This window comes from Mesorhizobium sp. WSM4823, assembly GCF_055811195.1.
In genome coordinates this window covers 1-57,671 of record NZ_JBVVQL010000004.1, presented here as the reverse complement: position 1 = coordinate 57,671, position 57,671 = coordinate 1, and the positions used below count along the sequence as shown (strand labels likewise).

The 57,671-nt window shown below is 61.5% G+C and carries 49 protein-coding genes and 1 tRNA gene (1 of these 50 running past the window's edge); 32 read left to right on the top strand and 18 right to left on the bottom strand.

The features are described from left to right. The 4 genes from rpsA to aroA all read right to left on the bottom strand — a co-directional run. A protein-coding gene (rpsA, locus tag AC0L26_RS12260; RefSeq protein ID WP_352926453.1) for a 30S ribosomal protein S1 crosses the window boundary here: on the bottom strand, positions 1 to 1,202 show its 5' portion. It extends 496 nt beyond the left edge of the window; 1,202 of the gene's 1,698 nt are visible here — the first part of the coding sequence; it begins with the start codon at positions 1,200 to 1,202; its stop codon lies beyond the left edge, outside the window. Positions 1,203 to 1,410: 208 nt separating this feature from the next. Beyond that, a complete protein-coding gene (gene cmk, locus AC0L26_RS12255) occupies positions 1,411 to 2,061 on the bottom strand; it encodes a (d)CMP kinase (protein WP_473632763.1) in 651 nt (216 codons plus the stop codon). After that, the gene (locus AC0L26_RS12250) at positions 2,058 to 2,384 is read right to left on the bottom strand and encodes a hypothetical protein (RefSeq protein WP_473632762.1); all 327 of its coding nucleotides are present in this window, start codon (positions 2,382 to 2,384) and stop codon (positions 2,058 to 2,060) included. The genes cmk and AC0L26_RS12250 overlap by 4 nt, the downstream gene beginning before the upstream one ends. Continuing rightward, positions 2,384 to 3,742 (bottom strand): 3-phosphoshikimate 1-carboxyvinyltransferase, encoded by a 1,359-nt coding sequence (gene aroA, locus AC0L26_RS12245; RefSeq protein ID WP_473632761.1) that lies wholly within the window; start codon positions 3,740 to 3,742, stop codon positions 2,384 to 2,386. The genes AC0L26_RS12250 and aroA overlap by 1 nt, the downstream gene beginning before the upstream one ends. 195 nt (positions 3,743 to 3,937) lie before the next feature. On the opposite strand from aroA, the gene AC0L26_RS12240 reads away from it, so the two are divergent. From AC0L26_RS12240 to AC0L26_RS12225, 4 genes are all read left to right on the top strand, one after another. Beyond that, positions 3,938 to 4,327 (top strand): TIGR02300 family protein, encoded by a 390-nt coding sequence (locus tag AC0L26_RS12240; protein ID WP_473632760.1) that lies wholly within the window; start codon positions 3,938 to 3,940, stop codon positions 4,325 to 4,327. A gap of 173 nt (positions 4,328 to 4,500) precedes the next feature. Beyond that, positions 4,501 to 4,576, top strand: a tRNA-Ala gene (locus AC0L26_RS12235). Positions 4,577 to 5,296: 720 nt separating this feature from the next. Further along, positions 5,297 to 5,896 carry an ANTAR domain-containing response regulator gene (locus AC0L26_RS12230; RefSeq protein WP_352926440.1) on the top strand — a complete coding sequence of 200 codons (600 nt, stop codon included), beginning with the start codon at positions 5,297 to 5,299 and terminating at the stop codon, positions 5,894 to 5,896. Between the two features lie 2 nt (positions 5,897 to 5,898). Beyond that, entirely contained in the window at positions 5,899 to 7,137 is a 1,239-nt protein-coding gene (locus tag AC0L26_RS12225) for a CmpA/NrtA family ABC transporter substrate-binding protein (protein WP_473632759.1), read from the top strand. Positions 7,138 to 7,376: 239 nt separating this feature from the next. On the opposite strand, the gene AC0L26_RS12220 is transcribed toward AC0L26_RS12225, so the two are convergent. Then, entirely contained in the window at positions 7,377 to 7,508 is a 132-nt protein-coding gene (locus AC0L26_RS12220; protein ID WP_263781070.1) for a hypothetical protein, read from the bottom strand. Here AC0L26_RS12220 and AC0L26_RS12215 point away from each other — a divergent pair. From AC0L26_RS12215 to AC0L26_RS12175, 9 genes are all read left to right on the top strand, one after another. Continuing rightward, a complete protein-coding gene (locus AC0L26_RS12215; protein WP_473632758.1) occupies positions 7,495 to 8,811 on the top strand; it encodes a CmpA/NrtA family ABC transporter substrate-binding protein in 1,317 nt (438 codons plus the stop codon). The genes AC0L26_RS12220 and AC0L26_RS12215 overlap by 14 nt on opposite strands. 66 nt (positions 8,812 to 8,877) lie before the next feature. Beyond that, positions 8,878 to 9,774, top strand: a complete 897-nt coding sequence (gene ntrB, locus AC0L26_RS12210) for a nitrate ABC transporter permease (protein WP_473632757.1) — start codon at positions 8,878 to 8,880, stop codon at positions 9,772 to 9,774. Between the two features lie 10 nt (positions 9,775 to 9,784). Next, positions 9,785 to 10,582, top strand: a complete 798-nt coding sequence (locus tag AC0L26_RS12205) for an ABC transporter ATP-binding protein (protein ID WP_473632756.1) — start codon at positions 9,785 to 9,787, stop codon at positions 10,580 to 10,582. A gap of 397 nt (positions 10,583 to 10,979) precedes the next feature. Further along, complete coding sequence (locus tag AC0L26_RS12200; RefSeq protein ID WP_473632755.1) at positions 10,980 to 11,171, top strand: hypothetical protein; 192 nt, start codon at positions 10,980 to 10,982, stop codon at positions 11,169 to 11,171. 116 nt (positions 11,172 to 11,287) lie between these two features. Then, a complete protein-coding gene (locus tag AC0L26_RS12195) occupies positions 11,288 to 12,529 on the top strand; it encodes an MFS transporter (protein WP_473633195.1) in 1,242 nt (413 codons plus the stop codon). A gap of 19 nt (positions 12,530 to 12,548) precedes the next feature. After that, positions 12,549 to 14,999, top strand: coding sequence for a nitrite reductase large subunit NirB (nirB, locus tag AC0L26_RS12190; RefSeq protein WP_473632754.1), 2,451 nt, complete (start codon positions 12,549 to 12,551; stop codon positions 14,997 to 14,999). A gap of 211 nt (positions 15,000 to 15,210) precedes the next feature. Further along, positions 15,211 to 15,540 (top strand): nitrite reductase small subunit NirD, encoded by a 330-nt coding sequence (gene nirD, locus AC0L26_RS12185; RefSeq protein ID WP_473632753.1) that lies wholly within the window; start codon positions 15,211 to 15,213, stop codon positions 15,538 to 15,540. Positions 15,541 to 15,542: 2 nt separating this feature from the next. After that, the gene (locus AC0L26_RS12180) at positions 15,543 to 18,380 is read left to right on the top strand and encodes a nitrate reductase (protein ID WP_473632752.1); all 2,838 of its coding nucleotides are present in this window, start codon (positions 15,543 to 15,545) and stop codon (positions 18,378 to 18,380) included. A gap of 103 nt (positions 18,381 to 18,483) precedes the next feature. Continuing rightward, the gene (locus AC0L26_RS12175; protein WP_473632751.1) at positions 18,484 to 18,969 is read left to right on the top strand and encodes a hypothetical protein; all 486 of its coding nucleotides are present in this window, start codon (positions 18,484 to 18,486) and stop codon (positions 18,967 to 18,969) included. 29 nt (positions 18,970 to 18,998) lie between these two features. On the opposite strand, the gene AC0L26_RS12170 is transcribed toward AC0L26_RS12175, so the two are convergent. Further along, entirely contained in the window at positions 18,999 to 20,030 is a 1,032-nt protein-coding gene (locus AC0L26_RS12170) for a hydroxyacid dehydrogenase (protein WP_473632750.1), read from the bottom strand. Positions 20,031 to 20,203: 173 nt separating this feature from the next. On the opposite strand from AC0L26_RS12170, the gene AC0L26_RS12165 reads away from it, so the two are divergent. Then, positions 20,204 to 21,643 carry an aldehyde dehydrogenase family protein gene (locus AC0L26_RS12165; RefSeq protein ID WP_473632749.1) on the top strand — a complete coding sequence of 480 codons (1,440 nt, stop codon included), beginning with the start codon at positions 20,204 to 20,206 and terminating at the stop codon, positions 21,641 to 21,643. Between the two features lie 83 nt (positions 21,644 to 21,726). Continuing rightward, the gene (locus AC0L26_RS12160; RefSeq protein WP_473632748.1) at positions 21,727 to 22,764 is read left to right on the top strand and encodes a hypothetical protein; all 1,038 of its coding nucleotides are present in this window, start codon (positions 21,727 to 21,729) and stop codon (positions 22,762 to 22,764) included. On the opposite strand, the gene AC0L26_RS12155 is transcribed toward AC0L26_RS12160, so the two are convergent. The 5 genes from AC0L26_RS12155 to AC0L26_RS12135 all read right to left on the bottom strand — a co-directional run bounded on the left by AC0L26_RS12155 (position 22,715) and on the right by AC0L26_RS12135 (position 29,422). Continuing rightward, positions 22,715 to 24,289 carry a glycosyltransferase gene (locus AC0L26_RS12155; RefSeq protein ID WP_473632747.1) on the bottom strand — a complete coding sequence of 525 codons (1,575 nt, stop codon included), beginning with the start codon at positions 24,287 to 24,289 and terminating at the stop codon, positions 22,715 to 22,717. The two genes, AC0L26_RS12160 and AC0L26_RS12155, sit on opposite strands and share 50 nt — an antisense overlap. Before the next feature lie 37 nt (positions 24,290 to 24,326). After that, a complete protein-coding gene (locus AC0L26_RS12150; protein ID WP_473632746.1) occupies positions 24,327 to 26,453 on the bottom strand; it encodes a glycosyltransferase in 2,127 nt (708 codons plus the stop codon). Between the two features lie 20 nt (positions 26,454 to 26,473). After that, the gene (locus tag AC0L26_RS12145) at positions 26,474 to 27,088 is read right to left on the bottom strand and encodes a bifunctional DNA primase/polymerase (protein ID WP_352926396.1); all 615 of its coding nucleotides are present in this window, start codon (positions 27,086 to 27,088) and stop codon (positions 26,474 to 26,476) included. A gap of 138 nt (positions 27,089 to 27,226) precedes the next feature. Next, the gene (locus tag AC0L26_RS12140) at positions 27,227 to 28,615 is read right to left on the bottom strand and encodes a glucoamylase family protein (RefSeq protein WP_473632745.1); all 1,389 of its coding nucleotides are present in this window, start codon (positions 28,613 to 28,615) and stop codon (positions 27,227 to 27,229) included. Between the two features lie 54 nt (positions 28,616 to 28,669). Next, the gene (locus AC0L26_RS12135; protein ID WP_473632744.1) at positions 28,670 to 29,422 is read right to left on the bottom strand and encodes an SDR family NAD(P)-dependent oxidoreductase; all 753 of its coding nucleotides are present in this window, start codon (positions 29,420 to 29,422) and stop codon (positions 28,670 to 28,672) included. Between the two features lie 374 nt (positions 29,423 to 29,796). Between AC0L26_RS12135 and AC0L26_RS12130 the strand changes: the two genes are divergently transcribed. Next, positions 29,797 to 31,059, top strand: a complete 1,263-nt coding sequence (locus AC0L26_RS12130) for an O-antigen ligase family protein (protein WP_473632743.1) — start codon at positions 29,797 to 29,799, stop codon at positions 31,057 to 31,059. 101 nt (positions 31,060 to 31,160) lie between these two features. On the opposite strand, the gene AC0L26_RS12125 is transcribed toward AC0L26_RS12130, so the two are convergent. The 3 genes from AC0L26_RS12125 to AC0L26_RS12115 form a co-directional block, all read right to left on the bottom strand. After that, positions 31,161 to 32,087 carry a class I SAM-dependent methyltransferase gene (locus AC0L26_RS12125; RefSeq protein WP_473632742.1) on the bottom strand — a complete coding sequence of 309 codons (927 nt, stop codon included), beginning with the start codon at positions 32,085 to 32,087 and terminating at the stop codon, positions 31,161 to 31,163. Positions 32,088 to 32,349: 262 nt separating this feature from the next. Then, on the bottom strand, positions 32,350 to 33,576 hold the full coding sequence (locus AC0L26_RS12120; RefSeq protein WP_473633194.1) for a polysaccharide biosynthesis/export family protein: 1,227 nt from the start codon (positions 33,574 to 33,576) through the stop codon (positions 32,350 to 32,352). A gap of 252 nt (positions 33,577 to 33,828) precedes the next feature. Continuing rightward, complete coding sequence (locus tag AC0L26_RS12115; RefSeq protein WP_473632741.1) at positions 33,829 to 34,503, bottom strand: sugar transferase; 675 nt, start codon at positions 34,501 to 34,503, stop codon at positions 33,829 to 33,831. A gap of 605 nt (positions 34,504 to 35,108) precedes the next feature. On the opposite strand from AC0L26_RS12115, the gene AC0L26_RS12110 reads away from it, so the two are divergent. The 9 genes from AC0L26_RS12110 (at position 35,109) to AC0L26_RS12070 (ending at position 43,215) form a co-directional block, all read left to right on the top strand. Then, positions 35,109 to 35,381, top strand: coding sequence for an exopolysaccharide production repressor exox (locus AC0L26_RS12110; protein ID WP_473632740.1), 273 nt, complete (start codon positions 35,109 to 35,111; stop codon positions 35,379 to 35,381). A gap of 59 nt (positions 35,382 to 35,440) precedes the next feature. Next, positions 35,441 to 35,722, top strand: coding sequence for a hypothetical protein (locus AC0L26_RS12105; protein ID WP_473632739.1), 282 nt, complete (start codon positions 35,441 to 35,443; stop codon positions 35,720 to 35,722). A 114-nt stretch (positions 35,723 to 35,836) separates the two neighbouring features. Then, positions 35,837 to 36,850 carry a glycosyltransferase family 2 protein gene (locus AC0L26_RS12100; RefSeq protein WP_473632738.1) on the top strand — a complete coding sequence of 338 codons (1,014 nt, stop codon included), beginning with the start codon at positions 35,837 to 35,839 and terminating at the stop codon, positions 36,848 to 36,850. Between the two features lie 371 nt (positions 36,851 to 37,221). Further along, the gene (locus AC0L26_RS12095) at positions 37,222 to 37,620 is read left to right on the top strand and encodes a single stranded DNA-binding domain-containing protein (protein WP_473632737.1); all 399 of its coding nucleotides are present in this window, start codon (positions 37,222 to 37,224) and stop codon (positions 37,618 to 37,620) included. A gap of 164 nt (positions 37,621 to 37,784) precedes the next feature. Next, on the top strand, positions 37,785 to 38,654 hold the full coding sequence (gene exoK, locus AC0L26_RS12090) for an endo-1,3-1,4-beta-glycanase ExoK (protein ID WP_473633193.1): 870 nt from the start codon (positions 37,785 to 37,787) through the stop codon (positions 38,652 to 38,654). A gap of 61 nt (positions 38,655 to 38,715) precedes the next feature. Next, positions 38,716 to 40,047 (top strand): UDP-glucose dehydrogenase family protein, encoded by a 1,332-nt coding sequence (locus AC0L26_RS12085; protein ID WP_473632736.1) that lies wholly within the window; start codon positions 38,716 to 38,718, stop codon positions 40,045 to 40,047. A gap of 100 nt (positions 40,048 to 40,147) precedes the next feature. Continuing rightward, entirely contained in the window at positions 40,148 to 41,608 is a 1,461-nt protein-coding gene (locus tag AC0L26_RS12080; protein WP_473632735.1) for a GMC oxidoreductase, read from the top strand. Then, positions 41,605 to 42,054 (top strand): hypothetical protein, encoded by a 450-nt coding sequence (locus AC0L26_RS12075; RefSeq protein WP_473632734.1) that lies wholly within the window; start codon positions 41,605 to 41,607, stop codon positions 42,052 to 42,054. The genes AC0L26_RS12080 and AC0L26_RS12075 overlap by 4 nt, the downstream gene beginning before the upstream one ends. Positions 42,055 to 42,135: 81 nt before the next feature. Beyond that, positions 42,136 to 43,215 carry a glycosyltransferase gene (locus AC0L26_RS12070; RefSeq protein WP_473632733.1) on the top strand — a complete coding sequence of 360 codons (1,080 nt, stop codon included), beginning with the start codon at positions 42,136 to 42,138 and terminating at the stop codon, positions 43,213 to 43,215. 114 nt (positions 43,216 to 43,329) lie between these two features. Here AC0L26_RS12070 and AC0L26_RS12065 read toward each other — a convergent pair whose 3' ends face one another. Together AC0L26_RS12065 and AC0L26_RS12060 are read right to left on the bottom strand one after the other, a co-directional pair. After that, positions 43,330 to 44,352 carry a phosphoribosyltransferase gene (locus AC0L26_RS12065; RefSeq protein ID WP_473632732.1) on the bottom strand — a complete coding sequence of 341 codons (1,023 nt, stop codon included), beginning with the start codon at positions 44,350 to 44,352 and terminating at the stop codon, positions 43,330 to 43,332. A 38-nt stretch (positions 44,353 to 44,390) separates the two neighbouring features. Beyond that, the gene (locus AC0L26_RS12060) at positions 44,391 to 45,887 is read right to left on the bottom strand and encodes a lipopolysaccharide biosynthesis protein (RefSeq protein WP_473632731.1); all 1,497 of its coding nucleotides are present in this window, start codon (positions 45,885 to 45,887) and stop codon (positions 44,391 to 44,393) included. Positions 45,888 to 46,078: 191 nt separating this feature from the next. Here AC0L26_RS12060 and AC0L26_RS12055 point away from each other — a divergent pair, with 191 nt between their 5' ends. The 6 genes from AC0L26_RS12055 to AC0L26_RS12030 all read left to right on the top strand — a co-directional run bounded on the left by AC0L26_RS12055 (position 46,079) and on the right by AC0L26_RS12030 (position 53,784). Next, positions 46,079 to 47,251, top strand: coding sequence for a glycosyltransferase family protein (locus AC0L26_RS12055; RefSeq protein WP_473632730.1), 1,173 nt, complete (start codon positions 46,079 to 46,081; stop codon positions 47,249 to 47,251). A 25-nt stretch (positions 47,252 to 47,276) separates the two neighbouring features. Further along, positions 47,277 to 48,275 carry a glycosyltransferase family 2 protein gene (locus AC0L26_RS12050; RefSeq protein ID WP_473632729.1) on the top strand — a complete coding sequence of 333 codons (999 nt, stop codon included), beginning with the start codon at positions 47,277 to 47,279 and terminating at the stop codon, positions 48,273 to 48,275. Further along, positions 48,272 to 49,225, top strand: a complete 954-nt coding sequence (locus tag AC0L26_RS12045) for a glycosyltransferase family 2 protein (RefSeq protein WP_354489366.1) — start codon at positions 48,272 to 48,274, stop codon at positions 49,223 to 49,225. Before AC0L26_RS12050 ends, AC0L26_RS12045 begins: the two co-directional genes overlap by 4 nt. Next, positions 49,215 to 50,183: a glycosyltransferase family 2 protein gene (locus AC0L26_RS12040; protein WP_473632728.1), complete on the top strand. Its 969-nt coding sequence runs from the start codon at positions 49,215 to 49,217 to the stop codon at positions 50,181 to 50,183. Before AC0L26_RS12045 ends, AC0L26_RS12040 begins: the two co-directional genes overlap by 11 nt. 56 nt (positions 50,184 to 50,239) lie before the next feature. Then, on the top strand, positions 50,240 to 51,136 hold the full coding sequence (locus AC0L26_RS12035; protein ID WP_352926351.1) for a UTP--glucose-1-phosphate uridylyltransferase: 897 nt from the start codon (positions 50,240 to 50,242) through the stop codon (positions 51,134 to 51,136). A gap of 266 nt (positions 51,137 to 51,402) precedes the next feature. Then, a complete protein-coding gene (locus tag AC0L26_RS12030) occupies positions 51,403 to 53,784 on the top strand; it encodes a polysaccharide biosynthesis tyrosine autokinase (RefSeq protein WP_473632727.1) in 2,382 nt (793 codons plus the stop codon). 191 nt (positions 53,785 to 53,975) lie between these two features. Here the strand turns inward: AC0L26_RS12030 and AC0L26_RS12025 are convergent, their stop codons facing one another. Both AC0L26_RS12025 and AC0L26_RS12020 read right to left on the bottom strand, forming a co-directional pair. After that, positions 53,976 to 55,055 carry an acyltransferase family protein gene (locus tag AC0L26_RS12025; RefSeq protein WP_473632726.1) on the bottom strand — a complete coding sequence of 360 codons (1,080 nt, stop codon included), beginning with the start codon at positions 55,053 to 55,055 and terminating at the stop codon, positions 53,976 to 53,978. A gap of 101 nt (positions 55,056 to 55,156) precedes the next feature. Further along, positions 55,157 to 57,061: a propionyl-CoA synthetase gene (locus AC0L26_RS12020; RefSeq protein WP_473632725.1), complete on the bottom strand. Its 1,905-nt coding sequence runs from the start codon at positions 57,059 to 57,061 to the stop codon at positions 55,157 to 55,159. Positions 57,062 to 57,429: 368 nt separating this feature from the next. Between AC0L26_RS12020 and AC0L26_RS12015 the strand changes: the two genes are divergently transcribed. Further along, positions 57,430 to 57,615: a hypothetical protein gene (locus AC0L26_RS12015; protein WP_473632724.1), complete on the top strand. Its 186-nt coding sequence runs from the start codon at positions 57,430 to 57,432 to the stop codon at positions 57,613 to 57,615. Positions 57,616 to 57,671: the final 56 nt, after the last annotated feature.

Sequence of the window (57,671 nt, the reverse complement as noted above, 5' to 3'; positions counted from 1 at the left end):
TCGGACAGATGGACCATGCCGTCGACGTCGCCTTCGAGGCCGATGAACAGGCCGAACTCGGTCTTGTTCTTGACCTCGCCCTCGACCTGGCTCCCGACCGGATGGCTGCTGGCGAAAGCCTGCCACGGATTCTCGAGCGTCTGCTTGAGGCCGAGCGAGATGCGGCGCTTGGCCGGATCGACCTCGAGCACCACCACGTCGACTTCCTGCGTCGTCGACAGGATCTTGCCGGGATGCACGTTCTTCTTCGTCCACGACATTTCCGAAACGTGGATGAGGCCTTCGATGCCCGGCTCCAGCTCGACGAACGCGCCGTAGTCGGTGATGTTGGTGACGGTACCCTTGATCTTCTTGCCGATCGGGAATTTCGTTCCGATCTCGGACCACGGATCGCTCTCGAGCTGCTTCATGCCGAGCGAGATGCGGTGGGTTTCCTGGTTGATGCGGATAATCTGCACCTTGACCGTCTGGCCGATGTTGAGGATTTCGGTCGGATGGTTGACGCGGCGCCATGCCATGTCGGTGACATGGAGCAGGCCGTCGATGCCGCCGAGGTCGACGAACGCACCATAGTCGGTGATGTTCTTGACGACGCCTTCGACCACCTGGCCCTCTTCGAGGTTCTGCACGATTTCCGAACGCTGTTCGGCGCGGCTTTCCTCGAGAACGGTGCGGCGCGACACCACGATGTTGCCGCGGCGGCGATCCATCTTGAGGATCTCGAAAGGCTGCGGATTGTGCATCAGCGGCGACACGTCGCGGATCGGACGGATATCGACCTGGCTGCGCGGCAGGAAGGCCACGGCGCCGTCGAGGTCGACGGTGAAGCCGCCCTTGACCTGGTTGAAGATGACGCCTTCAACGCGCTCGCCCTTGGTGAACTTCTCTTCGAGACGGACCCAGCTCTCTTCGCGGCGGGCCTTTTCACGGGAAAGCATCGCTTCGCCAAGCGCGTTCTCGATGCGCTCGACATAGACTTCGACCGTGTCGCCGACCTTAAGCGTCGTGTCCTTGCCCTTGACGCCGAATTCCTTCAGCGGCACGCGGCCTTCGACCTTGAGGCCGACGTCGATGATGGCCATGTCCTTTTCGATCGCGGTGATCGTGCCCTTGACGACCTGGCCTTCGCCGGAGTGGCCGGCGGTAAAAGATTCTTCGAGCAGGCTCGCGAAATCATCGCGAGTGGGATTTGCAGCTGACATATTTTCTCCTGGAATGCCCCGCATCTCAAGCGGGGCGGGCGCCGTGGGTTAGCGTTGCGTTGGCCTGCCGGCGTTCCGGGCTTTCCAAAAAAGCCCTTGGCCGCTTAAGCGGCAATTCCGGCGCATGAAGAATGCTGGCAGGCTGGTTCGTGCCCGATATGGGTATCTTTTCGCCGCCGGCAATCGGCAACGGATGGAAAAACCCGGCTCAGACTTTGTTTCTCTTGGCCAGAACGTCGTCGATGATCGCCTTGGCCGCAAGAAACGCGGCTTCTATAGCCATTTCCGACGTGTCGAGCAAGTGCGCATCGGCGGCCGGCTTCAGCGGCGAGTCGGCGCGACCCATGTCGCGCTCGTCGCGGCGCAGGATATCGGCCAGGATCTCAGCGAAATTGGCGGTGCCGCCGATGCTCTCGATCTCGGCCAGCCGCCGCTCTGCCCGCACTTCGGCGCTGGCCGTCACATAGAGTTTTATGTCGGCGTCGGGACAGACGACGGTGCCGATGTCGCGGCCATCGAGCACGGCGCCCGGCGGCGCCTTGGCGAAATCGCGCTGCTTTTCGACCAGTATGCGCCGCACCGACGGAAACACCGCGACTTTCGAAGCCGCCTCGCCGACCGCATGGGCCGACAGTACCGACCGGTCGAGCTTGGCCAGGTCGACCTGCCGCGCCGCAGTTTCGGCCGCCGAGACATTGTCGAGCGGCAGGCCAACCCGAAGCAGCGCATGCGCCACCGCGCGATAGGTGAGGCCGGTGTCGAGCAGGTTCAGCCGGTAATGGTCGGCCAATCGGCGCGCTAGGGTGCCTTTGCCCGCACCTGCGGGGCCGTCGATGGCGATGGTGAAGGTTGGACTCATCTAGTTTGCCTAAACAGACGGAACGCCAGTACCGCCAAGGCGATCAAAACCGATAATGGCAACGCAATTAAAGGTATTACGCCGATTGTCATAAAGGCCATTGCCCCAAACGCGTTGAAAAGCTCCGCAAGAAAGACCCAGTCATTATTTCCAAGAAACCTGGCTGCATAAAATGACAGGTAGATGGTCGTGAATTGAAGGGCCAGAAGCCAGAAAAGAAGAGCGAAAATGCCAAATCGCTCGTTGAAAACGAGGCGTTCGATCAGATACGGGACCAGCGCAGCTCCTAGACATCCCGCTACAGCCGGCCAGTCTCGCAGCATCACTCGATCTCCGCGCCCAGCCCCTTCATAAGCCCCATGAACTCCGGAAAGCTGGTCGCGATCATCGCCTGGTCGTCGATGGTGACAGGCTTTTCCGTTGCCAGTCCCATCACCAGAAAGCTCATGGCAATGCGGTGGTCGAGATGGGTCTTCACCGTCGTGCCCTGTCCACTTGGATGGCCGCCAAGCCCCTTGCCGCCCGGCTTGCCACGTACGGCAAGCGTCGCCTCGCCCTCGGTGCAGTCGACGCCATTCAGCTTCAGCCCGTTGGCGACAGCTGACAGCCGGTCGGATTCCTTGACGCGCAGCTCTTCCAGTCCCTGCATCAGCGTCTCGCCCTCGGCGAAGCTGGCCGCGACGGCAAGCACCGGATATTCGTCGATCATCGTTGGCGCCCGTTCGGGCGGCACGGTGACGCCCTTCAGCTCGGAGTAACGCACGCGCAGATCGGCGACGTCCTCGCCGCCTTCATTGCGCGTGTCGAGAATGTCGATCCGGGCGCCCATCTCCTGCAGCGTCAGCAGAAGCCCGGTGCGGGTCGGGTTCATCAGCACGTTTTCGATTGTAATGTCCGAGCCCGGCACGATCAGCGCCGCCACCAGCGGGAAGCCGGCCGAGGACGGATCGCCGGGCACAGCGATCGTCTGTCCCGTGAGCTTGCCCTGGCCCTCGATGAAGATGTGGCGCACGCCGCGCTCGTCGGTCTCGACCGACAGATTGGCGCCGAATCCCTTCAGCATCTTTTCGGTATGGTCGCGCGTCATCACCGGCTCAATGACGGTGGTGACGCCGGGCGTGTTCAGCCCGGCGAGCAGCACCGCCGATTTCACCTGCGCCGAGGCCATCGGCACGCGGTAGGTGATGGGCGCGGCATGTTTGGGCCCGTGCAGCGTGATCGGCATGCGGTCGCCGGGCGTCGCCTTCAGCACCTGCACGCCCATCTGGCGCAGCGGCTCGAGCACGCGGCCCATCGGGCGGCCGGACAGCGACGCGTCGCCGATGAAAGTCGTCTCCATGTCGTAAGTGCCGACCAGACCCATGGTGAGGCGTGAGCCGGTGCCGGCATTGCCGAAATCGAGCGGACCTTCCGGTTGCAGCAGCGCGCCGTTGCCGGTGCCGCGGATCACCCACTCAGTGCCGTGCTTCTCGATATGCGCGCCCATCGCCTTCATCGCGGCGCCCGTGCGCATCACATCCTCGCCTTCCAGCAGGCCGGTGATGCGGGTCTCGCCGGAGGCAAGGCCGCCGAACATGAACGAGCGATGCGAGATCGACTTGTCGCCGGGTACCCGCGCGACGCCGGAAAGCGCCGACGATTTGCGAGCGGTGGCCGGTTTCGGGGCGGCAGTATGCGACATGGCTTTTCCCTGGATGAAAACGCCGGCAGCCGGCCTTTTTCTTTTGATTTGGGCGGTCTCGTATCACGGCGGGCGGAAATGGTCATCCCCTTGCAAGAGGTCTCTCAAGGCGGGGATTTGTTGCGCTGGCTTTAGGCTTTGACAGCGCCGTAAACTGTGGTTATGGGGACCAAACTTTCATCGACGAGGCTTGCTGTGGCAAAACCCGAACTTGGCACCAAACGCATCGACCCCGAAACGGGTCAAAAATTCTACGACCTGAACAAGGATCCGATCGTCTCGCCCTATACCGGCAAGAGCTATCCACGTTCCTATTTCGAGGAAGGCAAGATCGCTGCCCCCGAGGAGGAAGAGGAAGTTGCCGAGAAGGAAGTGGACGCCGAGGAGGAGGAGGGCGTCGAAGTCGTCTCGCTCGAAGAGGCGGACGAGGATGCGAAGGCCGACGATCTTCCCGATCTCGGCGATGACGAGGACGATGTGGATCTCGGCGACGACGACGACGATACTTTCCTCGCCGACGAAGAGGAAGAGGACGACGATGTCGCCGACATGATCGGCGTCGGCGACGACGACGACGAAGTCTGATCCGGCCCCTGACGCGTGCGTCTGCCGACTTTCGCGACATCTGGAGAAAAAGCCGCTCTTGAAGGCTTGATATTGACAGAAGGCGGGGTTAGAAGCCGCCTGCACTAACGGCGCGGTCTAGAACCCGCGCCGGATCTCTTCGCCGGCAACGGCGCCGGTAGACTGCCGGAAGTGGGGCCATAGCTCAGTTGGGAGAGCGCTTGAATGGCATTCAAGAGGTCGTCGGTTCGATTCCGATTGGCTCCACCAGTTTTCCCCTAGGAAAATCAGTCTCTTTAGGCCTGCCTATCACTGGCAGGCCTCACAAAACCGGTCGGTCCCCCTGTATTTCTGTTAGCCGAAACCTTGCGGTGACATCCACCGGAGGACTGCTAGCGGTCGCCTGAAGCGAAAATCCCGGCAACCACCGGGGTTTTCAGCACACTACCGCTAATAATACCAATCCCAGACCCAAACACGCCTGCGACGGCACCGGACGCGCCGATAGCCATTTCGCCAGTAACGACGGCAGGCCCTTCTCCAAGCGCGCCGCCTGCGCCGCCGCCTGCGGTGCCACGACCTATGCCGAACCGGCTCTGCTTGAATATCTTCGTCCTCGAAGGTCTCTATCTCGGGCGCGTCGAGTTCATCGAGAATGCCGCTTCTGGCGTCCGGTACACCGGCTATTGCGTCGATAGGCCGAACTGCGCTCACAAGGGCTGCTGCCCCAGCAAGGCCAAACATTCCTGTCAAAAATGATCGCCGATCCATGGAAACCTCCAATCTTCTAGCCAGCGAGACAAGGTTCGCAATCGGAAGATAGCGCAGTGGATACAAAAACAAAGTCAGACCGTGTGAACGGTATTTAAAGAAGCTTAACGGGTCGGCTCCGCGAACATGATGGCGGTCCCTCTGAATTCGAAGAGATGACTGCGTCGATTATTGCGGTGCCGCATTGCACAATCACGCGGCGTGCGCAAAAAATGCGGCATGATCCGGAAATCCCTCACCGTCCTGGTGATCGACGAAAACCACATTCGCGCCGCTATCATCGAGGCGGGATTGCGGGAGGCCGGGCATGAACAGGTCACGGTCGTTCACGACGTTGCGGGAATAGCGCGGCGCATCGCCGAGATCGAGCCGGACGTAATTGTCATCGATCTCGAGAATCCCAACCGCGACATGCTTGAGAACATGTTCCAGCTTTCGCGCGTGGTGAAGCGGCCGATCGCCATGTTCGTCGACCGGTCGGATCAGGCTTCGATCGAAGCTGCGGTGGAGGCGGGGGTCTCCGCCTATGTCGTCGACGGGCTGCGCCAGGAGCGCGTCAAGCCGATCCTCGACATGGCGATCAGCCGCTTCAACGCGTTCTCGCGAATGGCGCGCGAACTGGAAGAAGCGCGCAGTGAGTTGGAGAACCGCAAGGTCATCGACCGTGCCAAGGGCATCCTGATGAGGTCGCGCGGCCTGTCGGAGGATGCCGCCTATACGCTTCTGCGCAAGACCGCCATGAGCCAGAACCGCAAGATCAGCGAAATCGCGCAGAGCCTGGTGACGACGGCAGGTCTACTGGATCCGGGGGAGAGTTGAGCATGGCGGCCGAACACCAGATCAATGCGGGTTTCATGCCGCTCTTCGACAGCGCGGTTCTGGTCGCAGCTAGAGAGATCGGCTTTGCCGCGCGCGAAGGCATCGAGTTGACGCTCAATCGCGAAACATCCTGGGCCAACATCCGCGACCGCATCGCGATCGGACATTTCGATCTGGCGCACATGCTGGGGCCGATGCCGATCGCCTGCAATCTGGGTCTCACCCCACTCGCCTCCGACACGATCGTGCCTTTCTCGCTGGGACTGGGCGGCAACTGCGTAACGGTTTCGAACGCGGTCTGGGCGGGCATGGCCGCGCATGGTGCCTTGCCCGACCTCGATCCGGCGCGAGCCGGCAAGGCCTTGGGGATGCTGATCCGTGAACGAGCAAGTGCCGGTCGCGACCCGCTGCGCTTTGCGGTCGTGCATCCGCACTCGGGACACAATTACGAACTGCGCTACTGGCTCGCGGCCTGCGGCGTTGATCCGTCGCGCGAAATAGAAATCGTCATCGTGCCGCCGCCCTTCATGGCCGACGCACTCGCCGCCGGCAGAATCGACGGCTACTGCGTCGGTGAACCCTGGAACACCGCCTCGGTCGTCGCCGGCACCGGCCATATAGCGACAGTCAAGGCCGCCATCTGGAAGACCAGCCCCGAGAAAGTCGTCGGCGTGCGCAAGGCCTGGGCCGAAAAGCACCCGGAAGCCCTTTCGGCCCTGCTGCGCGCGCTTCATCACGCCGCGCGCTGGTGCCAGGATCCGGCAAACCGCGGCGAACTGGCCGCGCTGATGGCGCAGCCTGCCTTCCTCGGCCTGCATGCGGCAGTGCAGATGCCGATCCTGAGCGGACATCTCCAACTCGGCGGTGGCGCGGAACGAACGGTCGAGGATTTCTTCCTGCCCTTCGACAAGGCGGCCAACTTTCCCTGGAAGAGCCATGCGCTGTGGTTCTACACGCAGATGGTGCGCTGGGAACATGTGGCGCACACGCCGGAGAATCTGGCCATCGCCCGCGACTGCTACCGCCCCGATCTTTACCGGTCGGCGCTGAAGCCGCTCGGCGTCGCACTTCCCGGCGCCAATTCTAAAGTGGAGGGCGCGCTGGCGTCTGCCACACCTGTCGGCTCCGCCGGCGCCAGTCTGGTGCTCGGCCCCGATGGTTTCTTCGATGGCCAGATATTCGATCCAGACGAGGTCGACGCCTACATTGCCGGGCAGAAATTGGCGCGCGTCGAAGCCTGATCATTTTCGCGCCATTCTTGTGCATTGCACAAAAATTATGCGTGCGACTGCGCTAATGAACAATCTTTGGCTTGCTCGCCCAACGGGCCAGCGCACCGATGATTATGGCATGCCGTTGATCTAATTGATGTTTGTCATCTACTCCGAAACTGGCACGGTTCCTGCTTTGCAATAGACAGACCCTTCTCGGGGTCACGGAACAGGCGTCCAATGGCGGGCGCTACAGGCAAAGCTGCCGCTCAGGTCAACACGCGATCCCGGATGGACGGGCGCGCGGCCTGGCCGGCGGCTTTTTTGTTTTGACCGAACACGCAATCGACGGCGCTGATCCCAAGCAGTGCCCAACGGGAGACGACGATGACGAAACGCATCAAGACTGAAGCCCCTCTCGAGAGCATGACCCGCCGCAATTTTCTGATGGCAAGTGCGGCCACCGCGGCAACCCTGACGGCCGCGCGGGCGCTGCTGCCCTCTGGCGCCTATGCGGCTACTGCCGCCCCGGAAGTCACCGGCGCCAAGCTCGGCTTCATCGCGCTGACCGATGCGGCGCCCCTCATGATCGCCAAGGAGAAGGGGTTATTCGAAAAGTTTGGCATGCCCGATGTCGAGGTGCTCAAACAGGCCTCCTGGGGCGCGACGCGCGACAATCTGATGCTCGGCGGCGAAGCCAACGGCATCGACGGCGCCCATATCCTGACGCCGATGCCTTACCTCATGCACACCGGCAAGGTGACGCAGAATAACCAGCCGATGCCGATGGCGATCGTGGCGCGGCTTAACTACGACTGCCAGGCCATTTCCGTCGCCCAGGAGTATGCCAGCACCGGCGTCGGCCTCGATGCCTCCAAGCTGAAGGACGCCTTCGCCGCCAAGAAGGCCGAAGGCAAGGAGGTGAAGGCCGCCATGACTTTCCCGGGCGGCACCCATGATTTGTGGCTGCGCTACTGGCTGGCCGCCGGCGGTATCGACCCGGACAAGGATGTCTCCACCATCGTCGTGCCGCCGCCGCAGATGGTCGCCAACATGAAGGTCGGCAACATGGACGTGTTTTGCGTCGGCGAGCCATGGAACGAGCAGCTCGTCCACCAGGGTGTCGGCTTCACCGCCGCCACGACAGGCGAATTGTGGAAGGGCCATCCGGAAAAGGCGCTCGGCCTGCGCGCCGAATTCATCGACAAATATCCGAACGCCACCAAGGCCATCCTGATGGCCGTCATGGCAGCCCAGCAATGGTGCGAGGCCATGGAAAACAAGGACGAAATGGCTGCCATCATCGGCAAGCGGCAGTGGATGAACGTGCCGACCGCCGACATCATCGGCCGCCTCAAGGGCGACATCAATTACGGCAATGACCGCGTCGCCACCGGCACCGACCTCTACATGAAGTTCTGGAAGGGCGGCGTGTCCTATCCGTTCAAGAGCCACGACAGCTGGTTCCTCGCCGAGAACATCCGCTGGGGCAAATTCGCGGCAACCACCGACATCAAGGCGCTGGTCGATCAAGTCAACCGCGAGGATCTGTGGCGCGAGGCGGCCAAGGACCTCGGCGTCGCCGCGGCCGATATCCCGGCATCTTCGTCGCGCGGCGTGGAGACCTTCTTCGACGGCAAGATCTTCGATCCGGCCAACCCGTCCGCCTATCTCGACAGCCTCGAAATCAAGGCATCGGCCTGACGTCGACGGCAAGCGGCGCCGTTGGCGCCGCCTGTCACTCCACGTGTTCAAGGAGCTCTTTGCGAAATGTCTATCCAAGCCATCGAGGACACTAAGGTGAAGGCGTTCCCCGCGCCTGCCAAGCCCGCAGAGGTCATAGCTTTCGCGGCCAAGGTGAGGCGCCGCTTCGATCCCGCCGCGATCGCCGGCAAACTGGCGAGCACTCTGGTGCCGCCGGCAGTCGTCATCGCCGTCATGCTGGTCATCTGGCAGATCGCCTGCTCGTCGCCCAATGCCAGCTTGCCGCCACCTAGCCAGGTGTGGAACGAGGCCTACGATCTGATCGCCCATCCGTTCTTCGACTATGGTCCGCAGGATATCGGACTGGCCTGGCGGGTGCTGATCTCGCTGCAGCGCGTCGCCATTGGCTTCGGCCTGGCTGCAATTGTCGGCGTTGCGCTCGGCGCACTGGTCGGCCAGTCGATCTGGGCGATGCGCGGCCTCGACCCGGTGTTCCAGATTCTGCGCACCGTGCCGCCGCTCGCCTGGCTGCCGCTGTCGCTGGCGGCGTTCCGCGATTCCAGCCCGTCGGCGATCTTCGTCATCTTCATCACCTCGATCTGGCCGGTGATCATCAACACCGCCGTCGGCGTCCGCAACATTCCCGAGGATTACCGCAACGTCGCCCGCATCCTCCGGCTCAACCAGCTCGAATTTTTCGTGAAGATCATGGTGCCGGCCGCGGCGCCTTACATCTTCACCGGCTTGCGCATCGGCATCGGCCTGTCCTGGCTTGCCATCGTTGCGGCCGAAATGCTGACAGGCGGCGTCGGTATCGGCTTCTTCATCTGGGATGCCTGGAACTCGTCGCGGCTGCCCGACATCATCGTCGCGCTCGCCTATATCGGCGTCACCGGCTTCTGCCTCGACCGCCTGGTTGCGGCGGTCTGCGCCTTCGTCACCCGCGGCACAACGGCAAAGTGAGGAAAGCGCCATGACGGCCTACCTGAAACTCGACCATATCGACAAATCCTTTGCCCGCGGCGGCCAGATCAGCGAGGTGCTGAAGGACATCCGGCTGACCATAGACAAGGGCGAATTCGTCTCGATCATCGGCCATTCCGGCTGCGGCAAGTCGACCTTGCTCAACCTTATCGCCGGGCTGACGAGAGTGTCCGCCGGCGCGGTCCTGCTCGAAGACAAGGAGGTCGACAGCCCCGGTCCCGAGCGCGCCGTGGTGTTCCAGAACCACAGCCTTTTGCCGTGGCTCACCGTCTACGAGAACATCAATCTGGCGGTGTCGAAAGTGTTCGGTTCGACCAGGACTCGGGCCGAGCGGCATGACTGGATCATGCGTAATCTCGAGCTCGTGCAGATGGCGCACGCCAGGGACAAGCGGCCCGCCGAGATTTCGGGCGGCATGAAGCAGCGCGTCGGCATCGCCCGCGCGCTGGCCATGGAACCGAAGATCCTGCTGCTCGATGAGCCGTTCGGCGCGCTCGACGCGCTGACGCGCGCCCATCTGCAGGATGCGGTGATGGATATCCATTCGAGGCTTGGCTCGACGACGATCATGATCACGCACGATGTCGACGAGGCGGTGCTGTTGTCCGACCGCATTGTGATGATGACCAACGGCCCGGCGGCGACCATCGGCGAGGTGCTTGCCGTGCCGCTGGCCCGGCCGCGCCGACGCATCGAGCTTTCCTCCGACCGGACCTTCCTGCGCTGCCGCGAGGCGGTGCTGAAGTTCCTCTACGAACGCCATCGCTTCGTCGAAGCCGCGGAGTAAGGCCATGGCCGAAAAACGCGTTTCATCGACAATTGGCAATCTGCGTCGGTAATGGGCAATCTACCGCATTGCACAAATATTATGCTGCTGCGCAAGTCATTCTGACTAAGCTTTGATCCGCTGTCGGGCTTGGTCAAAAATCGCTCGGCGGCGGTTCACATTGATTTTATTCGGTAATTTAGAGCGTTGTCGAATTGGCACGCTTCCTGCTTTCTAAAATGTAGGCCCGCAAGGGCCAAGTGACACGGCGTCCAATGGCGGGCGCCACAGGCAAAGCTGCCGCTCAGGTCAATACGCGATCCCGGATGGACGGACGCGCGAAGACCTGGCCGGCGGCTTTTTTGTTTTTACACGATCGACGGCGCTGGTCCCAAGCAGCGCCCAACCGGAGACGACGATGACGAAACGGATCGGAACTGGCGCGTCCCTCGCGGACTTCACGCGCCGCGATTTTCTGGCCAGCAGCGCGCTGACGGCGGCGCTGTTCACCGCCGCGCTCCTGCTGTTTCCCGTTGGCGCCAAGACGGAAAGCAAAGACCTGACCGTAGCGAGCCCGGTCTCGTTGGACGGGCCGATGCCGCGCCGCTGATCACTCACCCACAAAACATCCGCGGTGCCTCCCACGCCGCAAACCGGAGCCAGACGTTGACCGCAAATCTCCCAGCCGCGCCCAGCCAGGACAGTGCTCCCCAGCAGGCGCTTGTGATGTCCACCATCGCCTTCACCGTCTGCTTCGCGGTGTGGACGATCTTTTCAATCATCGGCGTGCGCATAAAGCAGGACCTTGGGTTGAACGAGACGGAGTTCGGCCTGCTGGTCGGCACCCCGATCCTCACCGGTTCGCTCGTGCGCATGGTGCTCGGTGTCTGGACCGACCGGCTTGGCGGACGGCTGGTATACACCGCGACCATGCTTGCGGCGGCGGTCGCGACCTTCCTGCTCGCTTTTGCGCAAACCTACGCACAGATGCTGGTCGCCGCGTTAGGCGTTGGGCTCGCCGGTGGTTCCTTCGCCGTCGGTGTCGCCTATGTCTCGCGCTTCTTCCCGGCTGGCAAGCAGGGCACGGCGCTTGGCATTTTCGGTGTCGGCAATGTCGGCGCCGCGGTTACCAAGTTCCTGGCACCGTTCGTGCTTCTCTCCTGGGGCTGGCAGTCGGTCGCGCTGATCTGGGCGGCAGCACTCGTCGTCATGGCCGCCGTCTTCTGGTTCACGACCGGCGACGATCCGGTCATCCGCGAGCGCCGTGCCGGCAAGGCAGCGCCCGCGAGAAGCTTCTTGCAGGAATTCGCGCCGCTCAAGAATCTGCAGGTCTGGCGCTTCGCCTTCTATTATTTCTTCGCCTTCGGTGCATTCGTGGCGCTGTCGCTGTGGCTGCCCCGCTACCTGGTCGGCGTCTATGGCTTCGGGCTTGCTACCGCCGGCATGATCGGCGCGGCCTATTCAATTCCCGCAAGTATTTTCCGCGCCTATGGTGGCGTGCTTTCCGACCGCATCGGCGCCCGCACCGTGCTCTACTGGACCTTCGCTGTCAGTGCCGTCGCGACTCTCGTTCTGTCTCTCCCCTCGGCAGACTACGTCGTGCGCGGCATCAGCGGGCCGATCGCCTTCCATTTCGAGATCGGCCCGCTCGCCTTCATAACCGTCGCCTGCGTGCTCGGCTTCTTCATGAGCCTTGGCAAGGCCGCCGTTTACAAGCACATCCCGGCTTACTACCCGCAGAGTGTCGGCGCGGTCGGCGGCGTTGTCGGCATGATTGGCGGGCTCGGCGGCTTTATCCTGCCAATCGCCTTCGGCGCACTCAACGACCTCACCGGCGTCTGGTCGAGCTGTTTCATGCTGCTCTTCGTCATCGTCGCCACCTGCTTTGCCTGGATGCACTTCAGCATCCGGCGGATGGAGCGCGAGGCCACCGCCGAAGCTTCAGGCCTTTCCTACGCGGCTGAGTGAGAGCGGAGTGGATCAGGACATGACCGAAAAACTCGTCATCATCGGCAACGGCATGGCCCCCGGGCGCATGCTGGAGCACCTGCTGGAAAAGGCGCCGGACCTCTACCAGGTCACCATCTTCAACGCCGAGCCGCGCGTGAACTACGACCGCATCATGCTGTCGCCGGTTCTGTCAGGCGAAAAGGATTATGAGGAGATCATCATCCATGGCGATGGCTGGTACATCAAGCACGGGATCACCCTCTACAAGGGCCACAAGATCGTCGCCATCGACAGGGCAGCAAAAACAGTCACCTCCGATCACGGCGTGACCGAGCCCTATGACAAACTCGTTATCGCCACCGGCTCGGTGCCGTTCATCATCCCGGTGCCGGGCCATGATCTGCCGGGCGTGCTAACCTATCGCGATCTCGATGACGTTCGGGCGATGATGCTCGCCGCCCAGTCGCGGGCCAAGGCGGTGGTCATCGGCGGCGGCCTGCTCGGGCTGGAAGCGGCTGCGGGCCTGAACTCGCAAGGCATGGACGTCACCGTGCTGCATGTCATGCCGACGCTGATGGAGCGACAGCTCGATCCTGCCGCCGGCTACCTCCTGCAGCGTGCTGTCGAGCAGCGCGGCATCAAGGTCATCACCAAGGCCAACACCCAGGCGATCACAGGCAAGGGCAAGGTCGAGCAGGTGGAACTCGCCGACGGAACCATCATTCCGGCGACGCTCGTCGTTATGGCGGTGGGGATCAGGCCGAATGCGGCGCTGGCGAAGGAAGCCGGCATTGCCGTCAATCGTGGTATCGTCGTCGATGCCGGCATGCGCAGCAACGACCCCGATATCTTCGCGCTGGGTGAATGCGCCGAGGTCAACGGCATGGTCTACGGCCTGGTCGCGCCGCTCTATGAGATGGCGCGTGTCGCCGCCAGCCAATTGGCCGGCGACGAAGCTGCTGCCTTCGTCCATTCGGACACGCCGACCAAGCTCAAGGTCACTGGCATCGAGCTGTTCTCGCTCGGCGACTTCGCCGAGGGCGAGGACCGCCAGGAGATCGTGCTGCGCGACGCCGCCGCCGGCGTCTACAAGCGGCTGGTGCTTAGGGATGACCGCATCATCGGCACCGTGCTTTATGGCGAGACGGCGGACGGCGCTTGGTTCAACGACCTCAAGAAGAAGCAGACCGACATATCGGAAATGCGTGACACGCTTATCTTCGGCCAGTCATACCAGGGAGGCGCCTCCCTGGACCCTATGGCGGCCGTTGCAGCCTTGCCGGATGATGCGGAAATCTGCGGCTGCAACGGCGTTTGCAAGGGAAAGATATCAGGCGCGATCACGGCCAAGGGCCTGACCTCGCTCGACGACGTGCGTGCCCACACCAAGGCGTCCGCTTCCTGCGGCTCCTGCACCGGGTTGGTCGAAAAGTTGATAGTGCTGACCATCGGCGACAAATACAATCCGGCGGCTGTGCAGCCGATGTGCGGCTGCACCACGCTCGGCCACGACGAAGTCCGCCGGCTGATCAAGGCCAAGGGCCTGAAGACCATCCCCGCCGTCATGCAGGAGCTGGAATGGACCACTTCCTGCGGCTGCGCCAAATGTCGGCCGGCGCTCAACTACTATCTGGTCTGCGACTGGCCGGACGAGTATGCCGACGACTACCAGTCGCGCTTCATCAACGAGCGCGTCCACGCCAACATCCAGAAGGACGGCACCTATTCGGTGGTGCCGCGCATGTGGGGCGGCGTCACCAATGCCGCCGAACTGCGCGCCATCGCCGACGTCGTCGACAAGTTCGAGATCCCGATGGTCAAGGTCACCGGCGGACAGCGCATCGACATGCTCGGCATCCGCAAGGAAGACCTGCCCGCGGTGTGGTCCGATCTCGGCCAGGCTGGCTTCGTCTCCGGCCACGCCTATGCCAAAGGGTTGCGCACGGTAAAGACCTGCGTTGGTTCGGACTGGTGCCGCTTCGGTACACAGGATTCGACGGGCTTCGGTGTCCGTATCGAAAAATTCATGTGGGGCTCGTGGACGCCCGCCAAGGTCAAGATGGCGGTCTCGGGCTGCCCCAGGAACTGCGCGGAAGCAACCTGCAAGGATGTCGGCGTGATCTGCGTCGATTCGGGCTATGAGATCCATTTCGCCGGGGCCGCCGGCCTCGACATCAAGGGCACAGAGGTGCTTGGCCTGGTGAAGACCGAGGACGAGGCGCTGGAGCATATCGTGGCGCTGACGCAGATGTATCGCGAACAGGGCCGCTATCTCGAGCGCATCTACAAATGGGCCAAGCGCATCGGCATCGCCGAGATCAAGCGCCAGATCATGGACGATGGCGACAAGCGCAAGGCCTATTACGAGCGCTTCGTCTTTTCGCAGAAATTCGCGCAGGTCGACCCGTGGTCGGAACGCGTTTCCGGCAAGGATAAGCACGAATTCCGGCCGATGGCTTCGGTGGGTTTCGCAGAGGCGGCAGAGTGATGGAGATGTTTGCGCCATCTACCCCCCTCTGGCCTGCCGGCCATCTCCCCCTCAGGGGGGGAGATCAGCCTTCATTGCTGCCTTCGCAAATCGCCCACGTTGCAGAACGGGCGATGCGCCCGAAGCTGCCAATCTCCCCCCTTGAGGGGGAGATGTCCGGCAGGACAGAGGGGGGTGCCCGGGCGCATTCCTATCAAGCAAAGGCGGCCCCATGACCTGGATATCGATCGGCTCCATCTCCGACATCCCCCGCCGTGGCGCACGCTGCGTCGACACCCCTGAGGGAAAAATCGCCGTCTTTCGCACGGCGGAGGACCGGGTCTTCGCCATCGAGGACCATTGCCCGCACAAGGGCGGGCCGCTCAGCCAAGGCATCGTCCATGGCGCGGCGGTGACCTGCCCCTTGCACAATTGGGTGATCTCGCTCGAAACCGGCAAGGCGATCGGCGCCGACGAAGGTAGCGTACGCACGATCCCGGTGAAGGTCGACGGCGAGCGGCTGTTCCTGGCGCTCGAAGCGCTGGCCAGCCGCGCAGCCTGAGCATGAAGATCGACGAAGCGCGCGAGGTGAGGACCACCTGCCCCTATTGCGGGGTGGGCTGCGGCGTGCTGGCGAAGGTCGCCGCGAACGGTGAGGTAACCGTTCGCGGCGATCCTGACCATCCGGCAAATTTCGGCCGGCTCTGTTCCAAGGGCTCGGCGCTGGCCGAGACGATCGACCTCGACGGCAGGCTGCTCTATCCGGAGATTCACGGTCGCCGCACCGGCTGGGACGAAGCGCTTGACCTCGTCGCCTCGACCTTTTCGCAAACCATCGACGAGCACGGCCCCGACGCGGTCGCCTTCTACGTCTCGGGCCAGTTGCTGACCGAAGACTATTATGTCGCCAACAAGCTGATGAAAGGCTTCATCGGCTCGGCCAATATCGACACCAATTCGCGCCTGTGCATGGCCTCGTCGGTTGCGGGCCACCGCCGCGCCTTCGGCTCCGACACGGTACCGGGCAGCTACGAGGATCTAGAGCTTGCCGACCTGATCGTGCTGGTCGGCTCCAACCTCGCCTGGTGCCATCCGGTGCTCTACCAGCGCATCGCCGCCGCCCGGGAAAAGCGGCCCGACATGAAGGTGGTGCTGATCGACCCGCGCCGTACGATGACTGCAGATATCGCCGACATGCATCTGGCGATCGCGCCGGATGGCGACGTTGCTTTGTTCACAGGGCTGCTCGCCTATCTCGGCCAGCATAATGCGCTGGACCGCAGCTATATCACGGCGCACACGAACGGCTTCGGGCAAGCCCTTTTCGCCGCCTCCGCGCTCGACCTTGCCGGTATCGCCGCTGCCACGGGCTTGAGCGAGGACGAGCTTGGCCGCTTCTACAGCCTGTTTGCCGCGACGGCGAAGACGGTGACCGTCTACAGCCAAGGGGTGAACCAGTCGTCCTCGGGCACCGACAAGGTCAACGCCATCATCAACTGCCATCTCGCCACGGGCCGCATCGGCAAGCCCGGCGCCGGGCCCTTTTCGGTGACCGGCCAGCCCAACGCCATGGGCGGCCGCGAGGTCGGCGGCATGGCCAACATGCTGGCCGCCCATATGGAGATCGAAAACCCCGAACATCGCGACCGCGTGCAGCGCTTCTGGAGCGCGCCTGACATCGCCGAAAAACCCGGTTTGAAGGCGGTCGAGATGTTTCAAGCTGTGGCCGACGGGCGCATCAAGGCGCTGTGGATCATCGCGACCAACCCGGTCGATTCGATGCCGGATGCCGATGCCGTCGAGGCGGCGATCAAGGCCTGTCCGTTTGTCGTGGTATCGGACGTGCTGGCCAAGACCGATACGGTCCGCCACTCCCATGTCCGGCTGCCCGCCACCGCGTGGGGCGAAAAGGGCGGCACCGTCACCAATTCGGAGCGCCGCATCTCGCGCCAGCGCGCCTTTTTGTCCACGCCCGGCGAGGCAAGAGCCGACTGGTGGATCATCGCCGAAGTGGCCAGGCGAATGGGTTTTGGCGAGGCGTTTTCTTATGCGTCGCCGGCGGAGATCTTTGCTGAGCACGCCGCGCTGTCGGCATTCGAGAATGACGGCGCGCGGGATTTTGATATCGGTACCTATGGCGACATTGACGCTGAGGACTACGAGGATTTGGCGCCTTTCCAGTGGCCGGCGCCGAGCCCAGGCACCCCCCTCTGGCCTGCCGGCCATCTCCCCCTCAAGGGGGGAGATCAGCTTGCCACTCGGCTTTCGCCAATCACTGACGATGCAGAAGAGGTCTCGGAGTCAAAGCTGCCAATCTCCCCCCTTGAGGGGGAGATTGCCGGCAGGCCAGAGGGGGGTGCCTGGGCTCGGCGACCGGAGGGGCCCGTTCGCTTCTTCGCCAACGGCGGCTTCTACACACCCGACCGCAAGGCGCGTTTCATCGCCGTCCGCCCGACAGCGCAAACCCGCACCAGCCCGGACTATCCACTCGTCCTCAACACCGGTCGCGTCCGCGACCACTGGCACACCATGACGCGGACCGGCAAGAGCCAGCGGCTATCCCAGCACATGGCCGAGCCGTTCGTCGAAATCCACCCGGCGGATGCCGCCTGCACCGGCATTGGCGACGCCGACATCGTGCGCGTCTCGACTGTGCATGGCGAAGTGCTGGTCCGGGCGCTGCTAACGGCTCGGCAGCGACCGGGATCGGTCTTCGTGCCGATGCACTGGACCGACCAGTTCTCCGCGCGGGCACGCGTCGATGCGTTGGTGGCGCCCATCACCGATGCTGTGTCCGGGCAGCCGGCCTCGAAAAATGTTGCCGCCCGCGTGGAACGCTTCGCTGCTGCCGCCTTCGGCTTCGCCGTGCTGGCCGAACGGCCGGCCTCGATCGACGCCAATTATTGGACCCTCGCCCGCTGTGCCGCCGGCTGGCGCCTAGAGCTTGCGTTCGAGGCTGGCCGGGACTGGCCGGCTATCGCAGCCTCGCTTTTCGGAGCGGACGCGGAAGGCGAGGCGCTCGCCTATCATGACGTCACCGGCGGGCACTATCGCTTTGCTCGTTTCGCCGGCAGCCGGCTGGCTGGCGCGCTCTATCTGGCGCCCAAGCCGGTCGCCGTGTCGCGCAGCTGGGCGGTGGAGCAGTTGAGCGCGGACCACGCCGATCGGCGTGGGCGGCTGGCGATCGTAGCCGGGCGGCCCGGCGGCAACCGCGTCGACCGTGGCGCCATCGTATGCTCCTGTTTCGGGGTTGGCGCCAATCAGATCGCGGAAGCGGTGCGCGGCGGCTGCGTAAGTGTCGAATCGATCGGCGCCACGCTGCATGCCGGCACGAATTGCGGTTCCTGCCGTGCCGAGATCAGGACCATCATCGAGGCGCGACGCCTTCAAGCGGCGGAGTGAGGGCGTCGAGAAACTCTGTCGCGCCGGGCCTCGACGCTTACCAGCAATTTACAAACCATGGGCTACCAACGTCCTCATTCGATTCGTTCCGAACAGGACCCTTATGAGCAAAGCCCTCACTTCATTCGCACTGGTCGCCATATTGACGGCTTTGCTGATGGCGCTCAGCCTGGCAGTGGCCCAGCATGGCTATCCCTATGGTGCGATCGGCGCAAAACGCCTGGGCGACGTCGCCGATGCCGGGACGTTTATCCCGCTTGCATCAGTCTATTTCTTCAGCGCGCTGCTGATGATGATCTTGCCGATCAGGGCCGCCAGCGTCGTCCTGACGAACGCTGCGGATGCGATCTTCTGGACAGTCGTCGTGTTGTTTGCAGCCATCATCGGCTGCCTCGCTGCCAGATGGGCTTTCGATCGAAGCAACATCTTGCCGGCGCTGCTGAACTGGCGCTTCCTGTTTGTCGTCGCCATCGTCGGCTGCCATCTCTTCATGAACGAGCTGCGCCGCAATGTCCTGCTAAGAAGCCTGTTCTTTGTCGTCTTCGCCGCAGCGACGCTGGCCTGCCTGTTCTGGTCGTTCACCATCTGAAAAACCCGCGCAGGCGCTGGCTTGGCGGCTCAGTTCTTGTCGACCGGCTTCGAACGCATGCGCGAAACGGTTTCGCGTTCGGCCCGCTTCGACCGCATCGGCGGCAGCCCGCGGTCGATCAGGTCCATGTCTTCCAGCACCATGTCGCCCATGCGCTTGAAGGCGATGTCGAGTGCGCCGGCCCGGTGGGCGGAGCGCAGGAAGCCGGGCAGCGCGCGCACAGGATGATCCTGCGCCAGCGGCTCTTCCGGAAACACGTCGCTGGCGGCGACGATGTGACCGCTGCGAACCGCGTCCATCAACGCCGGAAAATCGACCACGCCGGCACGGCTGAGCAGGATGAAGGCGGCTCCCTTGCGCATTCTGGCAAAGGCCCCGGTGCCGAGAAACCCCTGGTTTTCGCTGGTCACAGAAGCGACGACGAAAACGAAATCGCTCTCCGACAGAACCGAGTCGAGCGAAGCCGGCTCGACGCCGTTCTCTATCAGGATCGACGGCGGCAGCCACGGATCGAAAACCTTGGTCCGCGTGCGAAAGCCCGACAGCAGCCGGTTGAGCGCGCGACCGAGGTCGCCGAAGCCGATGATGCCGACATCCGCGCCAGAAAGAAGTCGCGCCGTCCGGTTACCGTCGCCGCCCCACAGCTCCTTGCCTTGCCGGAAGGCGAGGTCCGCATCGACGATGTCGCGAGCGAGGTTGAGCGCCATGGCAAGGCCGAGCTCGGCAACAGGCTCGGCGAAGACCAGGCCCGTGGTGACGACATGGATGCCGCGCGTAAACAGCGTCTCATACGGCATGTTGTTGAGGAGATTGCTCTCGACATTGAAGATGCAGCGCAGCGTTTGCATCTTGTCGAGCGTCTCCGGCGCGATCGGCGGCTGGCCGACAATGTAGCGCGCCTCGGCGAGCACATCGGCCGGCAGGGCCGCGACGCCTTCCGGCGACGTTTCGACGATACGATATTTGGCGCGGAATCTCGCCAGTGCCTCGGGCGTGAAAATCAGGTCGAGCGTGCGTGGCTCGGGCGCGCTGATTACCATCGGCAAGGCGCTGTCGGACATGGCGGTTCCTCCTGGCGCGATCCGCGTCGCACACACACTAAAGTCATGGTTTACCACCTAGACACCTAACACATGCCTGTCGAGGAGGAGAACTTTGCCGCCGGCGGCCTTGCGGTGTGGCGGCCGGTGGTCCAGATAGACGGCAATCGAAAGACGACAAGGAAGACAGCGATATGACCCCGTTTCGAAAGAACCTCATCGATGGCGAGTGGGTTGGCGATGCCGGCTCCCGCAACATCAACCCGTCCAATCTCGACGACGTGGTCGGCGAATATGCGTCGGGCGACGCCGAGCAGGCCCGGCAGGCGATCGCGGCGGCGAAAGCGGCATTTCCGGCATGGTCGCGATCGGGCCTGCTGGCACGCCACGCGGTGCTGAGAAAGGCGTCGGACGAGATCACCGCGCGCAAAGATGAAATCGGCAGGGCATTGGCGCGCGAGGAAGGCAAGACGCTGGTCGAGGGCGTTGGCGAGACCGTGCGCGCCGCCCAGATCTTCGATTTCTTTGCTGGTGAGGTGCTGCGCCTGTCGGGCGAGCTGGTTCCAAGCGTGCGGCCCGGCGTCGGTGTCGAGATCACGCGGGAGGCGGTCGGCGTCGTCGGCATTATCACGCCATGGAATTTCCCGATCGCCATCCCGGCGTGGAAAATCGCTCCTGCCCTGGCCTATGGCAATACCATCGTCTTCAAACCGGCCGATCTGGTTCCGGAGAGTGCCTGGACCATTGTCGACATCCTGCATCGGGCCGGCCTGCCGAAGGGCGTGCTCAATCTCGTCATGGGCAAGGGTTCGGTGGTCGGCCAGGCCATGCTCGACAGCCCCGACCTCAATGCCATCACCTTCACCGGTTCGGTCGGCACCGGCAAGCGCGTGGCTGCCGCGAGCGTCGAGCACATGCGCAAGTTCCAGCTCGAAATGGGCGGCAAAAACCCGCTTGTCGTGCTCGACGATGCCGATCTTGCCGTCGCCGTCGACTGCGCGATTAACGGCGCATACTTCTCGACCGGCCAGCGCTGCACGGCATCGTCCCGCCTGGTCGTGACGGACGGCATCCACGATCGCTTCGTCGATGCGATGAAGGATCGCCTGGCCAAGCTGGTCGTCGGCGACGCTCTCGATGCGAAAACGCAGATCGGACCAGTCGTCGACCAGAGCCAGTTGAAACAGGATGAAGACTATATCGCCATCGGCCGCCAGGAAGGCGCCGATCTGGCCTTCGGTGGCGAGCGGCTCGATCGCGAAACCCGCGGCTTCTACCTGCAGCCGGCGCTGTTTACGCAAGCCAGCAACGCCATGCGCATTTCACGCGAGGAGATCTTCGGACCGGTCGCCAACGTGATCCGCGTCAAGGACTATGACGAGGCGCTGGCGGTCGCCAACGACACGCCGTTCGGGCTGACGTCGGGCATCTGCACATCGAGCCTCAAGCACGCCACGCATTTCAAGCGCAATTCGGAGGCCGGCATGGTGATGGTCAATCTGCCGACGGCAGGCGTCGACTTCCATGTGCCTTTCGGCGGCCGCAAGGGATCGAGCTACGGCCCACGCGAGCAGGGCCGCTATGCGGCGGAATTCTACACCACGGTGAAGACCGCCTACACGTTCGCCGGCTGATAAAGTCGGCAGAGCGTGGGCACGGGCCAACATGCCCGTGCCCACGTTTGCAACGGCGCTGGCGCCTGGGCTAATGCTTGCAGATGGGCAAGTTTCGTCGGCGAAGGCTTTTGCGAAAGGCGGTTCATTCCGTCGTGCTGCCCTTTCTTCGCGTTCCGCCGCTGTTATGGTCTAAGGGCATCGGGCAGTTTTGCGATTTTGCCGGTCCACGCTGGTATCGATACGCACCGACCGAATCGGCGCAGACCGAGGCATTCTTCCGCAAGTACTATAGCGGCGCACATGGTATAGTATGGCTGCGCCTGAGCACCCGGGCCAGGGAATCGCGTGTCTGCGATCTCGACACTTTCGTCGAAGTGGCCCTGCCAACCATCACCGCGCCGTTCGCGCTGGTGACGACGGATGGCGATGCGTCGGTGCCGTCAAATCTTGCGAAAGATACCGTCGACCGGCTTCTCTCCAACCCTTTTCTTGTGTCCTGGTACACCCAGAACTGCGTCGGCGATCAACCCAAGCTCAAACCTTTCCCGATCGGGCTCGATCTTCACACCCTGCGCAGCTTTACCACGCCCGGACAGCTTTCGAAGCTTCTCGAAACCATTCGTCGTCGGCAGGACGCGCCGGACCGTCGCCCGCTCAGAATATTCTGTGATCTCAACTTGAGCAGGGAACCCAGGGAGCGACGGGATCTGGTCGATGCCCTGAAGGGATGCCCGCATGTTGATTTTCTTGACAGGCGGCTGTCGCAGCGTTCGATCTGGGAGCGCTATGCACAGTACCCGCTGGTCGTTTCGACGGCTGGAAGCGGCCTCGACTGCCACAGGACGTGGGAACTGCTGTATCTAGGCTGTATCGTGGTGACCAGGACGTCGCCGCTAGATCCTCTCTATAAAGGGCTGCCCGTCATCATAGTCGATGATTGGCGACAGGTCCGGGATCCCGAAATGATGCAACGATGGGTCGACCAGGTCGCGCAGCTGACCGATCGCGATTACATCTGGCAAAGGCTGCGGCCGCAAGTCTATCTGGCACCGATCCGAGAGGAGCTCGAACGGCGTCTGTCAGTCCTGATCACCACGGAACATGGAGTATCTCAAGCTTTGGAAGACCGGCGGGCCTGATGCCCAGATCGTTGGCGAGGGCGCCAAAGCCTTCGGTTTCGATGAGATCGCGGTAGGGAATTTCCGGGAATCGAAGACCGCCACGGTGCAATGCTGTGTCGACAAGAAACATGGTCCCGCCAACCCCATCGAGACCGATGCTTTCGAGATGCCTGACATCGCTGAGGTGAAGGCGGCCGACGGAATGAGCGGGTGGCTGGTAAAGGCCGTCGCGTATTTCACGATAGTAGCGATAGTCTTTTTCGGGTCGTGTGGTGACGAAACTGTTGAGGTCGAAGCTGTCGCCGCCGGCAATCTTTACACAGTTGGGAACTGCAATCCGATGCCCGCTTCCGATCAGCCGGTCCACGACATCGCTTGGAAATCGCCATACATCGATGTCGATCCACAGCGCCCAGTCGTCGTCGGCATCCAGCCCATGATCGATCAGGTGGTTGCGCACCTTGGCGATGGCGCCTCGTCTCTCGCGCTGCTGTCGTGGTTTCGCTCGCGTCGCTCGGTCAAGGCGCGTGTCCAGATGCTTTTGCAGCAGGACGACGCCACGATAGCTGCCGGCAAGCGGCGCCACTGCTGCCTGCAATCTTTCCCAGCTTCCGTCCAAACTGTCGCCCTCGCAGAAGACCAGCTTTATCCTGTCCTTGCGGTAGTCGAGCACCTGCAGCGCATCGAGGAACGGCTGGATATGGTCGGCGGCATCGCGCAGCGGCACCAGTATGGCGACATTCGAGCCTGACGGCGACGGTGCCGAAAGCGCCACCTGGCTGACGCTCGCCTTCGCCACGGCCTCGTCCAGATGCGCGCCCCGTGTCAGATGATGCCAAAACCGGTAGGCGTGGTTGCGGACCTTGTCACGCCACCGCGTTGCCGGCCGCGCCGTCCACCATGTGCCCGCCCAGTGATGGATTGACAGCGTCAGCGCCCCGCTGCCGGCTGGCATATCCGTGCGCCCGGCCGAGTCAACCGGCGTGAACAAGGCGGAGGCGTGTATGGCGAACGCCGCCTGGTCGCCATAGGCGAGCTGAGCGGAGGTCAGCACACAGGGGCCGGTCGCGTCGAGCGCTTCCTTGGCATGGACCAGCCCCGGCAACAGCGACAGGACCTGTAGCCAGAAGGGATGCCGGGGCGGGCTCGCTATTGTGCCGTTGAACAGCAAATAGGGCAGGCCACGAAACTTTGCCTGGGCAAGCACATGCGTATCCGGTTCCTTGCAAAGCACGATCCGGTCCTCGCTCATGATCGGATCGAAAGCGGCGACGCATTCGCAGTCGATGTCGGCGTAGACCCCGCCAAAATGGTACAGCAGCAGATAGCGTGCCGCGTCGGCGCGCCGCACGCCATGTGAGTAGCTGCAAAAGGTGGGCAGGAAATCCGCATAGTGCTCGGCGACAAACTCGAGCAGCCTCCGGTCGCTCCAGAACATCGTCGTCCAGCCGGGATGGTGCCGTTTCCAGCTTTCGACAAACCCCTGGAAGCGGGCAGGGACGCTGTCGGTCTTCCATGTTTGGTGCAGGATGGGTGGGATCATCGGCAGCTCATCGCTCGGTGATTGGAAAGCGTGGGTGTCATGTGCCGGCATCGTCCAGCCCAAAGCCGCCGCGGACGGCCTTGCGGATGGCTTCAGGGCCGAACCTGGACCATGCGGCTTCATGCGCGCGAACGCGCTGGCTCGCCATGCGCGTTCGGTCCAGACAAAGCTCGACAGCCATGTCGGCAAGTCTCTCATCCGAATCCGATAGAAGCACCTCTTCATTGTCGACCAGGTCCAGGCCCTCGACCGCCAGCGGTGTCGCAATCACCGGAACGCCCCAGGCCATCGCTTCGAGAACCTTGATGCGCGTACCGCCGCCTGCCGAAAGCGGGATGATGGTGAGATGCGCGCGCGACAGCAGTGGCCTCATATCGTCCGGATTTCCGACAAGGTCCACGCCTTGCAGCCCGGCGAGGGCTTTCACGGCCGGCTTGGGATAACGGCCGGCGAGAACCAGTCTTGCGGTCGGCAATCTTCGCCGGATGCGCGGCAGGATGGTCGCGGCCAGCCGTTCGGCGGCATCGATGTTTGGCTTGTATCCCAGATGGCCGACAAACAGGATTATCGGAAAGCCGCCGTCGGTCGCGGCCTCAGCCGGCAGGTCCACGGGGCTGTCTTCGAAACGAGGGATGCCGTTCGGCACGATATCGATCGACACATTGTGCGGAGAAAGTGCCGCTAGTCTTTCGTGGTCCAGCCTCGAGCAGACCCAGACCCTGTCGACGATGGCGAGCGCCTTTCTTTCGAGGCGCCTGACGCCAGAGGCGGCGGCAGGCATCGATCTTGTGTCGTTGACGCGATGCAACTGGCCCGCCAGGTCCGACTCGACATTGTGCATGTCGAGAATGAGCTGCCCCGCCAATGGCCGCAAGGGCCGTAAAAGTTTGAACAGCGCAATGCCCTCGACCACGATGCTGTCCGGGGAAAAATCGCGAACGATAGCTTGGAGACGCGTCAGTGCGGGGCGGGGAATTCGGTTCTCGGCACGGATCCTCCACCAGCCGATCGAAGCCGTGCGGGCTTCCCCTTCGATTGTCAAAGCCGCTGTTTGAATGCGGCGGTTGGCCGGTTTCGACGGATGGGTCTGCGGCCGGATCGAGACAAGGCAGACTGGCCCGAATTCTGCTGCGGCCACGGCGTTGCGATGGTTCCTGAGATCGGCGCCAGATGCAGGAGGGAAGGCCGGGTCGTAGGACAGCACCAGCGTGCGCCACTCTTTGCCGTGATTGGGGGTGGTAACCCGTGTATCTTGACTGTGCTTTTCGATCATTCCTCCGAAATGGATCCGGGCGCTGTACTGTAAGGCCTTCCAGCTCCGGCCGGATGCTTTATGGGCACGAACGGCCCGCATCATGCCTGCTGCGTCGAGGTACCTTTTGTGCTTGATGAGCTGTCGTGAAATCCGCTGCGCGATCCAGGATTTTCGCCATTGAAGGGCATCCCTCGCGACGCCAAGGTCAGTCAGCCTGTTCAGTTCGCGCGCAATGGCAAGAAACGTCCTGCGCGGAGCAAGGACGAAACGCTGCGCCATTCTTGTTTCGTCGTGATGATAGAGCAGCACCGGAGCCGAGACGATCGCCACATCGAAGCGCGCGAGCAGAGCCACCCAGTAGCACGTGTCTTCGTCGAGGCCGATCGCTTCCGGAAAGCGGATGGTGGTTGTGGCTGATGTCGCGACCAGGGCGCTCCCCATGGCGATCGGCCAGAGCTCGTTGAGAAGATATCGCCTGGTGTTTTGGGATCTGTCGCTGGTGTATCCGTGCGGGGTCTTAAGCTTGTCCGGCCGCCCGTTTGTGCGACGGATGCTGGCCCCGATCGACAGGCCAGACCCGGGATTGCGAAGGAGGGCGTCATGTAAAAGCGACAGGCCTCCCTCTATCAACTCATCATCCGCATCGAGGAAAAATATGGATTTACACTTGGCCTGCGCAATTCCGGCGTTGCGCGCAGCACCGGCACTGCCGAGGTTGACGCTGACGACCTCCAGCGGCAATCCGTATCGTTGCGCGCTTGCGATCGCGGCAGACGCGGTCTGATCGTCGGAACCGTCATCGACCAGAAGGACCTCGCCGATCAGATCTCTATCGGAGATCAGGCTGTGCAGCGTGGCATCGATCGTCGCGGCAGCATTTTTTGCCGGGATGACGACCGTGACGTCCAATCGCGTTTCCTCTGATTTACTCACTGCCGCTCAAAAAAGCCGCGGTTTCGCACACGATCATAATAATGCTTGAGCGGCGAGACTGGGCGCAGCGAAAGACTGACGAGGTTCTCGACCAGCTGCGGTTCGACATCGAACGGCGACTGGTTCTCCAACCAGCTATAGGAGGATCCATCCTTCAGCACCGAGGGACTGCCCACCACGTAACCGCCAAGTGCCTTGGCATGGCCGACCCGACGCATGCCGAAATGCAGGCTGGATGACACCGTCGGTTCGCGTGTCCTCAGATAGACGTGGAAGCCGTTCGGGGACCTTGCGACTGGTGTGCGGTTTGCAATTTCACCATGGATGCCGAACCAGCCGCGATATGCCGCAGCGTTGTCGAAGTCCAGGATCAGCAGGTTGGCAAATCCTCCCAATATGCCGACGTTTCCGGTGAAGTCGTGAAACCAGCGCTCGATGTCTTCGGAGGTCGGTGGTTTCTGCGACAGCTGGAACGCAATGGAACAGAAGGCGAGCTCCTTTAGATCCTTGCGCCGGGTCTGTAAATGCAGCGGATCATACCCCATGGCCTTGAGGTCGAGATGCTTACCGCCGGCACGAAGCGGCAGGCATATATAGCCCTGCGCCAGCAACCGGACCGCATAGTCGGGTTCTATTTCAAGCGACATCCAGAAATGTTCCGCCCCGTGCCATTTCACTCCAATCTTCTTTAGCCGAATAGCACTTTCGTCAAGCGTTGGATGCGGCGCGGCCGCCTAGCGCCTGCCAGGTTATGAGCGATCCTGTTGAATCGGAAGACCGGCTATCGTCCCGTCATCGGACATGGCAGCCAGCCTGGGCAGGGTCGCTGTCTGTGACAGCCAGCCGCCGCTGAACCCTGCCTTGCACAGGCCGCGGCGGATATGCGGGCTCGACCGCATCAGCTCCCAGATCAAACGCGAACGGTGATTTTCGATCATCAACACGACGATACCTTGGTCCAGTCCGTAATGCGCATCCGATATCCAGCCGCTCGGCCCGAATTTCCGCCGGTTCGCCAGCGTCGGGTTGAAGCCGCTCGGCATCCTGAAACCGTCGATCACCTCTGGGTGGTGTTCCCCGAGATGGCGTAACGCCGGCAGGCAGATTTCCGGCGCGAACGGCAGCGATGCAAGGTACGACCATGGCGCTATCGTTCCGTCGTCGGGGCCAAACGGTGCGCCGCGCGCCGCGTAGCCGGAAAATTTACGCGGTCGCCGCTCGATTTGGGCGCGGAAGTTGCCGGGTCCGTCACCTGCTGAGAGGCCCCACAGCCCTTCGCCGTAGCCGTCGTAGCCGGAGGGGTTATGCCGCGCATAGTCCCGGTGAAGGTAGGTCGCGCGGCGGCTGTTTTCGAAATAATCCGAGTTCTTTTCCCGCATGAACGCATCCCGGATGCCATCGAAATCGATCCAAGCATGCGAGAACTGGTGCATGAACAACGGACCGCCATAGAGCACGTGGTAGCCGTAGATGTTTTCCCACTGATATGTCGCCGTCCAGCCGGCATAGCTGTCGTCCGAGGCTGGCCTGTCCGGAGCGGCCATCGCCAGAACGTAGAGCACCGTCGCTTCGTTGTAGCCTTCCCAGCCATAACGCAGAAAGCCACTCTTCGGCTTCCAGCCCTGCCGCAACGTCGAACTGCTGCCTTGCGCCCATCGCCAATCGACGCGCCGGTAGAGCATTTCCGCGAGGTCGCGGATTTCGGCTTCTTCGTCATTGTCGCCTTTGAAATAGGCGCCAGCCACGAGCACGCCTGCCATCAAGAGCGCGGTGTCAACCATCGACAATTCGCATCGCCAGGCGCGCAGGCCGGTCCGCATATCAAGGAAATGATAGTAGAAACCTTTGTGGCCAGTTGTGTCGTCGTCACTGCCTTGCCGGCTGTTCCAGAAGAAGCGTAGCGTGGCGAGCGTCAGCTTTACGGCTGCGTCTCGCGTCATCCAGCCACGTTCGACCCCGACCGGATAGCAGGACAGGGCGAAGCCGACGACCGCGATGCTTGCCGGCCAATTTGGCCGCGAGGTGTCGGCGACCAGCCCGTTCTCCGGGTTCACGGTTTCCAGAAAATAACTGAAGGCCGCGCGCTGAAAGCGGTCGAGCAGATCTTCGTCGGACAGTGGAGGTTCGACGCTAAGCAAACGAAGTGAACTCCAGTCTGGCGGGCGCTAGCGCTAGATCGCGCCTTACTTGCTTCAATAGGTCGCCCGGCCGCCGGAGACGTCGAAGACTGCGGCCGTCGTGAAGGAGCATTCCTCGGAAGCGATCCACGAGATCAGCGCCGCCACCTCCTCGACCTCGCCAAACCGCGCCATCGGTATCTTCGACAACATGAAATCGATGTGCTGCTGGCTCATCTGCTGGAAGATCGCGGTGCGCACGGCGGCCGGCGTGACGCAGTTCACCGTCACCTTGGTCTTGGCCAGTTCCTTGCCCAGCGACTTGGTCAGGCCGATCACCGCCGCCTTCGAGGTGCTATAGGCCGACGCGTTGGGATTTCCCTCCTTGCCGGCGATCGAGGCGATGTTGACGATCCTGCCGTAATTGCGCTCGAGCATATGCGGAACCAGCGCCTTGTTGCAGAAGAAGACGCCGTTGATGTTGATGTCGATGACCCGGCGCCAATCCTCCACCGAATAGTCCCAGGTCGGCATATTCGGTCCGGTGATGGCCGCGCTTGTGACCAGGATATCGACGGCGCCAAGGGCATCGATCGTCTGCCGGGCGGCCTGTTCGACCGCTACGGGATCGGCGACGTCGACAGTCACGCCATGCAAGTCGGCAATGACGGCCTTGGCCTGCTCGATCTGGGCGGGGTCGCGATCCCAGACGCAAACGCGTCCGCCCTCTTCAGCTATTCTTTGCGCGACGGCCAGACCGATGCCTGAGGCGCCACCGGTGATCACGGCCGATCGTCCGGCAAACCGTCCCGCAAAGCTCATCGGCATGTGCTCGTTCTCCCAATCGGCGGCGAATGTGAAGTCAACGGCGGAGAAGTTCAAGCCGGAGTCTGGAGCCTCCGAACATGTTCGTGGTGGGCCAGGAGCAGGCGGTTGAAGGCGTGGCCTGTTCGCTAAGCCTGCTCTGTCCAGTGCTGAAGAACTGAAAAAACAGTTCGCACCCGGTGGGTGCTTTGTTCTTGCCGCACTGCCTGTCTCGGCCTTCTACCCGCCTCTTCTAGGGCGTCCGCATGGGTGTTTTTGCCTCATTTGGGTGACAGGCTGCGGGGGATGGGTTATATTGCACTGCACAACAGAAGCGCCAGCGCTTGGCGCGGCGGCAAATCGGCCTTGAGCTGTATGGACGGGAATCCGCTACCGAGATGAAGATTCCAAAATCTCTGTTGATCGACCCGGAGAAGAACACGGTCTACGGTAGCTTTGCAGTTGCCATCTCCATTTGGGCGTTCTCCTACTCCGCCGTTTTCGGCCAGATCCTGATCCTGGCCTATTATGCGGTCTGGCTTCCCCTCATCCTGGTCGACTACCGGCGGCTGTTGCGACATCTATCCAGCGCATGGCTCCCGCTGGCGTTTGCCATCTACGTCTGTCTCTCGGTGTTCTGGTCGGATGCTCCAGGCATCACGTTAAGGACCGCGATCCAGTATTGCTCTCATATCGCCTGCGCCTACATCGCTGCGCGGACCGTCAGCGTCCGCACGTTGGCGATAGGCTCACTGACCGGGATTTTTGTCGTCCTCATCTATTCGCTCGCGGTCGGGGGTTATTCCTATGATATTCTCGACGGGAGCTACAATTTCGTCGGCGCATTCAGCTCCAAGAACCAGATCGGCTTTGTCGCGTCGCTCGGGATCTATTTTTGCGTTGTCTTCCTGGCCTTTCTCAGGCGCGGCCGGGTAAGCCTTTTTCTGACCGCGCCCGTCTTCGTTCTGTCGGCCTATCTGCTGCTCATGGCACATTCCGCCACCTCGACGGCTTCGGTGCCGGCAGTTCTCGCTCTGGTGGCTCTGCTCGCCATGGCCAAGAAGCTTTCGCTCCGCTATCGACGGGTGATTTTCCTGGTCGGTGCATCCGGGCTGGTCGTGGTCACCGCGGTTGCCTTTGCGGGACTTCTGGATTTCGTCCTTGGCGCCTTCGGAAAGGATTCCACGCTCACCGGGCGGACCTATCTCTGGGAGCAAGGCTGGAATGCGGCGCAGCAAGCGCCGATCCTCGGCGTCGGCTACGCGGCCTATTGGGTGCAGGGTTTTGCCGAGGCCGAGCGGCTTTGGAACGAATTCTACATCACAACCCGATCCGGCTTCCATTTCCACAACACCTACATAGAAGCCCTCGTGGAGCTTGGTTATGTCGGGGCGACGCTGATTTCGCTGATCATCCTGCGCACGCTGTGGGGCCACATATCGGCTTTGATATTCAGGACATGGCAAGCCGAGTCCGTGATCCTTGCCGGTGTGATGATGCTTCTGTTCATCCGGTCCTTCGTCGAGATCGATACCTTCAATCCCTACATCATGGGCTCCTTCCTCTTGTATTACAGCTACTTCAAGCTGGTGAGGGTGCCTGTCGCCCGTCCCCGGTGGACCGCGACCAACCTCGCGGAACCAGAGACCGCAAGAGGATAAGCAAAGCCCTGAATACAACCGTCTCGCAGGCAGCTTCTGAAGCGGTGGCGAAAGGCAGTTGCTCCTTCACTCTCGCCCGAGTTGGATTTGCTGCCTATTGATCAGGCCCGAAGGGTTAGGAGCGCATACCATGCGAACCGCTTCACGTAGGGAAGTGTCAGAACGACTGAATCGACAGCTTTTCCAACTGTGTAGACGGCCTCAGAGATGCTTCGCGGCATCAGCGCGCTCCCTACGGAGCACAGGCCGAAATACTCCACCCGGATATCGCTGAAATAGCGGCGAGCCAACGCGAAGTCCGAAACCAACAAAGGATGTTCGTCCTCGGTGCGGATGAGGGGCGTCCGCCTTCTGTAGGCATTCAGGAGAGGATTGTGTCCCATCGGCTCGTAGAACGACGCCACACCGTTCGGCTTCAGGACACGGACCACCTCGGAAAAGCACCGATCCAGGTCCAGGTGATGGATGATCCCGCGCCCATACACCAGGTCGAACTTGTTGTCTTCGAAGGACATGGCTTCCGCGTTCATCGCCAGGAATGTAGCGTTCGTGCTGCCAAGCGTGCTCGCCCGTTCGTTCGCCTTGTTTACCGCTACGTCCGAAATGTCGATCCCCGCCAGAGATCGGCAAAGGCCGGGCAGATGCAGGGAATGCAGCGACCACCCACCATCGGAACAACCGTACTCGAGCACATCAGCGTTTTTCGAAAGGCGTTTTATTTGCCTATCTTGATGCTCAGCACCGTGGCGAATTGTTCGATACCACTTGTCCAGACTTTCTCTCGGATCCGCCTCCTGACTAAATCTGAGATTGTGAAATTCTCTTTCCCGACTGACTATTTCGTCCCTTTCACTGTGCACGACAAAGTCCTCCTCCCTCAGATTTAAGTTGCAAACTAAATCACAACGTCTGCTTGCGCCGTAATTGCTCACGTCCCGAGTTGGCGGTAGGCTGGCTTGTCGGGCGGCGAGAACAGTATCGGTGAGTTCAAGGTCGAACTCGTCTGGGTCCAACTCTTCGCCGATCAAGTCGATCTGTTCGGCGTGGTTGTCAACGGCAGAGCAATTCCGGATCAGCGCGACGAGAATGCCTTTTTCTGGCTATGCGTTACTCCTCTTGTTTAAATGGATGTAACGGTACTATCCAAGCTATCTTTTAGGGTAGGCACGATGGATATTCATACGCCCAACGCATAGCCGCTCCTCGCCAACGAGCGTGCACCAATGGACGGCCTTGGCTGACACTCCTTTTGAGTGCCAGCCGACGTTGAAAATTCGATCGCTCGAAGGTCTATTGGCTAGCCATTGGCGCTAGCTTGACCTTGATTACGTCACCTGGCAGCACCGGCGTGTCTTCGCTGGCGGCGATTTCGCTGGTTTTGCCGTCGACCACCCTAACCAGGCCAAACGACATCGTCGGCTCTTCGCCGTCGCGATAGCGTTGCAATGCCGGGTTCCCCGTCATGGCTTCGGCCATCAAGCCTGTCTGCATGTTCATCTTGAGCATTGTCGCACTGAGGTCGGCTTCTACCTGTTGCCGATCTGCGGCGAGGCCCGCATTCTGGGTGTTTTCCAGGTCGATGGCATCCTGGGTAGCCTTGCTGATCGACTGCTTGGCGGTGAGGATGGCCGTGTCGTAATCCAGGATCTGACCTTCCAGGTCGGCGATCGTTTGTTGCGAATTCAGAACCCGCGTGTTGACGACAAGGCCTTTCTGCGCCAGCGAACCGATGCCGCTGAGCTGTTCCTTTGCCAGGTCGACCTGCCGTTGCTGGTTGACGATCTTCTTCTGCAGCGAATCGATCTCGCTCTGCAGCAGCTTCTTCAAATCGTCGAGCGCCTGAAGGCGCAGTTTCAGCTTCTTTTGATCGGCCGTCAGGATCGCCATCTCGTCGGCAACGATGCTTGCGAGTTTCGGATCGTCGGCCACTTCCTTCGGCACGTCGAATGTCGGCTTGTCCGCGATCTCCGCTTCGATGCGCGCGCGCCTGACGATCAGCCGGACCCGTTGGTCTTGAAGGACGTCAAAATCGCCCTTGGCATTGATCATGTCGCGGTCGTAGCGCTGTCCTTCGGGGCTCCGCCGGACGCCGCCGGCGATGCTCATCGCCCTCAGGACGGTCAGGTCAGGCACGTAAGGATACTGGCCGGGGCTCTGGACCTCTCCGGAAATGTAGAACGGCCTGTACTGCGCCATTTCGACGGAGGCTTCCGGCCGGTCAGCCAGGGCGAGCTTGCGCTGGAGCGCCTGGCCGATCGCTGCAGCGACCTCGGATGTGGTCTTGCCGGATGCCGGCATTTCGCCGACGAACGGCACCGACAATGTTCCGGAAGGACCGACCGTGTACTCTCCGTTGACGGCCGTCCAGTCGCGGAAGGTGCCTTCAACGGTCTGCCATTCGGCCACTCGGATGGTCAGCTTGTCCTGCGATCCCAGGCGGTACTCGTCGGCGGCGGCGAGTTGGGGAACGGCGAGCGCCAGCGCAAGGCAAGTGGTCACAAGCCGCATCCGTCGCATGCGATTGCTAACGGTGCCGGCGCAGGAGATTTCGACGATGTCTGTTTTCAACTGAACGTTTTCCGATCCGCTTTGGCCCCGCCCGATGAATCTTGCTGCAGAATGCTTGGCGTCTAGAGCGACGTGCGTCCCTTGGGACGCACAAAAGCATACTCTAGCACATTAATCTGCGCATCGTGCTTTTCGAAAATCGATCTGCGGCACGATGCGCGGGACAGTCACTCTTCGACACAGAAACCGGCTGGCGGCCGGTCAATAGCAACCCCGCGACATCCAGACGGCGGGCACGGTCTTGATAATGATGCGAATATCTTCGAACAGCGACCAGTTCTCGACATAGTGGCGATCGAATGCGACGCGGCTGTCATAGGAAACGTCGTTGCGGCCGCTGACCTGCCAGAGCCCGGTCAGGCCGGGGCGCGATTTCAGATAATAGACTGCCGAACTGCCGTAGATTTCGAGCTCGTCGCGCACGACGGGGCGAGGACCGACAAGGCTCATGTCGCCCTGAAGGATGTTGACGATCTGCGGCAGCTCATCGAGGCTGAGCTTCCGCAGCACGGCCCCGACGCGCGTAACGCGCGGGTCGTTCTTGAGCTTGCGGGTGGCTATCCATTCGGCTTTGGCGTCCGGGTTGGCGGCAAGATATGCAGCCAGCACCTGTTCGCTATCCTGAACCATCGTGCGAAACTTGAGGCACGGGAAAATTCGCCCTCCCCGACCGATCCGGCTGTGGCCGTAGAAAATCGGCCCGCCATCGGAAAATTTGACAAGCAGCGCGACCATTGCAAACAGCGGACTGAGCGCAACCAGGCCAATCAGTGAACCGGCAATATCGAAGCTGCGTTTGAGCAGGCCGCCGATTGGTGGAAAGTCGATGCCGGCCTGCGAAAAATCCGCATCGGCCGACTTGGCTACGTCCCTCATGCATACACTCCATACGTTGAACGGATGGTTGGCGCCACGATACCAAAAAAATGCTGCATCGCAACACACAATTTCTCGATCGATTGAAATAATCGCGTCATGAATTGACTAAATAATAAACCCATCCTGCACAAAATTTGGCCTTTATGGCACATTCGTGACAGATTGTGGGCAACTTTGAAAAATCCAGTGCGTTTTTGAGGCTGATTTGGGGCGAATCGCTCTTTTTGCCACGTATTTGAGCATCATGGTGCTTTAGCTTTGCAAAGCATATAGGGATTATAAAGTAAAATACGATTTAATATTGTCGCTGTTACTGAAGTGAGTCCATATCCGGAGATTGGTCGCGGTGCAGATGTGTGCATCGCAACATGGCGGAGTCGATCCCGCGAATTCACCCAAAATTATTTGTGGTTGGCCTTGCCCGCTATTGCACAGCTCAATAGAGTTGCAAATTGTTTCTGTCAGAGTATGGACAGGGTGGAATAGGCCGGAAGCAACCGGCCAAAAAGCGGGCAGCCTCAACGAGCTCGCATGGCGAAGGGAGGGCTCGGGGGTGGGTCAATCATCGATTTTTGCCCGGGCAGGTTAACAGGCTGTCGGGTATGTCGCTACCAAAGTTCATCATCGGCATGTTGTTCGCTCTGGCGGTTGTGGTCGCCTGGTCTTACCTGGCCGGCGCTTCGCTCGGCACGACGCTTTTTCGCGCTATAGCCTGCGCCATCGTCATCCAGCTGGGTTACTTTCTGCTGGTTTTTGTCATGGTTGCCAGAAACGCTCCGACGTCGGCTGACAAGCTTCGCGATGCCGAACGAAAGCTGAGTTCGGCTGATGTGGCCGATGGCGAGAAGTTCAGTGCCAGGAGAAGCCTCCATTGACGACTTGACGTCAGGTTGCGTTGGCGAGGTTCCTTTCTGACTGCCTGCATGATAGCATCATGGGCAACCGGCCTCCGGTTTTTCCCTTACCGTCTGAGCACCAAATTCAGCATCTGATATTGCCTGATCTCGACGGTGTGGCCAATTTCCATCGCGCCCGCACGTTCGGCGAACGTGATGATCGACGAGCAGGGCGGGTTGCGAGGCGGCGCGTCATCCGCGGGCCATTTCATCGTTCATCGATTTTGCGCCACGACGATATCGACAGGGACGACACCGAAAGGAAAGACTGGACGGACCGAATGATTTTGGCGATGCTTTGCTTCGCACTTGCAGCATAAGCTTCGACCGACGCTTTTTGAACAGCCGGACGGTGAGAACGAGCGCTGCATCCAAGTTCGACAGGGGAGCGGCGAGAAAATTCGGAGTTACCGGTGCAGTCGAGAGGCGAATTGATGACAGAACCCCAGGTCTGCGTGATCATCGCTGCCCGCAACGCGGCGCGGACAATCCCGGTTGCCATCGCATCGGCATTGCGCGAGCCGGAGGTGGCGGAAGTCGTCGTCGTCGATGACGCGTCCACCGACGACACCGCGAAAGTCGCTCGGGCGGCCGACGACGGCAGCGGCAGGCTTTCCGTCATCCGGCTCGACGTCAACGGCGGTCCTTCCTTGGCCCGCAACGCCGCGATCGCCAGCTCCAAATCGCCGTTCATCAGTATTCTGGACGCCGACGATTTTTTTCTCGAGGGCAGATTTCGCGAGTTGTTCGCCAGCGCCGATTGGGATTTCGCCGCGGACAACATCATGATGATCAGGGACGATGCGGCGACCGATGTCTCGAAAATCGCCGCGCCGCGGTTCTCGGCCGACCCGGAATTCCTCGATTTCGAACGTTTCATCGAGGGCAACATCTCCAGTCGCCGCGTGCGGAGAGGTGAGTTGGGTTTCCTCAAACCGGTGATCAGCCGTGCTTTTCTCGACCGGTATGGGCTTCGCTATGACGAAAACCTGCGGCTGGGCGAAGACTATGAACTCTACGCGCGCGCGGTTGCTCACGGGGCGCGGTTCAAGGTCATCAGGTCCTGCGGCTATGGCGCGATCGTTCGCGCAGATTCGTTGAGCGGCCAGCACAAGACGCAGGATCTCAAGCGCCTGGCCGACGCGGATTTGGCGCTGCTGGCGATCGACAGTTTGCCGGAAGGCTCTAAGGCGGTGCTCAGGAGGCATGAACGGCAGGTACGCGACAAATACCGGTTGAGGAACTTCCTCGACGTCAAGAATGAGCGTGGGCTGACATCGGCTGCGGCCTACGCCCTGGCCAGCCAGTCCAACCTCATCCCTATCGTTCGCGGCGTGGCTGCCGACAAGCTGGATGCGCTGTTTCGACGCGCCGGCTTTGCCTCGAAGCAACCTGTGCCGCCGCTGCGTTTTCTGATGGCCGCAACCAGCCCGGTCGGCGAGACATGAGCTTGTCCGTGGCCGGCGCCATGCCACTCATGGCAACAGGTCCTCACCCCGCTCCAAAGTGATTGCGAATTTCCGATTGGCCACACCAAAGCGCGTCGCGTTTGATGAGGTCATGTGACGCGCTTTGAGTTCTTGCTCTTATGCCTGTCGTTGTCGCAAAACCGCCGCGCACGTTTGCGCATCATGCATAAGGTGGTTGCCTACTCGCTTTGGGGATGGCATGTATGTTGCGGTGCAGCAATTTTGGCCGGCCGTTTGAATCGGCCCAAAAATGCCCTCCTGTCAGAGGAACTGGACGATGCGACGAGATTTTTTGGCTCGAACGGGCACGAGGCTAGGCTTTAGGCCTGCCATGACAGGGAACTGAGCGCATGGCCTCGATATTCGGCTTCAGATCAAGGGATCCGGCTCGAGACAGGCAGACCGACGTCTCGCGGCTTGACCGCCTGGCCAAGCTGCTTGACCAGATCGCGGCCGAGGTCAAGGCGGAGAAGAACGGACTTGAGAACCGCTACCGGACAAAGGCCACCAACGCGGCCTTCCTGGTCGAGGCGATGGAGAATGGGGCAGTCTCCACCAGCAGATCCGCGGAAGTCAGTGAGCTGACGAGGTCGATCCTGAATTGCGAGCGGCGCATCGCGGCGCTCGCGCGCCAGAACGAATTGATGAAAGATCTCCGTCATTCGCTGGATGCGATCTTCGATGAAAGCGCTCAGCCTAGCTCGACCACCAAGCCTGGTTTCGCCAAGCCGGCCGCCGGCACGGGATGAATCTCAAAGTTGTGGGTGACACCGCAGGCAAGAGATTTGGTGCCACAGGGCAAGAAAGAGGCAGCACCAGGAAGGTACAGGGAGAAGGTCAAGATCAGCTCGTTTCGTCACGGTTCGAACGTCGACTTTGGGTTGGGGGCGCACAGCACAAAGGTGAGTTTGGTATGAACGCGGATCCGAAAATCACGACCACCCCAGCCATCGGCGGCGGGCCGTTCACGCGCTCGGTCGGGCGAGGGAAGCTGAGGCGGCTATGTTCGGGCGGCGCGTTTCTGCTGGCCGCACTCGGCGGCCTGGCTGCAGATCCAACCCCCTCTCATGCGCAGGATATTCCGACTGCGCCATCGTTCGTCGATGATTTCACCAGCTTCGATCGTGCGCGCTGGTACGTTTCCGACGGCTGGACGAACGGCAGCCATCAGAACTGCACCTGGTCCAAAAGCCAGGTCAAGCTTTCCGACGGCATGCTGATGCTCGGTTTCGAAAAGCAGAAGCTGAAGGATCGCGACTTTGCCTGCGGCGAGATCCAGACCAAGCAGCGCTTCGGCTATGGCACCTATGAGGCGCGGATGAAAACCGATGCGGCCTCCGGCATCAACACCGCCTTCTTCACCTACATCGGCCCCTCCGACAAGCAGCCGTGGGACGAAATCGACTTCGAAGTGCTGACCAAGGACACCTCCAAGGTGCAGGTCAACGCTTACATAGCCGGCAAGGGTAATAACGAGAAATTGGTGGATGTAGCAGGTGGTACCGACAAGGCATTTAACGATTATGCCTTCGTCTGGGAGAAGGACCGGCTGCGCTGGTACGTCAACGGCCAGTTGGTGAACACGATCACCGATCCGGCAAAGCTGCCCTCCCATGCGCAAAAGATATTCTTCAGCCTCTGGGGCAGCGACACCATGAAGGACTGGCTGGGTCCGTTTTCGGACCCGGGCCGCAAGCTCACCATGCAAGTGGACCGTGTCGCATTCACGGCGCTCGGCCAGCCATGCCAGTTTCCGGAATCGCTGGCATGCAGCGTGAAGTGAAGGCTAATCTGAACCGGCCGGACCGAAAGCGATCCGAAGCCTCGAATAGGGATGAAACTAAATGAATTTGACGGTTTTTGGAATTGGCTATGTCGGTCTCGTGCAGGCGGCGGTGCTTGCCGAAGTCGGGCACCAGGTGGTGTGCGTCGACATCGACGTGAAAAAGGTCGAGCGGCTCAATCAGGGATTCATCCCGATTTTCGAGCCCGGGCTCGAAAATCTCGTCAAGGAGAACCATGCCGCCGGCCGCATCAAGTTCACAACCGACGCCGCCGCTGCGGTCCGGCATGGCGTGATCCAGATGATCGCCGTCGGTACACCTCCGGGAGAGGATGGTTCGGCCGACCTCAAATATGTTCTGGCCGTCGCCGAGGCCATCGGCAGGGAGATGGATGCGCCTAAGATCGTCGTCGGTAAATCGACCGTGCCGGTCGGCACTTGCGAAAAAATAAAGGCCAGGATCGCCGCCACGCTGAAGGCCCGAGGGCGCGAGGACATGGCTTTCGACGTGGCCTCCAATCCGGAATTCCTCAAGGAAGGCTCCGCGGTGGCCGATTGCATGAAGCCCGACCGCATCATCGTCGGCACCAGCAGCGAGAGCACCGAGGCGGTGATGCGTGAGCTTTACGCTCCGTTCAACCGCAACCACGAGAAGATGATCGTGATGGATGTGCGCAGCGCCGAATTCACCAAATACGCGGCCAATTGCATGCTGGCGACCAAGATCAGTTTCATGAACGAAATGGCCAATCTGGCTGAGGAGCTGGGCGCCGACATTGAGGAAGTCCGCAAGGGCATCGGCAGCGATCCGCGCATCGGCTACCACTTTATTTATCCGGGGCTCGGCTATGGCGGCTCGTGCTTCCCCAAAGACGTGCGCGCCCTGATCAAGGCGGCGGAAGGCGTCAAGTTCGATGCCAAGCTGCTGCGCGCGGTCGAGGAGCGCAACAACGAGCAGAAGTCGGTTCTGTTCGACAAGGTGAACCGATATTTCGAGGGCAATCTGAAGGGCCGGACCTTTGCTCTGTGGGGCTTGGCCTTCAAGCCCGACACCGACGACATGCGCGAAGCGCCGGCGCGTGTCTTAATGGAAGCGCTGTGGAAGGCCGGCGCCAAGGTGCAGGCCTACGACCCCGAGGCGATGCAGGAATGCCAGGCAATCTACGGACAGCGCGATGACCTGCTCTTGTGCGGAACCAAGGAGGCAGCGCTGCGTGGCGCCGATGCGCTGCTGATTGCCACCGAGTGGAAGAGCTTCCGCGCGCCTTCATTCGACGCGATGAAGGATGCGCTGACCACGCCGATCATCTTCGATGGCCGAAACCTCTACGACCCGAAGGTCATCGCCCGCCATGGCATCGAATACCACTCGATCGGCAGGATGGCGGCGTGAGGCCCATGCGGGAAAGGCCTATGGCTAGACCGGATCGCACACCAGGGACTGTGACGAAGGCTTTGATGAACGCGCTCGTTTCAACAAAGGGTTTTATCTGATGGTGCTGGGCATCAGGCCGGAACAGATCGCCAACGAACATTTCGACCTTGTCGCCATCGGTTCCGGCTTCGGTTCGGCCTTCTTCCTGCATGCGTTCGCGAAGCGGCAAAAGGCGCGCGTTCTGGTCTTGGAGTGGGGCCGGCACAACACGCATGAATGGCAGCTCGACCAGAACGTCAACACCGACATCGACGAAGAGACGACCTACAAGACCAACTCCGATAAGCCGTGGAACTACACCATCGGATTGGGTGGCGGAACGAATTGCTGGTTCGCGCAGACACCGCGCTTTCATCCGAACGACTTCAGGCTGAAAAGCCTCTACGGCGTCGGCAACGACTGGCCGATCAGCTATGACGAGCTTGAGCCGTTCTACTGCGATGCAGAGGACCTCATGTCGATTTCAGGCGACCCCGACATGGCGGCGATGATGCCGCGCTCCAGGCCGTTTCCACAACCACCGCATCACATGTCGACGCCGGACCGGATGATGAAGGCGGCGCAGCCGGACCAGCATTTTGTCGTGCCGACAGCCAGGGCGCGTGTGCCTACGGCGCAGCGGTCTTCGTGCTGCGCCAATTTGCGATGCGGCTTATGCCCGGTCGACGCGAAATTCACCGCCAACAACGGCCTGATGCACGTCTTCGAGCATCCCGACGTTTCGGTCTGCCTTGGCGCCGAAGTGCGCCGGCTCGACCATGTCGGCGGATCGGTCCGTTCGGTTGCATTCGTGCATGACGGCAAGGAATATTCGGTCAGCGGCGATCTTTTCATTCTGGGCGCCAATGCCATCCAGAGCCCGGCGATCATGTTGCGGTCCGGCCTGTCGGGCGAATTCGTCGGGCGTGGCCTGCATGAATCCTACGGATGGAATTTCGAGGCCTATCTCGACGGTATCGACAATTTCGACGGCAGCACCATCACCACCGGCCTGAATTTCGGCCTTTATGACGGCGCCCACAGGTCACAGCATGCGGCGGCGCTGGTCTATTTCGAAAACCGCTGGCAGCACGGGATGCGCCCCGAAAAGGGACGTGTTCGTCAGACGCTTCCCCTTATCATCGTTACCGAAAACCTGCTCGAACCGGAAAATCTCGTCATCCTCGACGAGGATGAAAACGCCTTCGTCAGTTTCAAGGGAGCATCCGATTATGCCGTCAACGGCATGGCGTGGGCAAAGGATAAACTGCCGGCGCTCCTGGCCCCGCTGCCGGTCGAAGAGATTTTCGATCGCGGCATCCGGCCGACCGAGTCGCATGTCCAGGGCACGTTGAGGATGGGCTCGAGCCCGGCGGATTCGGTCGTCGACCGGGACATGATCCACCATCAGCTCAGGAACCTGGTTGTCGTCGGCTCCAGCACATATCCAAGCTGTTCCTGCGCCAACCCGAGCCTGACCGCGGCAGCCCTCTCCTTACGGGCGGCGAGCCGGATAGCGGGAAAGGAAGTGGCCGGATGATCAAGGTTTCGCGACGCGCGGCACTGGCCATCATGGCCGGGGGAGTCGCCTCGACCGGCATTGCCTACGCCACCGTTTCCTCACTTTCGGACGAGGACCTGGTGCGCGTCACGCTGGAAAGATATTTCGGCAGGCTGAATATGCGCATCGAACATTTGCAGCAGTTCGTCCTGGAATTCCAGAAGCGGAACCCCTGGATATTTCCAAATACCAAGCTGGGCGATGCGGTCACTCTGCTTGAGGAGCTGAAATTAGGTGCCGCACGCCGGTTGCTGCCCGAACAGAAAAAAGAGGATCTGAGGCATTTTGACCGCTGGGTCATTGCCGAGTTCCATATGCTGACCGACTATGCCCGGCGCAGTTCGCCAACCGACCCGATCCGGTTCACCGGATGGCAGCCATGCACCAATCCGTTCGCCAATTTAGAGATGCAACAGAATGCGTGAGGCGGGTCGCAAGCCCTTCACCCGCAAACAAACCATGCGTCATCGCCCGTAGATTTGAGAATGCGACGAGGAGCCGAAACCATGAAAGTGCTTTTTGCAGGCGGCAACGGTTACACGCCCCAGTTCAGCGGCGGCGTCCAATCCAGCACCCATCATCTTGCCGAGCAGTTGCTCGAGCATGGGCATGAGGCGTCGGTGCTCGCCGCCCTGTTCGGCCAAGGCGTCTTCGGCTACAAGGCGCGGGCCAAGATGAAGCTTCTGAGGCAGCGCGCGGTCATCGACAGCTATCCGGGCTATCCGGTCGTGCGGGCCTGGTTTCCCTGGGAGGCGGCGGGTTTTGCCGTCGAAAAGCTGAGGCCGGATGTCGCCGTGGTCCAGTGCCACAAGTCGGTTCCGATCGGCAAGGCGCTGCAGGCCGAAGGCGTGCCGCTGGTCGTCTATCTCAGGAACGTCGAGTTCCACGAATTGGGCGGCGATCTGCGTGAGCTGCATTCGGCGCTTTACATCGCCAATTCCGAGTTCACCGCGCGCGCCTACAAGGCAAAATTCGATATCGATTCGACGGTTATACCGCCAACCATCAATCCCGCGCTCTACAGCACGCCGACGACAGGCGAGTTTGTCACGCTGATCAACCCTTACGAGGAAAAAGGTTTCGAGCTTGCGGTGCGCATTGCCGCCGCCTGCTCCGAAATCCCGTTCCTGTTCGTCGAAAGCTGGAAACTCGACGACGATCATCGGGCCAGGATCGAACGGACGATCGCGCCGCTCGGCAACGTCACGCTGGAGAGCCGGACCAGCGACATGAAGACGGTTTATGGTCGCACGAAAATCCTGCTCGCCCCCAGCAAGTGGGAAGAGGCCTGGGGCCGGGTGGCGTCGGAAGCGCATTGCAGCGGCATTCCCGTCGTCGGTTCGCGTCGTGGTGGGCTGCCCGAAGCGATCGGCTCCGGTGGCGTGGTGCTGGACTATGATGCCCCACTCGCCGATTGGGTGGCCGTGGTCAGGCGTCTGTGGACCGACAGCCAGGAATATGGGCGGCTTTCAACGGCGGCCCGCGCATTCTCCGAGCGTCCGGAGCTCGATCCGGCGAGTCAGTTCGCGACTTTCTTCTCGATGCTCGACAGGGCGGCACGGCAGCCTTCGCGACAGGCCGCCTAGAGCAATTCCAGGAAAAGTGTGAAACGGTTTTCCGTCCAGAATTGCTAAAAACTAAAGAGATAGAGCGGTTCGGGTTTCCGTGAAACGACGAACCGCTCTAAATTCTGAATGGGTTCAAGCAGGTCGTTTGACCCGGCTCTTGAGCGTTTCGTAGCCGCGCTCGCCGAGCAGCGTGCGCGCGACGGTCTTGATCGCGGTCTTGCGCCCGTCCGGCGAACTGATCTCCCGCAATCTGCTGGGAAGGTTGCGCGCCGTCTGTCCGAGTGCCGGAAGCGACAGCGTGTCGGGATAGCTTACCAGATGCGTTTCCACGCACAGCACCGGTTTGCCGGAAAGCTTGGCGATCTTGAGCGCCTGCTGGTGCTCGCTCTCGATGAACAGGATGGCGTCGGATTTGCGGTAGAAGTCGGCCTTGAAACTGCCATGCACGCCAAGCCGTTGCCGTTCCGCCTTGCTCGGCAGGTCAAGCATGATCAGCTTGTCGTATTCGATGCCGTGCTTTGCGAGCCATGCTTCGGTAAGCGCGCGGTATTTCTCGAGCCGGCTGGTGACGAGCCAGCCGATCTTGCGGGTCGGGCCAAACAAGGGCAGCGCTTCGCTCAGGAACTGCTCATAGGCGGGGCCGTCGTCGTTTTCCGCTTCGGTCGGATCCAGGCAAAGCACGCCGTCAATGTCGACGCAGCATTGCGCGAGGAATTTGTGGTGCATGAAGTTCCACTGGAACATCCTCGGATGCGGCACGACTTCCAGGACGATGTCGGTTTCCTCGTGCTGGGGCAGCAGGCCGAACACTGCGGCAAAAGTGAAGTCCGCCTTGATGCCGGCGGCCTCTACCCGGTTGCGCGCCGCTTGCATGGCGGCGCCGCCGCTGACGCTGTCGTCGATCACCAGAATCTTGCGCATGTCCGACGCCTGCCGGTCGAGCGCGGCGCGGCGCTTGGTGGCCCCCGACGTGTAGATCTTTCCGGCAAGGAAACTGTCCAGATCGGTCATCGGTATGTTCGCCGTCAGGCTGAGCAGCGTGGCGGCAAGAATGCCGCTTCTGGGAACACCGACCACCAGGTCGATGTCGCGCGGCAACCGGTGAAGGTTTCTGACAATCGCATCGTTCATGTCGGAGATCGATCGGTAGTGCATGGGATCAGGCCTGGTCCTCGAATGGATGTCCGCGCAAGTTACTTCGCCTCGCTTGGTGCTGCCGCGGGCGCCCGTGCCGGCAGGAGCTTCAGGGCCTCCCGCAGCGCCTCGCGGCCGGAAGCAAACGCCAATGCGACCATAATGGTGATCATGTAGGACATTACCACCGCACCGGCCATAGCGACGATGTGCTGTTGCGGCAGCAGCGGCTTGACGAACCAGATGGCGGCAAGCGCCAGATGCGCGCCAAGCATGAAGGGCGATACCGCGCGAAGGATATGGCTTGCCCGCAGCGGGCCGGTTTTGCCGATATACAGCCACAGGAAAGGCGTTTTGAGATACTCGCTGATTGCATAGGCGATCGCCACCCCCAGTGCGCCATAGGGAAGGCCAACCAGGAAGGCCAGTACCGACGTCATGGCCGCTATGATGCCCCAGCGCATGAAATCGCCCGAGCGCCCCTGGCTGATGAAAAGCCATCCGGCCGGGTTGTTGAGCGGCTGCAGCAGTCCGGCAAAGCCGAGCGCCAGGAAGATGCTGGAACTCTGCCGCCACTGCTCGCCGAGCACGAACGGTATCAGCACGTCGGACATGGCGGTGGCGAAGGCGACGCCGGGAAGTGCGACCAGCAAGATCAGCGGCATGACACGAAGATAGGCGCTGCGGTAGCGGTCCGGCTCGTCCTTCAGCCTGGAAAGAGCCGGCACCATGACCTTCGACAGCGGATTGGTGATCTGGTTTAACGGAAACAGAAGCAGCTTGTAGGCCCGGTCATAAAGCCCAAGCTGCGCTTCGCCCCAATATTTTCCGATCAGCACATTATCGAGGTTACGGGCGAAGAAGTTGGTGAAATTGAATCCGGTGATGCCGGCGCCGAAATTGATCAGTTGGCCGATGCCGTCGACCTTGCGCGGCAGGCTAGGGCGCCATCGCGAGTTTGCCCAGAAGCAAAGCGTGGGCAGCACGGCTGCTGTCAGCGTGCCGGCAAAAAGCGCCCAGTAGGACCGGTCGATGAAAGTCCAGGCGATCGATACGACGAGGCCGGCGATGGCACTTGCGACATCGATGATGGCCAGGCGGGCGAACTGCATGCGGCGTGTCAACAGCGCCAGATGCTGGGCACCCAGCCCATAGGCTATGATCTGCAACCCAAGTGCTGCCACCAGACCGGCCACCCGCGGTTCGCCGTAGAAGGCGGCGACCAGGGGTGCAGCACCCGCCAGCACGCAGGCCAGCAATGTGCTGACCGCGACATTGACCCAGAAGAGGTAGTTGACCTCCTCATGCCTGATTCCGGTTTTCTGGATCGTCGCCTGGGTCAGGCCGAAATCCTGGAACAGCGCTATGAAGGCAAGCACGGGCGCACACATCGCCACGACACCGAAGTCCTGCGGCGACAGCAGGCGCGACAGCACGATGACGGAGACGATCTGGGTCGCAACCCGCACCGATTGCGCCAAAGCCGTGATGACAGCGCCGCGCCCCACCGATCTGCGGAGAGAGCCCTCTGGCGGATCGAATGCATTGGCTTGCAAATTCAGGGTCCCTGATTTTTGTGCCGGTCCCCGTTGTCCCGGCCCGCGCCCGATGCCATCATCAAACTAAGGCAATAATTTTGCAGTGCAACAAAAAACGTGGATCTTTGCTACGTTGCACCAAAAATGTTGCGATGCAGCACGAGCTGTACTAGGATTCTTGCGGGCGGGCCAACAGCGGTCGAGTTTTCATGCTGCATGTCTTGTACTTGGTACACGACGTCTCCGACCCGGCCGTGCGCCGGCGGATCATAATGCTTAAGGCAGGCGGCGCCCAGGTAACACTGGCGGGCTTCCGTCGGACAGCAAGCCCGGTCGTCGATGTCGAGGGCGTGCAGCCGATCGATCTTGGCGCGACGCGCGACGGCCGATTCGCCCAACGGCTGGCGGCGGTCACAAAGGCGGCGGTTTCGATCGGCTCGAAGCTCGGTTCGATGCCGCGACCCGACCTCATCATCGCGCGCAATCTGGAAATGCTGGCGCTTGCCCGGCGTGCCAAATCGGCGTTCCAGGCGACGGTGCCAATCGTCTACGAGTGCCTCGACATCCATCGTCTTGTGCTTCGCCGCGACTTGGTGGGTAAGGCGATGCGCGGCGCGGAACGCTATCTGGCCAAGGATATAAGCCTGCTGGTGACCAGCTCACCGGCCTTTATCGCCAATTATTTCAAGCCGTTCGGACAGATTGCCGCGCCTGTCGAGCTGCTCGAAAACAAATATTTCGAGCCTACCGCGGCTTCGCTGGAAGATCGCATAGTGGTGGAGCATCCCGTCGCCCCGCCTTGGCGGATCGGCTGGTTCGGCGCGCTCCGGTGCCGCCGCTCCCTGGAACTGCTGGCCGAATTTTCCCGACGGCTGGAGGGCCGCTTCGAAATCATCCTTAGAGGCCGTCCGGCACTTTCCGAATTTCCGGATTTTCACGGTTTCGTCGAATCCGAGCCATGGCTCTCGTTTGGCGGGCCCTATCGTAACCCTGAGGATATGGCGACGATCTACCGCGAGGTTCATTTCTCCTGGGCCATAGATTTTTTTGAGCAAGGGCTGAATTCCGAATGGCTGCTGCCCAATCGCCTCTATGAGGGCTGCCGTTTCGGCGCCGTGCCGATCTCCATGGGCAACACCGAAACAGGCCGGTTCCTGGACCGGCAGGGCATCGGCGTTCTTTTGCCTAAAGCCACGCCCGAGGCGCTCGAAGCCGCCCTGGGCGATATGGAGGAGCATCGTTTCAGGGGATTGCGGGCACGCGTTCTCGCCCGCAATCCGCGAACCTGGAGCCACGATCGCAGCGATTGCCGGGCGCTCGTCGACAAGCTTCGCGCGTTGACGGCTGTGCCCGATCGATATGCTGCCGAGGCACTGGCTTAATATGGCTAGGGATGGGCATGGGCCGATGACGCAGACCGAAAAGCTTGCGCCCAGCCTGATCGTGATTCCGTGCCTGAACGAAGCGGCTCACATCGGTGCGCTTGTTGATCAGCTTCGACCGGCAGCCGAGAGGCTCAGTGCCCGGATCGTCGTTGCCGATGGTGGCAGCACGGACGGCACACGGGCGATCGTCGAGGAGATCGCCGGGACGGATCCGCGGATCGTCCTTCTTCACAATGAAATGCGCCTGCAGAGCGCGGCTATCAATCTCGCCGTCGCCAGTTACGGCGAAGAGGCCGAATATCTCATTCGCATCGACGCGCATGGCGGCTATCCCCCAGACTATTGCGATCGGCTGGTCGAGGAGGCGCTGGCCACCGGTGCGGATTCGGTCGTCGTCTCCATGTTGACCAGCGGCAGCGGCACGGTGCAGAAAGCGGTGGCGGCTGCACAGAATTCCAAGCTTGGCACGGGCGGCTCCAAGCACCGGCATCTCTCAGTGGGAGAGTGGGTCGATCACGGCCACCACGCGCTGATGCGGATATCGGCCTTCAAGGCTGTCGGCGGCTATGACGAGACGTTCAGCCATAACGAGGATGCGGAGCTCGACTACCGGCTGCGCAAGGCCGGTTACCGAATCTGGATGAGCGGCAAGACGCAAATGATCTACTACCCGCGCTCGTCCCTCGCCGGCCTCTATTTCCAGTATCTCGGCTATGGCCGCGGCCGGGCAAAGAACGTTCTCAAGCACCGCATGATACCGAAAGTCCGGCAGATGGTGCCGCTTCTGGTGTTTCCCATCGTCCTTCTCTCTGCCTTTTTCTTCGTGCATTGGCTGGCGATCGTGCCGCTCCTGGTGTGGGCGTCGGTTTGCCTCGGCTATGGCGTGTGGACCGCCATCAGCCAGCGCAGTCCGGACAGCGCCCTTGCCGGGATTTCGGCGATGGTCATGCATTTTGGCTGGTCCGTCGGCTTCTGGCTGCAACTGTTCGGACAGCGATCACAGCGTAGGAGGGTGGCGTGACGGATGTGGCCGAGAAAAACCGCAGCATAGATGTCTGCGTATGCACTTTTCGGCGGCCGGAGCTTGCCGACACCCTTCGCTCCATAGCCGCCCTGGACGTGCCTTCGGGATTCGACATCCGCGTCATCGTCGCCGACAATGATGACGGTCCGACGGCCGAGCTGCTGGTGGCGACGCTGGCGGAGACGTTGAAGCTGCCGATCAGCTATCGTCATTGCCCGGCACGCAACATCTCAATCGCCCGCAACGCCTGCCTCGACGCCAGCACGTCGGATTTCGTCGCCTTCCTCGACGACGACGAAACGGCATCGTCCAGATGGCTCGCCGAACTGGTTGCGACGGCAGAAGCGAGTGGCGCCGCCGCCGTGCTCGGACCGGTGCGGGCGCGCTATCGCGCGGACGCGCCAGATTGGATGCGCCGCGGCGATTTCCACTCCACCCTGCCCGTCTGGGTGCGCGGCGAGATCCGCACCGGCTACACCTGCAACGTTCTGCTCAGGATGGGCGCCGACAGCCTCCGCGGACGACGGTTCAGCCTGGCGCGTGGCCAGACCGGCGGCGAAGACACCGAATTCTTCGACCATATGGTCAAGGCTGGCGGTCGCATCGCCTTTTCGCCGCAGGCCTGGGTCGACGAAGTGGTGCCGCGCGCCAGGGCCGCATTCGACTGGCTCCGCCGCCGCCGGTTTCGTGTCGGGCAGACGCATGGACACCTTCTGGGCCGCGACGCGCGTGGCCTCGCTTTGGTCAGGCAAGTCGGCCTTGCCTCTGCAAAGGCGGTCTTTTGTTTCGCATCGGCAATCCCGGTCGCGATCAGTCCCGTGCGCAGGAACCGCAGCGTGCTTCGCGGCATTATGCATGTCGGCGTCGTGAGCGGTCTCGTCGGCGTGCGTGAAATCCGCCAATACGGCCTGCCGTCGCCGCAGGAAGGGGGCAAGCGTGCAGCCTGACGTCACCTTTGTCATTGCCGCCTACAATGCGGAACTGACCATCGAGCGGGCGATCGCCAGCGCCATCGCCCAGCGCGATGTCAGTGTCGAGATCATCGTCGTCGACGACCAGTCGCGCGACCGGACGCTCGATCTGGCGCGATCCTATCCCGAAGACATCGTTCGCGTCGTCGCCCTTGAGCAAAACCGTGGTCCTGGCGGCGCCAGAAATGCCGGCCTCGAGCTTGCCCGCGGCAGATGGGTCGCAATCCTCGATTCCGACGACGCGGTCTACCCGGGCCGGATCTGCACCATGATTGACCGCGCCGAGAAAGCGGGCGCCGAGATCGCGATAGACAATCTCCAGGTCGTTCGCGAGGACGGCGTCGCCGAAGAGACGATGTTCCCGGCCGACTACCTCGAGGGCTTGAGTGAAATCTCGCTGGCGGACTATATCGCCGGCAATGTGGTCTTCGAATCCAGGTTCAATCTCGGCTATCTCAAGCCGATCTTTCAACGACGGTTCCTGAACGAAAATGGGCTTCGCTATGACGAAAGCCTGATCATTGGCGAAGATTACATCCTGCTGGCCAGTGCCCTGGCCAAGGGCGGCAAATGCGTGGTCGAGCCGACGACCGGCTATGTCTACCATATCCGGACCGGCTCGATTTCCCGCGTGCTCGAACTTCATCACGTCGAGGCGATGCGCAAGGCCGACCTCGCTTTCGCCAGAACACATTCCATGGACGCAGCCGCCGAGGCCGCTTTCGCCAGGCGCACGCGCAGTCTGCGCAAGGCGGCGTCGTTCCTGTCGCTGGTCCAGCATATCAAGGCGCGGTCCCCGTTTAAGGCGATATGGACGGCGCTCAGCGATCCGGCGGCGGTTCGGCATATGGGCATGCCGATCGCCGTCCGGCTGCGAAGGGTGGCGGCGCAATTTGCCGTGGGTGCGGGGGAGGTGAAGAGTGCAGGCAGATGAAAGACAGTTTTCACGGCCTGCGACAGGTTGAAGTCGATCTCCAGAAGGAATATGCGATGAAGAAAGTCAGGAAGGCAGTCATACCGGTGGCGGGGCTTGGGACGCGATTCCTGCCGGCGACCAAATCCATGCCGAAGGAAATGCTGCCGGTCGTCGACAGGCCTGTCGTGCAATATGCGGTGGACGAGGCATTCGAAGCCGGCATCGAGCACATTGTCTTCGTTACGGGTCGCAACAAGGCGGTCATCGAGGATTATTTCGACCTGCATCCGGAATTGATCGGAACCTTGGAGCAGAGCGGCAAGACGGCGCAGCTTCAGGCGCTCGAAAGCCTGCTTCCCGTGGCCGGTGCCACGAGCTTCATCCGGCAGCAGTCACCGCAAGGTCTCGGCCATGCGGTATGGTGCGCCCGGGAAGTCATCGGCGATGAGCCCTTCGCATTGCTGCTGCCGGACATGGTGTCCTTCGGCGGGCGCGGATGTCTCGCCGAAATTGCCGACCTTTATGCGCAGACCGGCGGAAACGTCATCGCCGTCGAGCGCTGCGACCCGACCGAAACCAGCAAATACGGCATCGTCGGCTGCGGCGCGGATGTTGGCTCGGGCTTCGAAGTCAACGCCATGGTCGAAAAGCCCGCTCCGGCCAATGCGCCGTCGAACTACTACATCAACGGCCGCTATATCCTGCAGCCTGAGATATTTGCGCTGCTCGGCAATCAGCAGCGCGGCGCCGGCAATGAGATCCAGCTGACCGACGCCATGGTCCGGCTTGCGCAGAGCCAGGCTTTCTTCGCCCAGCCGTTCAGCGGCAGGATGTTCGACTGCGGTTCGAAGGAGGGGTTCATCCAGGCAAATGTCGCCTTCGCGCTGGCGCGTGACGACATGAAGGGGCCGATCTTCGAGATGCTTCAGGAGTTCGTCCAGTCGCATGAGCGCCGGGTAGAAGCCGCATAATGCCCATTTTTTGGGAGCATTGGCATATGGATGGTCGCGCAAGGCATGCCGTTTTGACCGCCAAGACCTTGCTGTGCCTGGCATGAGGCCTGCGCCGGACATGTGCTGATGCTCCCGATCATGCTCTAGCGGCTGCAAGCTGGAGCACCGGACCCAAAGTCGGGCCCGGTTCGGAGAAGTCCGATGCTCGGACAAAGAAATAGAGCGGCGGCACAATTCGACTTGAGAGACCGCCGCTCTAGATGCAAACTAGAATTGGACCGAAGATGAATTATGCCAATTTTCCTCTCGACAAGAGGAAGTCATTGCCGAGTTCTGACGCAGTAAGCGCCGAAGACTTCATCGATGTCGAGCGCCTGCTCAGCATGGCAGCAAGGCAGGCAAAGGTGGTTGCGGCATGCGCCGCCATCGGTCTTTTTCTGGGCGTGCTCTATTTGCAAACCACGCCTCCCACCTACTTGGCAACGAGCCGCGTGCTGATCGATGAAGGCTTGAACAAGGTCGTCGACGAGGTCTCGGCGGCGTCGGTCAGCATGCAGACCGACTCCGCCATTCTGAGCCAGATCGAAATTCTCCATTCGGCGAGACTGGCGGCGGTGGTCGTCGACAAGCAGAAGCTCGATCAGAACGACGCTTTCTTGTACCCTCCGACGTCGCTTGCGTCGAAGGTCGCCGGTTTGGTGCGCGGCGTGATCCGGTATTTCCGTCCCAGCCCCGCCGTGGGCACCACCGACGTTACCCAGCTTGATGCGGCCACGCGTGAGGCGATGATCGCCTCGTCACGCCGCGATTACGCAATCCTCAAACTGCAGAACGAGGTGCAAGCCGATCGCGTCGGTCGAAGCTACGTGATCTCCATCGCCTATCAGGCGACGGATCCAGTGCTTGCGACCGCGATCACCAAAGCCTATGCCGAGGCCTATCTCGCGGATCAGCTCGATGCGAGCTTTGATGCGACCGAGCGGGCGGCGGTCTGGTTGCAAGGCCGGCTGACGGAGCTTCGCGAAAGTTCCCAGGCCGCCGCGCTTGCCGTCGAGAAGTTCAGGGCCGAGCATGGATTGGCCGTCAATGATGGCCAGTTGATCAGCGACAAGCAATTGGGCGATCTTAACAGCCAGCTTATTGAGGCGCAGGCCGATACCGCCCGCGCCAGCGCCCGCTACCAGCAATATAAGTCGATCGTCGAAAGCGGTTCGGACAACGCATTCAGGGATGCCGCCATATCCGCCGACCAGCCGAGCAACTCGGTCATTTCAACGCTCAAGACCCGTTATCTCGCTGTCGCCAAGCGACAGCAGGATGTCGAAGCCAATTTCGGGGCCGATCATCCCCAGGCGGTCGCACTGGCCAAGGAAAAGGCCGACATATCGGCGCAGATTTTCGGCGAGCTGAAGCAACTGACCGAAAGCTACCGCAATGAGTACGAAGTTGCCCTCGCGCGCGAGACGGCGCTCCGCGCAAATGTCGCATTAGCGGCCGGCAAGAGTTCCATCGACAACCAGTCGCAGGTCAAGCTGCGTGAACTGGAGCAGAAGGCAACGGCGCTCTCGACGCTCTATCAGACGTTCCTTGGCCGCTACGAGGAGGCCTCCCAGCAGCAATCCTTCCCGGTCGGCAAGATCCGAGTCATCTCGGACGCGACGCTGCCGCAATCCGCGGCAACCCCGCGCACGTCCATTGTGCTGGGACTTTCGCTTGTGCTTGGCCTGATGATGGGGGCCGGGCTTGGCGGCCTGAACGAATTCAGGGAACGGTTCTTCAGGACCGGCGAGGACGTTCGCGATCGCGTTGGTCTCAAATTCCTCGGCTACCTGCCGATCATTGGCAGCAAGGTCGTCAAGGACGACAGGCGCGATGACGGTCAGGCGGACGTCAAAACCGCCCAGTCATCGTCGGCCGCTGAAAGACGCGCGCGCATGCGGGTGAGCGTCGACGCCCCGGCATCGATGTTTTCCGAAACGCTCCGCAGCGCCAAGATTGCCTTCGACGTCGTGCTGGAAGGGCAAGGCAGCCGGGTCATTGGCGTGGTCTCGGTTCTTCCCGGCGAGGGCAAGTCGACCGTGGCGGCGAACCTGGCCGGCCTGCTTGCCGCCAACGGTTCCAAAACGCTGCTGGTGGACGGCGACCTGCGCAATCCCGGCCTCAGCCGCGCCCTTGGCATGGAGGCCGAGCAAGGCCTGATGGAAGCGGTGGTGAGCGGGCAGACCTGGCAATCCGTCGGCAAGATCGACCGGCAGACGAAGCTGGCGATCGTCCCGGCCGTTCCGCGCGGTCACTTCTCGCACACCAGCGAGCTTCTGTCGTCGGCCGGAATGCGTCGTTTCATCGACAATGCCAAGGAAACCTTCGAATACATCATTGTCGATCTGCCGCCGCTTGGCCCCGTGGTCGATGCCAAGGCCTTTGCTCCGCTTGCCGACGGTTTCGTGCTCGTGACCGAGTGGGGGCGCACGCCGCGTGCGATGGTGCAATCCATACTGAGTTCGGAATCCTATATCGCCAACAAGATCGTCGGCGTGGTCTTGAACAAGGTCGATTTGAAGAAGCTCGCCAAGTATGGCTCAATCGGCGGCTCGGAAAAATTCTTCGACAGATATTCGAGCTACTATCTGGAAAAGTCTGAAGCCCGCCGGAAGGTAAACACCTGACGTCTGTATACTGGTATACAAACCTCGGTGCGTGTATTATGGCGCCCTGCGCCGCGAGGCGTATGCCGGGCCTGGCGCTTGAACACGAATAGACCTGACCGGCGGGCAAGCCGACACTGTCGGTGATGCGATGGCCGATCTCCTCGCTTGATGCTCGCGCCGCACGGACCCGGCGTGACGCGCCTGGGCGGTTACGCGGCCTTGAGGCGATAGCGGAAGATGGTGTGGTCGAGCAGAAGCCGGATTCTCGGTTCGGCCTCGATCGCAATCAGCCAGCTCGCGGCGATCATGGTCGCCCCGACGATGACCACCGAAAGCAGGTATGGCGCTCCCGCACGCATCAGGGCCCCGAGAATGGCCGCGCCGACGACATCATGGATCAGATAGAGAGGGTAGGTCATCAGGCCGATCCGGCGCCAGCCGCGCCAGGACAGGTCAAGCCGCAACGACCATGCCATTAAAGCGATGGCAACGAGGAAGAAGACGATCGGCGGCGCGTATGGCATCTGTTCTTCGACCTTGACGGTGTGAACATCGACCGAACTGGCGATCTGCAGGACGCAGCCAACGAGAAACAGCGCGCAGAGGCCAAGCCGGAAGGGCGTCACCGCCTTGAATCGCATCAGCCAGATCATGACGCCCGTCGCAAAGAAGCATCCGTGATGGACCAGCAGCAGGGCGAGCCAACGCGTCTCGGCAAGGTTCGACCAATCGAGCGGATAATACAGGCACCAGAAGAGCGTGCTGACCATGCCTATCACCATGGCCACGACCTCCATCAGATGGAAGCGGCCCAGCCACAGCAAGGTCCAGACGACGGCATAAAAGGCGATCTCGATGCCGAGCGTCCAATAGACGCTGTCGACCCAAGGGGAGTAGGGGACGAACAATGCCGTGCGAACGAGCCGGTTCACGGCATCCGTCGGCCAGCTGAGGCCGACTAGGAGCAGCACCGCCGCGGTGATAGGCGCGCAAATCCAGACCGCCGGCGCCAGCCGCTTCACCCTTGCCTCGAAAAACCGCAAGGGACTGGAGTTTTCGGCGCTGAAGGCGATGACGAAGCCGCTGATGACGAAAAACACCTGCACCCCGACCCATCCGGAGCCGAGAATCATCAGTTCCGGATGCGGCGGGACGCCGCCGGTGGCCCGTGCCGAAACGCCGGCTGGAAAGGCCCACACCCAATAACCGTAGTGGTAGAACATAACGAGGACTGCGGCGAGAAATCGAAGAATGTCGACGCCGCCAAATGTAGTTTTTTGCTGAGCCATGCCGTATCGTCGGTGGGGCGCCCCGACAAAACTGTATGGCGATTTGCTGCATTGCACAATAGCCAATTGGCTACCGGCGCGCTGTCGATGGTTCGATGTCTTTACAGGCCGATTCCGCGTCCCTTCAGCGCTGCGGTGATTTCGTCGAGAATGGCCGGATCGTCGATAGTCGCCGGCATCGTCCATTCTTCCTTGTCGGCAATCTTCTGCATGGTGCCGCGCAGGATTTTGCCGGAGCGCGTCTTTGGCAAGCGCTTGATCGTCACCACCGTCTTGAAGGCGGCGACCGGGCCGATCCGCTCACGCACCAGCGTGACCACCTCGGTCTCGATAGTGGCGGTGTCGCGCGCAACACCCGCATTCAGCACGACGAAGCCGAGCGGAACTTGGCCTTTCATCGCGTCGGCGACGCCGATGACAGCACATTCGGCAACGTCCGGATGCGCGGCCAGCACCTCCTCCATGGCGCCGGTCGACAGCCTGTGGCCGGCGACGTTGATGATATCGTCGGTTCGAGCCATGACAAAGAGATAGCCGTCCTCGTCCATCATGCCGGCATCCGCCGTCTTGTAGAAGCCGGGAAATTCGTCGAGATAGGCTTGACGAAACCGGTCGTCGGCATTCCACAACGTCGGCAGGCAGCCGGCGGGCAGCGGCAGCCTGACCACGACGTTGCCCAGCGTGCCGCGCTCGACCTCATGACCTCCATCGTCGAGCACGCGGATGTCGTAGCCGGGCATCGGCACGCCGGGCGAGCCGTATTTCACCGGCAACAGGCCCAGTCCCGCCGGGTTGATCGTCATCGGCGAGCCGGTCTCGGTCTGCCACCAATGGTCGATCACCGGCACGTGCAACTTCTGCTCCGCCCATTTGATGGTTTCCGGATCGGCGCGCTCGCCGGCGAGGAACAGCGTGCGGAATTTCGACAGGTCGTATTTCGGGACGAATTCGCCCTTGGGGTCCTGTCCCTTGATGGCGCGGAAGGCGGTCGGCGCGGTGAACAGCGCCACCACCCCATGCTCCGCTATCACCCGCCAATATGTGCCGGCGTCGGGCGTGCCCACCGGCTTGCCCTCGAACAGGACGGTCGTGCAGCCATGCAGCAGCGGGCCGTAGACGATGTAGGAATGGCCGACCACCCAGCCGACATCGGAAGCTGCCCAGAACACCTCGCCCGGCTTGACGCCGAACTCGTTCTCCATCGACCATTTCAGCGCAACCATGTGGCCGCCATTGTCGCGCACGATGCCCTTGGGCTGGCCGGTCGTTCCTGATGTGTAGATGATGTAGAGCGGGTCGGTGGCGAGCACCGGAACGCAGTCGACATTGGCGCCCGCGGCGCGCTCGCGGGCGACGGCGTCGGCATAGTCGATATCGTAGTGGTCCCTCATCTCGCACTGCAACTGCTCGCGCTGCAGGATGAGGCAGGCCTCCGGCTTGTGCCGCGACATCTCGATCGCCTTGTCGAGCAGCGGCTTATAGGCGACGACGCGCCCGGGCTCCAGGCCGCACGAGGCGGAAATGATCAGCTTCGGCTTGGCGTCGTCGATGCGCGTGGCGAGTTCGTGCGAGGCAAAGCCGCCGAACACCACCGAATGCACGGCGCCGATCCGGGCGCAGGCCAGCATGGCGAAGGCCGCTTCCGGCACCATCGGCATATAGATGATGACCCGATCGCCTTTCTGGACGCCGCGGTTCTTCAGCACCGACGTCAGCGCGACCACCTCGCGCTTCAGTTCGGCATAGGTGAATTTCCGGATCGTGCCTGAAATCGCGCTGTCATGGATCAGCGCGATCTGGTCGGCGCCGCCACCCGCCACGTGGCGGTCGACGGCGTTGAAGCAGGTGTTACAGGTAGCTCCGTTGAACCAACGTCCATAGACGCCGGCCGCTGCATCGAACACGCTGTCGTAGGGTGAGAACCAGTCGATGGCTTTGGCCGCATCCGCCCAGAATTTCTCCGGATCGCGTTTCCAGCCGTCATAGACCTCGTGGTAGCGTGACATCCGGCTTCCTCCCCAGGAACGATTTGCCGGGGATAGCCTATGCGGTTTTCGCAGCGATGTGCAATTTCGTCTTTCGGCGACCTCGCCTAAGGGCAAGACGGTAAAGTGGCCCTGCACGAGGTGCAGATCGTGCCCGATTCTAAAATGGCAAGGCCGCAAGCATGAGCCCGACTCCGCCGGCGATCAATATGGCTGCCGCCAGCGCCTTGCGATGACGTTCAAAACCCGTCGGCGCCCGATCCCAATTATAACGCATACATTGTCTCCCCATTACCCGTCGGTTTCTTACCTTACCCTGGGTAAGGATCGCAACGCTGGTTCTGCCTGTCGCCGAGCTGTCACCGATTATTTCTGGGGGAGTCACATCGGTGCAACCCTCTGACCCTGAGGCGATTGCCCTGCCGGGCGATGCGGCGCTTGATGCCGGTGGCCAGCACATGCTGCGCACCGCCGGCCTGATCCTGCCGGGCAGCGATGCCCTGGGGCTGATCGATGCTGCGAGCGGCACCGGCAAGACCACGACCTCGCTGGCACTAGAGCGGTTCACGGCCTAACTGAATCGGAATGGATTCCCGTTTGGTCGGATTTGTGATTCAAGATGCTGGCTGGA

Excerpts from the sequence above, each read along its gene's own strand:
- AC0L26_RS12095 (WP_473632737.1), top strand. The coding sequence starts at position 37,222 with ATGGCCTCGATATTCGGCTTCAGATCAAGGGATCCGGCTCGAGACAGG.
- AC0L26_RS12085 (WP_473632736.1), top strand. The coding sequence starts at position 38,716 with ATGAATTTGACGGTTTTTGGAATTGGCTATGTCGGTCTCGTGCAGGCG.
- AC0L26_RS12070 (WP_473632733.1), top strand. The coding sequence starts at position 42,136 with ATGAAAGTGCTTTTTGCAGGCGGCAACGGTTACACGCCCCAGTTCAGC.
- nirD (WP_473632753.1), top strand. The coding sequence starts at position 15,211 with ATGACCTGGATATCGATCGGCTCCATCTCCGACATCCCCCGCCGTGGC.
- exoK (WP_473633193.1), top strand. The coding sequence starts at position 37,785 with ATGAACGCGGATCCGAAAATCACGACCACCCCAGCCATCGGCGGCGGG.
- AC0L26_RS12035 (WP_352926351.1), top strand. The coding sequence starts at position 50,240 with ATGAAGAAAGTCAGGAAGGCAGTCATACCGGTGGCGGGGCTTGGGACG.
- AC0L26_RS12170 (WP_473632750.1), bottom strand. The coding sequence starts at position 20,030 with ATGTCCGACAGCGCCTTGCCGATGGTAATCAGCGCGCCCGAGCCACGC.
- AC0L26_RS12020 (WP_473632725.1), bottom strand. The coding sequence starts at position 57,061 with ATGTCACGCTACCACGAGGTCTATGACGGCTGGAAACGCGATCCGGAG.
- AC0L26_RS12100 (WP_473632738.1), top strand. The coding sequence starts at position 35,837 with ATGACAGAACCCCAGGTCTGCGTGATCATCGCTGCCCGCAACGCGGCG.
- AC0L26_RS12110 (WP_473632740.1), top strand. The coding sequence starts at position 35,109 with ATGTCGCTACCAAAGTTCATCATCGGCATGTTGTTCGCTCTGGCGGTT.
- AC0L26_RS12025 (WP_473632726.1), bottom strand. The coding sequence starts at position 55,055 with ATGGCTCAGCAAAAAACTACATTTGGCGGCGTCGACATTCTTCGATTT.
- AC0L26_RS12030 (WP_473632727.1), top strand. The coding sequence starts at position 51,403 with ATGAATTATGCCAATTTTCCTCTCGACAAGAGGAAGTCATTGCCGAGT.
- AC0L26_RS12165 (WP_473632749.1), top strand. The coding sequence starts at position 20,204 with ATGACCCCGTTTCGAAAGAACCTCATCGATGGCGAGTGGGTTGGCGAT.
- AC0L26_RS12220 (WP_263781070.1), bottom strand. The coding sequence starts at position 7,508 with ATGCGTTTCGTCATCGTCGTCTCCCGTTGGGCACTGCTTGGGATCAGC.
- AC0L26_RS12180 (WP_473632752.1), top strand. The coding sequence starts at position 15,543 with ATGAAGATCGACGAAGCGCGCGAGGTGAGGACCACCTGCCCCTATTGC.
- AC0L26_RS12155 (WP_473632747.1), bottom strand. The coding sequence starts at position 24,289 with ATGATCCCACCCATCCTGCACCAAACATGGAAGACCGACAGCGTCCCT.
- AC0L26_RS12135 (WP_473632744.1), bottom strand. The coding sequence starts at position 29,422 with ATGCCGATGAGCTTTGCGGGACGGTTTGCCGGACGATCGGCCGTGATC.
- AC0L26_RS12075 (WP_473632734.1), top strand. The coding sequence starts at position 41,605 with ATGATCAAGGTTTCGCGACGCGCGGCACTGGCCATCATGGCCGGGGGA.
- AC0L26_RS12230 (WP_352926440.1), top strand. The coding sequence starts at position 5,297 with ATGATCCGGAAATCCCTCACCGTCCTGGTGATCGACGAAAACCACATT.
- AC0L26_RS12250 (WP_473632762.1), bottom strand. The coding sequence starts at position 2,384 with ATGCTGCGAGACTGGCCGGCTGTAGCGGGATGTCTAGGAGCTGCGCTG.
- ntrB (WP_473632757.1), top strand. The coding sequence starts at position 8,878 with ATGTCTATCCAAGCCATCGAGGACACTAAGGTGAAGGCGTTCCCCGCG.
- AC0L26_RS12080 (WP_473632735.1), top strand. The coding sequence starts at position 40,148 with ATGGTGCTGGGCATCAGGCCGGAACAGATCGCCAACGAACATTTCGAC.
- AC0L26_RS12200 (WP_473632755.1), top strand. The coding sequence starts at position 10,980 with ATGACGAAACGGATCGGAACTGGCGCGTCCCTCGCGGACTTCACGCGC.
- AC0L26_RS12225 (WP_473632759.1), top strand. The coding sequence starts at position 5,899 with ATGGCGGCCGAACACCAGATCAATGCGGGTTTCATGCCGCTCTTCGAC.
- AC0L26_RS12055 (WP_473632730.1), top strand. The coding sequence starts at position 46,079 with ATGCTGCATGTCTTGTACTTGGTACACGACGTCTCCGACCCGGCCGTG.
- AC0L26_RS12215 (WP_473632758.1), top strand. The coding sequence starts at position 7,495 with ATGACGAAACGCATCAAGACTGAAGCCCCTCTCGAGAGCATGACCCGC.
- AC0L26_RS12175 (WP_473632751.1), top strand. The coding sequence starts at position 18,484 with ATGAGCAAAGCCCTCACTTCATTCGCACTGGTCGCCATATTGACGGCT.
- aroA (WP_473632761.1), bottom strand. The coding sequence starts at position 3,742 with ATGTCGCATACTGCCGCCCCGAAACCGGCCACCGCTCGCAAATCGTCG.
- cmk (WP_473632763.1), bottom strand. The coding sequence starts at position 2,061 with ATGAGTCCAACCTTCACCATCGCCATCGACGGCCCCGCAGGTGCGGGC.
- AC0L26_RS12105 (WP_473632739.1), top strand. The coding sequence starts at position 35,441 with ATGGGCAACCGGCCTCCGGTTTTTCCCTTACCGTCTGAGCACCAAATT.
- AC0L26_RS12115 (WP_473632741.1), bottom strand. The coding sequence starts at position 34,503 with ATGAGGGACGTAGCCAAGTCGGCCGATGCGGATTTTTCGCAGGCCGGC.
- nirB (WP_473632754.1), top strand. The coding sequence starts at position 12,549 with ATGACCGAAAAACTCGTCATCATCGGCAACGGCATGGCCCCCGGGCGC.
- AC0L26_RS12065 (WP_473632732.1), bottom strand. The coding sequence starts at position 44,352 with ATGCACTACCGATCGATCTCCGACATGAACGATGCGATTGTCAGAAAC.
- AC0L26_RS12195 (WP_473633195.1), top strand. The coding sequence starts at position 11,288 with ATGTCCACCATCGCCTTCACCGTCTGCTTCGCGGTGTGGACGATCTTT.
- AC0L26_RS12120 (WP_473633194.1), bottom strand. The coding sequence starts at position 33,576 with ATGCGACGGATGCGGCTTGTGACCACTTGCCTTGCGCTGGCGCTCGCC.
- AC0L26_RS12205 (WP_473632756.1), top strand. The coding sequence starts at position 9,785 with ATGACGGCCTACCTGAAACTCGACCATATCGACAAATCCTTTGCCCGC.
- AC0L26_RS12050 (WP_473632729.1), top strand. The coding sequence starts at position 47,277 with ATGACGCAGACCGAAAAGCTTGCGCCCAGCCTGATCGTGATTCCGTGC.
- AC0L26_RS12130 (WP_473632743.1), top strand. The coding sequence starts at position 29,797 with ATGAAGATTCCAAAATCTCTGTTGATCGACCCGGAGAAGAACACGGTC.
- AC0L26_RS12160 (WP_473632748.1), top strand. The coding sequence starts at position 21,727 with ATGGGCAAGTTTCGTCGGCGAAGGCTTTTGCGAAAGGCGGTTCATTCC.